The 57,671-nt window shown below is 38.8% G+C and carries 53 protein-coding genes, 1 tRNA gene and 1 pseudogene (1 of these 55 cut by a window edge); 24 read left to right on the top strand and 31 right to left on the bottom strand.

The window, feature by feature from the left end; translation table 11 throughout:
* Positions 1–90: 90 nt before the first annotated feature.
* Positions 91–672 carry an Npun_F5749 family FMN-dependent PPOX-type flavoprotein gene (locus tag AA650_RS14860; protein WP_053539601.1) on the top strand — a complete coding sequence of 194 codons (582 nt, stop codon included), beginning with the start codon at positions 91–93 and terminating at the stop codon, positions 670–672.
* A gap of 144 nt (positions 673–816) precedes the next feature.
* Here AA650_RS14860 and AA650_RS14855 read toward each other — a convergent pair whose 3' ends face one another.
* Both AA650_RS14855 and AA650_RS26680 read right to left on the bottom strand, forming a co-directional pair.
* Positions 817–2,682: a tetratricopeptide repeat protein gene (locus AA650_RS14855; RefSeq protein ID WP_053539600.1), complete on the bottom strand. Its 1,866-nt coding sequence runs from the start codon at positions 2,680–2,682 to the stop codon at positions 817–819.
* Between the two features lie 5 nt (positions 2,683–2,687).
* Positions 2,688–2,873: a hypothetical protein gene (locus AA650_RS26680; RefSeq protein ID WP_081424233.1), complete on the bottom strand. Its 186-nt coding sequence runs from the start codon at positions 2,871–2,873 to the stop codon at positions 2,688–2,690.
* Between the two features lie 608 nt (positions 2,874–3,481).
* Here AA650_RS26680 and AA650_RS14850 point away from each other — a divergent pair.
* Both AA650_RS14850 and AA650_RS14845 read left to right on the top strand, forming a co-directional pair.
* Entirely contained in the window at positions 3,482–5,038 is a 1,557-nt protein-coding gene (locus AA650_RS14850) for a DEAD/DEAH box helicase (RefSeq protein ID WP_053539599.1), read from the top strand.
* Positions 4,968–6,182: a DUF790 family protein gene (locus AA650_RS14845; RefSeq protein WP_053539598.1), complete on the top strand. Its 1,215-nt coding sequence runs from the start codon at positions 4,968–4,970 to the stop codon at positions 6,180–6,182. Before AA650_RS14850 ends, AA650_RS14845 begins: the two co-directional genes overlap by 71 nt.
* A gap of 541 nt (positions 6,183–6,723) precedes the next feature.
* Here AA650_RS14845 and AA650_RS14840 read toward each other — a convergent pair.
* From AA650_RS14840 to AA650_RS14830, 3 genes are all read right to left on the bottom strand, one after another.
* Entirely contained in the window at positions 6,724–6,990 is a 267-nt protein-coding gene (locus tag AA650_RS14840; protein ID WP_053539597.1) for a BrnA antitoxin family protein, read from the bottom strand.
* Positions 6,974–7,246, bottom strand: coding sequence for a BrnT family toxin (locus tag AA650_RS14835; RefSeq protein WP_053539596.1), 273 nt, complete (start codon positions 7,244–7,246; stop codon positions 6,974–6,976). The genes AA650_RS14840 and AA650_RS14835 overlap by 17 nt, the downstream gene beginning before the upstream one ends.
* A gap of 259 nt (positions 7,247–7,505) precedes the next feature.
* Complete coding sequence (locus AA650_RS14830) at positions 7,506–9,164, bottom strand: DUF3352 domain-containing protein (RefSeq protein ID WP_053539595.1); 1,659 nt, start codon at positions 9,162–9,164, stop codon at positions 7,506–7,508.
* Between the two features lie 628 nt (positions 9,165–9,792).
* Here AA650_RS14830 and AA650_RS14825 point away from each other — a divergent pair.
* Positions 9,793–12,366 (top strand): M1 family metallopeptidase, encoded by a 2,574-nt coding sequence (locus tag AA650_RS14825; RefSeq protein WP_053539594.1) that lies wholly within the window; start codon positions 9,793–9,795, stop codon positions 12,364–12,366.
* A 272-nt stretch (positions 12,367–12,638) separates the two neighbouring features.
* On the opposite strand, the gene AA650_RS28725 is transcribed toward AA650_RS14825, so the two are convergent.
* Together AA650_RS28725 and AA650_RS14815 are read right to left on the bottom strand one after the other, a co-directional pair.
* Positions 12,639–12,818 (bottom strand): hypothetical protein, encoded by a 180-nt coding sequence (locus tag AA650_RS28725; protein WP_234413193.1) that lies wholly within the window; start codon positions 12,816–12,818, stop codon positions 12,639–12,641.
* A 282-nt stretch (positions 12,819–13,100) separates the two neighbouring features.
* The gene (locus tag AA650_RS14815) at positions 13,101–13,583 is read right to left on the bottom strand and encodes a hypothetical protein (protein WP_234413192.1); all 483 of its coding nucleotides are present in this window, start codon (positions 13,581–13,583) and stop codon (positions 13,101–13,103) included.
* Between the two features lie 59 nt (positions 13,584–13,642).
* Here AA650_RS14815 and AA650_RS14810 point away from each other — a divergent pair, with 59 nt between their 5' ends.
* On the top strand, positions 13,643–13,831 hold the full coding sequence (locus AA650_RS14810; protein WP_053539593.1) for a hypothetical protein: 189 nt from the start codon (positions 13,643–13,645) through the stop codon (positions 13,829–13,831).
* 110 nt (positions 13,832–13,941) lie between these two features.
* Positions 13,942–14,562 carry a Uma2 family endonuclease gene (locus AA650_RS14805; RefSeq protein ID WP_053539592.1) on the top strand — a complete coding sequence of 207 codons (621 nt, stop codon included), beginning with the start codon at positions 13,942–13,944 and terminating at the stop codon, positions 14,560–14,562.
* A gap of 154 nt (positions 14,563–14,716) precedes the next feature.
* Here AA650_RS14805 and AA650_RS14800 read toward each other — a convergent pair whose 3' ends face one another.
* Positions 14,717–16,411, bottom strand: a complete 1,695-nt coding sequence (locus AA650_RS14800; RefSeq protein ID WP_027401786.1) for an ABC-F family ATP-binding cassette domain-containing protein — start codon at positions 16,409–16,411, stop codon at positions 14,717–14,719.
* Positions 16,412–17,153: 742 nt separating this feature from the next.
* Here AA650_RS14800 and AA650_RS14795 point away from each other — a divergent pair.
* The 6 genes and pseudogenes from AA650_RS14795 (at position 17,154) to AA650_RS14775 (ending at position 28,059) form a co-directional block, all read left to right on the top strand.
* Positions 17,154–19,346 carry a cation:proton antiporter gene (locus tag AA650_RS14795; RefSeq protein WP_053539591.1) on the top strand — a complete coding sequence of 731 codons (2,193 nt, stop codon included), beginning with the start codon at positions 17,154–17,156 and terminating at the stop codon, positions 19,344–19,346.
* Positions 19,347–19,918: 572 nt separating this feature from the next.
* The gene (locus AA650_RS14790) at positions 19,919–24,505 is read left to right on the top strand and encodes a cadherin domain-containing protein (RefSeq protein ID WP_053539590.1); all 4,587 of its coding nucleotides are present in this window, start codon (positions 19,919–19,921) and stop codon (positions 24,503–24,505) included.
* A gap of 397 nt (positions 24,506–24,902) precedes the next feature.
* Positions 24,903–25,052, top strand: a complete 150-nt coding sequence (locus tag AA650_RS28015; protein WP_160289994.1) for a hypothetical protein — start codon at positions 24,903–24,905, stop codon at positions 25,050–25,052.
* An 81-nt stretch (positions 25,053–25,133) separates the two neighbouring features.
* Positions 25,134–25,388, top strand: a pseudogene (locus AA650_RS14785) (cation:proton antiporter); the annotation flags it as partial.
* A 277-nt stretch (positions 25,389–25,665) separates the two neighbouring features.
* Positions 25,666–26,748 (top strand): hypothetical protein, encoded by a 1,083-nt coding sequence (locus tag AA650_RS14780; protein WP_234413191.1) that lies wholly within the window; start codon positions 25,666–25,668, stop codon positions 26,746–26,748.
* Positions 26,749–27,144: 396 nt separating this feature from the next.
* A complete protein-coding gene (locus tag AA650_RS14775; RefSeq protein ID WP_053539589.1) occupies positions 27,145–28,059 on the top strand; it encodes a hypothetical protein in 915 nt (304 codons plus the stop codon).
* Here AA650_RS14775 and AA650_RS14770 read toward each other — a convergent pair.
* The 6 genes from AA650_RS14770 to AA650_RS14740 form a co-directional block, all read right to left on the bottom strand.
* Positions 28,046–28,450 (bottom strand): hypothetical protein, encoded by a 405-nt coding sequence (locus AA650_RS14770; protein ID WP_053539588.1) that lies wholly within the window; start codon positions 28,448–28,450, stop codon positions 28,046–28,048. The two genes, AA650_RS14775 and AA650_RS14770, sit on opposite strands and share 14 nt — an antisense overlap.
* A 351-nt stretch (positions 28,451–28,801) precedes the next feature.
* Positions 28,802–29,728, bottom strand: a complete 927-nt coding sequence (locus tag AA650_RS14765; protein WP_053539587.1) for a carbohydrate ABC transporter permease — start codon at positions 29,726–29,728, stop codon at positions 28,802–28,804.
* 83 nt (positions 29,729–29,811) lie between these two features.
* The gene (locus tag AA650_RS14760) at positions 29,812–30,321 is read right to left on the bottom strand and encodes a phosphate-starvation-inducible PsiE family protein (protein WP_053539586.1); all 510 of its coding nucleotides are present in this window, start codon (positions 30,319–30,321) and stop codon (positions 29,812–29,814) included.
* Between the two features lie 812 nt (positions 30,322–31,133).
* Positions 31,134–31,205 (bottom strand) — tRNA-Asn (locus tag AA650_RS14755).
* Between the two features lie 164 nt (positions 31,206–31,369).
* On the bottom strand, positions 31,370–31,918 hold the full coding sequence (locus tag AA650_RS14750; RefSeq protein ID WP_039200402.1) for an NYN domain-containing protein: 549 nt from the start codon (positions 31,916–31,918) through the stop codon (positions 31,370–31,372).
* A gap of 624 nt (positions 31,919–32,542) precedes the next feature.
* Positions 32,543–35,680 (bottom strand): alpha-mannosidase, encoded by a 3,138-nt coding sequence (locus tag AA650_RS14740; RefSeq protein WP_053541297.1) that lies wholly within the window; start codon positions 35,678–35,680, stop codon positions 32,543–32,545.
* A gap of 342 nt (positions 35,681–36,022) precedes the next feature.
* Between AA650_RS14740 and AA650_RS14735 the strand changes: the two genes are divergently transcribed.
* The gene (locus AA650_RS14735; RefSeq protein ID WP_053539585.1) at positions 36,023–37,351 is read left to right on the top strand and encodes a hypothetical protein; all 1,329 of its coding nucleotides are present in this window, start codon (positions 36,023–36,025) and stop codon (positions 37,349–37,351) included.
* Positions 37,352–37,402: 51 nt separating this feature from the next.
* Here the strand turns inward: AA650_RS14735 and xth are convergent, their stop codons facing one another.
* Positions 37,403–38,185, bottom strand: a complete 783-nt coding sequence (xth, locus tag AA650_RS14730; RefSeq protein WP_053539584.1) for an exodeoxyribonuclease III — start codon at positions 38,183–38,185, stop codon at positions 37,403–37,405.
* A gap of 374 nt (positions 38,186–38,559) precedes the next feature.
* On the opposite strand from xth, the gene AA650_RS26670 reads away from it, so the two are divergent.
* From AA650_RS26670 to AA650_RS14720, 3 genes are all read left to right on the top strand, one after another.
* A complete protein-coding gene (locus tag AA650_RS26670; RefSeq protein WP_071992747.1) occupies positions 38,560–38,757 on the top strand; it encodes a hypothetical protein in 198 nt (65 codons plus the stop codon).
* Positions 38,758–38,924: 167 nt separating this feature from the next.
* Complete coding sequence (locus tag AA650_RS14725) at positions 38,925–39,944, top strand: zinc-dependent alcohol dehydrogenase (protein WP_053539583.1); 1,020 nt, start codon at positions 38,925–38,927, stop codon at positions 39,942–39,944.
* A 37-nt stretch (positions 39,945–39,981) separates the two neighbouring features.
* Positions 39,982–40,593: a hypothetical protein gene (locus tag AA650_RS14720; RefSeq protein WP_053539582.1), complete on the top strand. Its 612-nt coding sequence runs from the start codon at positions 39,982–39,984 to the stop codon at positions 40,591–40,593.
* A 104-nt stretch (positions 40,594–40,697) separates the two neighbouring features.
* On the opposite strand, the gene AA650_RS14715 is transcribed toward AA650_RS14720, so the two are convergent.
* Entirely contained in the window at positions 40,698–41,039 is a 342-nt protein-coding gene (locus AA650_RS14715) for a hypothetical protein (protein ID WP_053539581.1), read from the bottom strand.
* A gap of 815 nt (positions 41,040–41,854) precedes the next feature.
* Between AA650_RS14715 and AA650_RS14710 the strand changes: the two genes are divergently transcribed.
* Positions 41,855–42,052 carry a hypothetical protein gene (locus AA650_RS14710; protein ID WP_039200342.1) on the top strand — a complete coding sequence of 66 codons (198 nt, stop codon included), beginning with the start codon at positions 41,855–41,857 and terminating at the stop codon, positions 42,050–42,052.
* Positions 42,053–42,393: 341 nt separating this feature from the next.
* On the opposite strand, the gene AA650_RS14705 is transcribed toward AA650_RS14710, so the two are convergent.
* Positions 42,394–42,744 carry a type II toxin-antitoxin system PemK/MazF family toxin gene (locus tag AA650_RS14705; protein ID WP_027401056.1) on the bottom strand — a complete coding sequence of 117 codons (351 nt, stop codon included), beginning with the start codon at positions 42,742–42,744 and terminating at the stop codon, positions 42,394–42,396.
* The gene (locus tag AA650_RS14700) at positions 42,741–43,016 is read right to left on the bottom strand and encodes a ribbon-helix-helix domain-containing protein (RefSeq protein ID WP_039200340.1); all 276 of its coding nucleotides are present in this window, start codon (positions 43,014–43,016) and stop codon (positions 42,741–42,743) included. Before AA650_RS14700 ends, AA650_RS14705 begins: the two co-directional genes overlap by 4 nt.
* Before the next feature lie 214 nt (positions 43,017–43,230).
* Here AA650_RS14700 and ispG point away from each other — a divergent pair, with 214 nt between their 5' ends.
* Complete coding sequence (ispG, locus tag AA650_RS14695) at positions 43,231–44,457, top strand: (E)-4-hydroxy-3-methylbut-2-enyl-diphosphate synthase (RefSeq protein WP_053541296.1); 1,227 nt, start codon at positions 43,231–43,233, stop codon at positions 44,455–44,457.
* Between the two features lie 273 nt (positions 44,458–44,730).
* Here ispG and AA650_RS14690 read toward each other — a convergent pair whose 3' ends face one another.
* Entirely contained in the window at positions 44,731–45,834 is a 1,104-nt protein-coding gene (locus AA650_RS14690; protein ID WP_053539580.1) for an aromatic ring-hydroxylating dioxygenase subunit alpha, read from the bottom strand.
* Positions 45,835–45,984: 150 nt separating this feature from the next.
* Positions 45,985–48,246 (bottom strand): heavy metal translocating P-type ATPase, encoded by a 2,262-nt coding sequence (locus AA650_RS14685; RefSeq protein WP_053539579.1) that lies wholly within the window; start codon positions 48,244–48,246, stop codon positions 45,985–45,987.
* 152 nt (positions 48,247–48,398) lie between these two features.
* Between AA650_RS14685 and AA650_RS14680 the strand changes: the two genes are divergently transcribed.
* Together AA650_RS14680 and AA650_RS28010 are read left to right on the top strand one after the other, a co-directional pair.
* Positions 48,399–49,319 (top strand): histone deacetylase family protein, encoded by a 921-nt coding sequence (locus AA650_RS14680; RefSeq protein WP_053539578.1) that lies wholly within the window; start codon positions 48,399–48,401, stop codon positions 49,317–49,319.
* A gap of 398 nt (positions 49,320–49,717) precedes the next feature.
* On the top strand, positions 49,718–49,855 hold the full coding sequence (locus tag AA650_RS28010; RefSeq protein ID WP_027401062.1) for a hypothetical protein: 138 nt from the start codon (positions 49,718–49,720) through the stop codon (positions 49,853–49,855).
* A gap of 150 nt (positions 49,856–50,005) precedes the next feature.
* Here the strand turns inward: AA650_RS28010 and AA650_RS26665 are convergent, their stop codons facing one another.
* The 6 genes from AA650_RS26665 to AA650_RS28720 form a co-directional block, all read right to left on the bottom strand.
* Positions 50,006–50,119: a DUF4351 domain-containing protein gene (locus AA650_RS26665; RefSeq protein ID WP_081424232.1), complete on the bottom strand. Its 114-nt coding sequence runs from the start codon at positions 50,117–50,119 to the stop codon at positions 50,006–50,008.
* Positions 50,120–50,162: 43 nt separating this feature from the next.
* Entirely contained in the window at positions 50,163–50,687 is a 525-nt protein-coding gene (locus AA650_RS14670; protein WP_053539577.1) for a tetratricopeptide repeat protein, read from the bottom strand.
* Positions 50,688–50,760: 73 nt separating this feature from the next.
* Entirely contained in the window at positions 50,761–51,543 is a 783-nt protein-coding gene (locus AA650_RS14665; RefSeq protein ID WP_053539576.1) for a transporter substrate-binding domain-containing protein, read from the bottom strand.
* A gap of 110 nt (positions 51,544–51,653) precedes the next feature.
* A complete protein-coding gene (rplT, locus tag AA650_RS14660) occupies positions 51,654–52,010 on the bottom strand; it encodes a 50S ribosomal protein L20 (RefSeq protein WP_015079973.1) in 357 nt (118 codons plus the stop codon).
* Positions 52,011–52,029: 19 nt separating this feature from the next.
* Complete coding sequence (gene rpmI, locus AA650_RS26660; protein WP_015079972.1) at positions 52,030–52,227, bottom strand: 50S ribosomal protein L35; 198 nt, start codon at positions 52,225–52,227, stop codon at positions 52,030–52,032.
* A 160-nt stretch (positions 52,228–52,387) separates the two neighbouring features.
* A complete protein-coding gene (locus AA650_RS28720) occupies positions 52,388–52,543 on the bottom strand; it encodes a hypothetical protein (RefSeq protein ID WP_234413190.1) in 156 nt (51 codons plus the stop codon).
* 531 nt (positions 52,544–53,074) lie between these two features.
* On the opposite strand from AA650_RS28720, the gene AA650_RS28000 reads away from it, so the two are divergent.
* From AA650_RS28000 to AA650_RS14645, 4 genes are all read left to right on the top strand, one after another.
* Positions 53,075–53,317, top strand: coding sequence for a hypothetical protein (locus AA650_RS28000; protein WP_199924259.1), 243 nt, complete (start codon positions 53,075–53,077; stop codon positions 53,315–53,317).
* Between the two features lie 174 nt (positions 53,318–53,491).
* Complete coding sequence (locus AA650_RS14655; protein WP_053539575.1) at positions 53,492–53,746, top strand: hypothetical protein; 255 nt, start codon at positions 53,492–53,494, stop codon at positions 53,744–53,746.
* Positions 53,747–53,748: 2 nt separating this feature from the next.
* Positions 53,749–54,015, top strand: coding sequence for a type II toxin-antitoxin system ParD family antitoxin (locus tag AA650_RS14650; RefSeq protein WP_053539574.1), 267 nt, complete (start codon positions 53,749–53,751; stop codon positions 54,013–54,015).
* Positions 54,012–54,305 (top strand): type II toxin-antitoxin system RelE/ParE family toxin, encoded by a 294-nt coding sequence (locus tag AA650_RS14645; protein ID WP_053539573.1) that lies wholly within the window; start codon positions 54,012–54,014, stop codon positions 54,303–54,305. Before AA650_RS14650 ends, AA650_RS14645 begins: the two co-directional genes overlap by 4 nt.
* 340 nt (positions 54,306–54,645) lie before the next feature.
* Here the strand turns inward: AA650_RS14645 and AA650_RS14640 are convergent, their stop codons facing one another.
* The 5 genes in view from AA650_RS14640 to AA650_RS14625 are tightly spaced (at most 25 nt apart) and all read right to left on the bottom strand, a layout consistent with a single transcriptional unit that may run on beyond the window.
* Positions 54,646–55,173: a DUF2887 domain-containing protein gene (locus tag AA650_RS14640; protein ID WP_234413189.1), complete on the bottom strand. Its 528-nt coding sequence runs from the start codon at positions 55,171–55,173 to the stop codon at positions 54,646–54,648.
* On the bottom strand, positions 55,170–55,328 hold the full coding sequence (locus tag AA650_RS28715; protein ID WP_234413188.1) for an Rpn family recombination-promoting nuclease/putative transposase: 159 nt from the start codon (positions 55,326–55,328) through the stop codon (positions 55,170–55,172). Before AA650_RS28715 ends, AA650_RS14640 begins: the two co-directional genes overlap by 4 nt.
* Positions 55,329–55,353: 25 nt before the next feature.
* The gene (locus AA650_RS14635; protein ID WP_053539572.1) at positions 55,354–56,250 is read right to left on the bottom strand and encodes an Rpn family recombination-promoting nuclease/putative transposase; all 897 of its coding nucleotides are present in this window, start codon (positions 56,248–56,250) and stop codon (positions 55,354–55,356) included.
* A gap of 25 nt (positions 56,251–56,275) precedes the next feature.
* Positions 56,276–57,112, bottom strand: coding sequence for an Rpn family recombination-promoting nuclease/putative transposase (locus AA650_RS14630; RefSeq protein ID WP_053539571.1), 837 nt, complete (start codon positions 57,110–57,112; stop codon positions 56,276–56,278).
* A 25-nt stretch (positions 57,113–57,137) separates the two neighbouring features.
* A protein-coding gene (locus AA650_RS14625; protein WP_053539570.1) for an Rpn family recombination-promoting nuclease/putative transposase crosses the window boundary here: on the bottom strand, positions 57,138–57,671 show its 3' portion. 303 nt of this gene lie beyond the right edge of the window; the window shows 534 of its 837 coding nt (coding positions 304–837); the start codon falls outside the window, past its right edge; the stop codon is at positions 57,138–57,140.

Raw genomic sequence — 57,671 nt, 5'->3', positions numbered from 1 at the left:
CTATGACTATACGCCAAGTAGATTTAGGATGAAAGATTGAAAAATTTACCACTTTGCACTATATCTAAGTTTGTATAAATTAAAATAAAAATGTCCCTAGCACCTTGGCGAAGTCTGATTACCCGCGCCCTTCATCAAAACCGCAGCCTCGTTTATGCCCGTTATGTACAACTGGCAACAGTGCGGGAAAATGGTTTTCCTGCTAATCGTACCGTCGTCTTTCGAGGCTTTCTAGACAATACCAACCAGCTAAAATTTATTACCGATATTCGTAGTGCAAAAGCTGAACAAATATCAAAACAATCCGCAGGGGAAATTTGCTGGTATTTTCCTAACACTAGAGAACAATTTCGGATTACTGGAGAATTAATATTAATAAGTGCTGATTCTCACCCACATTTACAACCTGCGAGAATTAAAATGTGGCAAGAATTAAGTGATGCAGCTAGGTTACAATTTGCTTGGCCTATTCCTGGTGACATGAGAGTACAAACACCGGAAGCTTTTACACCACCAGCACCAGACAATATTCAACCATTAGAAAATTTTTGTTTATTATTACTTGAACCAGTAAAAGTAGATCATTTAGAATTGCGGGGTGAACCACAAAATAGATGGATTTATCATCGCCATGAACAACAAGAATGGTTGACAGAAGCAATAAACCCTTAAAAAAATCCTGCTGGGAAACCTTTAAGAAATTTTTAGTACTGATTGTTTTTACCAAGCCTATCGAGAAACGAAAGTTCATTGATTAATTTTTTTTGTTGGGTTGCACTTTCGCTTAACCCAATCTACAATTTTATTAACATCAAATTAAATATCCTCTTGATATTTCACTAATAAACTAGGAATGTAATCATATCCATCAACGCCAATAATAGCAATCATATTCGGGCGATTTTGTTGCAGTAATAATTGAAATTTGTCTGTGGTAATTTGCCCTCTAATAATTGTCAATAAAGCAGCAGGTTTTCGCCATTCATCAGAGGCAATTTGCTCTAGAAGATACATTCCTAAACTACCAGAGTAAACTGCTTTTTCATAATTAGCCATAAGATAATTAGCTTCAGCTAAATATGCTAAATTTCTGCCTTGTAAATACAAATCGCCAGAAATTTGGGCAATTTTAAAGGCATTTTCTAAATATTTAATTGCTGATGGATATTGTGCAGTAACTAAATAAGCAATTCCTAGACTACTAAAACATAAAGCTTGACTTTGTAAATCGTTTAATTTTTCTGCTAATTTTAAACCTTGTTCTAGATAGTTAATAGCAGATTCATAAACTTCCGATTCACTAATTTCTGTTTGCTTGGCTTGCATAACTTCGCTATAACCTAGATTTACCAAAGCATTAGCTTCTCCAGTTTTGTCTCCAGTTTGTCTACTAAAAATTAATGCCCGTTGACTATAATTAATGGCTTCACCATAATTTTCTTGTTGTACATAAGTCCGACTTAGGTGATTGAGATTGGCGATTTCACAGGTTTTATCTCCGGCAGTTCTAGCTATTTCTACGGCTTGTTGATGAAAATCAAGAGAGCGATCATATCTGCCTAAACCGCGCTGAGAATACCCCAATAATGTCAAAATCCGGGCTTTTTCTTGAGTACCTTCGGCAGAACGCAAGGGGGCATCTAAATAATCTAAAGCATCCCGTAAATAACTACCAGAAAATGAGGCAAAAATCCCACCGTAAAGGGGAAAGTAAGGACGTTGGGCAAAGGTTCGCAAAATTTGCAGCATGATTTGGGATGCACCATTGCTATATATTGCTGCTTGATTTTGAAAACCGCTGGCTAATTGACTCCAAATTACGGCAAAGGTTAAAAATGTGGAAATAGATAATTTAGGACCTGCTTGAATATCATAAGCTTGTTGATAGCGAAGCGCTCCGTAGGAATCAAACCAATTAATTAAACCCCTTTGTAAAAACTGTAAAACTATTGTTAATTCTACCCAATTACTCAAACTAATTTGCTGTTGTTGTTGAGCAAATTCCAAAGCCGATTGTTCTTTGGCTAGAATCTGAAAAAATGCTTGGGGAACTTCACTATTAACTACTTTAGCCCAACTTGCCCAAGGACTATTTTCTCCAGGTACACCTCCAAATCCTAATGAATTTTTGCGTTCATACATCCAATTCAGTAAATTTGCTTGGATTCTTTGCCAAGAAGCGATACCACGATTAATCCCGTCAGCAATTTGCTGAAAATCTTGATTAGCACCGGCAAATTGTTGTAAAGATTTGGCTAACTGTTGAAGTTGAGACAAATTTAAGGGATACTTCTGATTGGGATCAGTAGCTCGTAGCAAAGCCGTTAATCGCTCATCTGCGGTGGCTGTGGTAATTTCCCGCATAGATAGCGATATCGCTTCAGTGGCTTTATTTTGTTCTTGCCACCGTTGCCATTGAGTTTGGATAGTTTTAGCCGCGCGTAAACTCCGGGTGGCTTTGGCTTTTTTCAGTTCATCGGTTTCCGAGTCTACCTGAGATTGTATCGTATTCAGGCGATCGCTCAAAACTAACTCAAACACCTCCCCAGTCCCGGAAGTGATACCTTTGAGCAACATTTGATAAACCTGCTCTACAGAGCTAATTTTACCCTTGAGAGTGGTTTCGATAATATCGTTAATTAAAGCGAGATAATGCTCGCGCAATGGTAAAGGGTCTGACACTTTAGCTAATAGAGAACATCACAACAATTCTCATTGTAGCTGTTGCAGGTTGGGAGATTGGGAATTGGGTTTTTTTGATTAAACTTAAGTACAGATTTTTGCATATCCAATGCCATATTGGCGATCGCTAGAGCATGATCACTGCGATAATTAGATAAACTAGCGACAGCCATATAGCGAGCAGTATGCACTTGAGCGAGATACAGTCAGCTAATTGTAAAGCCTGTAGGGGCGCAGGGTCTGCGCCCTAGATTGTATTGCATCAAGGGCGATAACCGCTATATAAACATCACCGATGGTCTTAATTTTTTCTATACTGTCAGTAACCCAGCCCTAAAGGGACTGGGCTTGCAAGAGTAATCAAGCAAGCCGTACTGACCAGACCACCCTGAGTTTACTCTCATGGTAGCCGTTATTTGAGTCACGACACCCCGGAATGCGAAGCTAGTTCCCTGCTCTGTCGCTTGTGATTAAACAGTTCTAAGGTCACTGGAACAGTGTTGCAAGCCTAACAAGCTCTTATAACAGGTCGAAGCTAACATTACCCCAGAAATGGGAGTTGGTTTCCAGATTCCAATCAAAAATCTGGTTTCAATTTTAATATCCACAGCGGTTAAAACCGCTCGTGTCGTTTCCCTCTCAGGTCTAAAGACGCGCTCGTTTCCCACTTACCGGGTGTTCTTATGAATTTCGGCTAATTAGTATAACAAGTACCGAAGAACCGACATTGATATTAGTCATCATGCTCATTTTGCGTTATGAGTAGTTAAATCAGTGTCACCGGACTAAGAAAAAATAAATGGCTCGTCACCCGACATTAACTTTTGATCGTGGTACATTAATTTTACACCCACCACCACGAAGTAAAACATGGATAGACTATGCAACCTGGGATGATAGAATTGAAAAATTCCGTATTCCGGCAATTAGATACCGTTCCTTAGTTGAAGCACTCCAAGCAGAAGCCACAGATTTTATTGATCAAGCTAAGGCTTTTTATCCCTTAGAGTTGGTTGCCAGTTTAGAAATGACTCCCTATCCTCACCAAAATGAGGCGTTAGCGGCTTGGAAACTCGCAGGACGACAGGGGGTAGTTGTGCTACCGACAGCAGCGGGTAAGACCTATTTAGCCCAAATGGCGATGCAAGCCACACCGCGCACGACATTAATTGTCGTCCCCACCTTGGATTTAATGCACCAGTGGTATGCTCACTTAGTAGCGGCTTTTCCTGACGGGGAAGTAGGTTTACTGGGGGGTGGTTCACGGGATAGAACCGCGATTTTAGTTGCTACCTATGATAGTGCGGCTATTCATGCAGAAAGTTTGGGTAATAAATATGCGTTAATAATTTTTGATGAATGTCACCATTTACCTACAGACTTTAACAGAGTCATTGCCGAATATGCGATCGCACCCTATCGGTTAGGACTGTCCGCAACCCCAGAACGCACAGATGGAAAACACGCTGATTTAGACATCCTCATTGGTAAAGAAGTTTATCGCAAATGCGCTGAAGATTTAGCCGGAAAGGCTTTAGCTGCTCATGAAATTGTGCAAATTAAGGTTAAATTATCCCAATTAGAACGAGAAAAATATAATCAGTTAATTCAAACTCGCAATGATTTTTTAAAGCAATCAAAAATATCTTTAGGAAGTTTACAAGGTTGGCAGATGTTTGTGCAAATGAGTGCGCGTTCTCAAGCTGGACGCAGAGCAATGTTATCACATCGTCAAGCCAAAGAAATCGCATTGGGAACAGATGGGAAAATCCGGGTACTTGTAGACCTATTAGCTACCCATTATCCCGAAAGAATTTTAATTTTTACCGCTGATAATGCTACAGTTTACCAAATTTCTCAAGACTTATTAATTCCCGCAATTACTCATCAAACTCCAGTCAAAGAAAGACATGAAATTTTAACTAAGTTTAAGGAAGGTGAATATAATACCTTAGTTGCTTCCAATGTCTTAAATGAAGGTGTTGATGTCCCCGCAGCCAGCATTGCCATTATCTTATCAGGAACAGGTTCAACCAGGGAATACATTCAACGTTTAGGGAGAATATTACGAAAAGGAAATTTAGCAAATAAACAAGCAATTCTCTATGAAGTTATCGCCGAAGACACCAGCGAAGAAGGAACTTCCGCCAGACGGAGAGGGGAAAATAACAATCAGGAAGAAAAGCCGCAAAAAGCAAATTTACAAGTTATTTATGGAACTGGAAAGAAAAGCGATTTAAAAGCAGCAGAACAATTAGAAATTAATTATTCCCCAGAAAAGAAAGATGTTACCAACAGACCTACTGATACACCGCCAAAACGGCGAAGAAATTATCCCAAAAAGACTGAAACTTGATCAAAAACATTTAACTTTAGCGACTGAATTAATTAAGTTCTTTCAGGAAGCAGTCGGGAAAACTCAAGGATTACTAGAACGTCAATTAGCAGACTTTGAAGGAGATACCACAGATTACCGGATGAAACGGGGTTTAGCTTATATTCTCAAAAGTGGTTTTTGCACCTTTGAAATAGTTAGTCCCCTCGAACCACCCATGTTAAGAGCAAAAGTATTTGCATTAGCAGCAAAATCCGTTGCTAGTCAAGAATCAACTGATATGATTTTAAATAAAATTGCTGATAATTTAACTCAAGAACTTAATCAAGAAGTTTTAGCTGCTCAAATCAAAAATGGACTTTATGCTGATTTATCGGAAAATAAAATATTAACTGCTTTTGATACTCCTAAACCAGAAGAAGTTTTACATCGTTATAATTTATCTCAAGTCCAGGGAATTTTCTATAAAGCTAGTCAATTAGTATTAAATGCTCATCGCAATGTTCCCGGAGAATATAAACTCTTATTTCGTTATTTAAAGCTATTTCAATTAATGGCTTATATTGAAGGTGATGCTGATCATGGTTTCACAATTAGTGTAGATGGACCGACAAGTTTATTTACTCCCAGCACCCGCTACGGTTTAGCCATAGCCAAACTAATTCCCGCCTTACTTCATGTTACCAAATGGAGTTTATCAGCGACCTTAAAAACCCGTGATTTTTACACAAACGAATGGAAAACCGGACGTTTCACCCTCAATTCAGAATGTGGCTTAGTTTCCCACTATCCCCCCGGCAAACCCTATGATAGTATGTTAGAGGAATCATTTGCCAGTAAATGGGATGCTTTAAAAAGTGGTTGGATATTAGAACGAGAAGTAGATTTAATTCCCATTCCTGGTAGTGTAATGATTCCCGATTTTCGGCTAGTTCATCCAGACGGAAGAGTGTTTATATTAGAAATTGTTGGTTATTGGCGACCAGAATATTTACAAAAGAAATTTGCTCAAGTTAGAAAGGCTAATTGTGATAACTTAATTTTAGCAATTTCCGAAAGATTGAACCTAGAAAAAGCTGGAATTAAACTAGATAACGTACCCGCCAGAATTATTTGGTTTAAAGAAAAACTCTTACCAAAATCCGTATTAGCCGTCATGGAGTGATATCATGTCCGGTTGAACACTTATCATATCTGTTGAGGCTGGTAATGGGTAATTGGTAATTGGTAATTGGTAATTGGGAAAAGGCAATACAATAGACATCTCCGAAAATTAAATGTGCGTCGTTTGAACCCCTTGTAGAGACGTTCCATGGAACGTCTCTACAATCTTTACCGGAGAAGTCCATTATATATAATCATCAAATCCATTAATTCATCTTCATCCGTTCCTATCTGCGTTTATCTGCGTTTATCTGCGTTCAATTATTCTAGAAATCTTGGCGTTGCTGAATAAGGTGCGTCAGATAGAAGATATCTGTTTTTTACCAAATTATCGGGTCTGACGCACCCTACAAACTCGGAAGTTATGAGTTTAATTATTTTTTTTAACTGGTCAATTAAGTAGGTGAACACAATAAAACCAAACTGTGTAAAGAAATGTAAAATCGCCTAAACCCTCTTCACTCTTGCCTCTTGCCTCTTGCCTTTTGCCTTGCCATAACGACAATTTTCAACGCCAACCTACTTATACCATAGAGGAGTAATCAAAGTGAACTAACAAAAGTTACAGCCCGCAGTTCTTCTTGAAAAACTCGGCGTAGTGTATCTTCATCTAAGGGGGATTTGGCTTGATCAAGATATTCTCGTAACGCTTGATTCATCATTGTTTGATAACCTTTCCCTTCAGCGTCTCCTTTTTGTCTAAACGCTTCCAAAATATCATCATCAATATAGATGGTAATACGAGTTTTACCTTGTTGTGGAATGATCGCACCCCGTTTAGCCTGATCAAAATCATATTCCGGTTTCATATTCACGTCTCTCCTTAGGAGTAGCAGGACGGGCAGAAATTAAGCGAATGTTATCACCTCGATAGGTATAGACTACTACTAGCAACCGCCAAAGGTGATCCATCCCCATAATAATAAATCGCTGTTCACCTTGTGCTGATTGATCTTCAACAGAAAGTGCATAGGGATCAAACAACACGGCCTCAGCATCAGAAAAACTGATTCCGTGTTTTTGTAAATTGCTTTTAGCTTTTTCGGGATTCCATTCAACTTGCATACATATATTATATGTATTTGTGAGAATTATGTCTAAATCCCCTAAATCCCAGAGTCCGCAGGTATTGTTGGAATTATCCTGCGGTCAATTATTCTAGAAATCCTATTCTATAGAGTCAGGAAAAGCGTAAACCACCCCACTGAATAAGGTGCGTCAGATAGAAGATATCTGTTTTTTACCAAATTATCGGGTCTGACGCACCCTACAAACTACTCTCTGCGCCTCTGCGCCTCTGCGTGAAAAAAAATCATAAAGGATATTACTTCCCCTTACCAGATTTAAGAGATAACAACATCTCCATTTGAGTCATGGATTTACTAGGACTATTAACAGTCACACCAACACCACGAATAGAATCAAGAATAGCGGTAGCGTCCGCAGGTAAAGGTTGACTTTGAGCGGATACACGCTGAATTATGGTTTTGGTTTTGTCCATATCTAAATAGAAATAACCACCGTTGGGTTTTTGTAAAGAACCTGTAACAGTTTTAAAGGTATCACTTTGATTAAGTGCTGCACCTTTGCGATTTGCTAGTGTTTCCGCAACGGGTCCACCAATAGCCACAAATGCTGTATTATCATTGAGCCAACCATGTGCCACGAGAGCGCCTTGTTGGGGGATTTGCCATTCTGTGACATTTTTACCACCAATGTTTCTTTGAGCGACATTGAGAGATTGCTGTTTGGCTAAATTATCGAGTTTGGTGAAGGTAGCTTCGGCAGTTTTGCGATCGCTCGTATCCAATACTAACGCACCTCCAAAACCCACATTAGCTAATAAACCTTGATTAGATTGAATTGCACCTAAACCAAACTCACCATTCATCCAGCCAAAAATATCTTTATCTAAATCAATTTGCAGAGCTTTTAGTTGAGTCCGCGCTTGTTGAATTCCTTGATTTAATTCGGGATAATCTTTAGATTGTTCCACAAAAGTTTCCCAGCTTTTACTAATACCTTGTCCACTAGTTAAAGCCAAAGTTTCACTAGGAAATTGTCCCACAATCTTGGCGGGAGTAGCTTGATATTGGAATTTATTTAGTTGGGGATCTAAATTCACAATTGCTTTTAATCGCAAGCCGTCATCATCTATTCCCACCCCTGCTGTTAATGATTTCACTTGCTTAATTTGTGCGAGAGTTTGTGGGGGTAATTGTTTAGATTGAGGATTAAATGCCGTTAATTGTTGAATCATATTGGCATAATCAGGGACATAAATTTGCGCCAAACCATTCTTAACATCCACACCTTTGCTCAGAATATCATTTGCACCTTCTTTAGTGACAAAAGAAGGTTCGCCTTTATAGGTATCAATCGCTTTTTCTACAGCTTGTTTATTGGATGTTAAAAGCAAATAGTCATTATTCACAACCGTTACATAAGTCGGTTGACCTTGACCTGTAGATTCGATAATTTTTTGACCTTTGTAGTCAGATTCCTGAATTTTGACGTTTTTTTTGTCTTTCAACTTATTTGCAAATTTCAAAGCAGCTATTTTATCTTTAATCCCGACCACCAACAAATAATTTGGTGCTTCGGATGCGCGAAAGTTGTCCTGAGATACTTTCTTTGCATCTGGTGGTAGTACCGCAATCATCATTCCACCAACCCAAGGTTTAATATCTGCTTCGTAGGATATCTTACTATCATTCAACATTTGTTGATTGAAGTTCTGGAACTCTTTACCTAGTAACTTCCGCGCTTCCGGTGTACCAAACTGCTGCAACTTATTCCAAGATTCAGGATTAGTGTCAATATAAGTTGCCATTAATGCAGTTGCAGGTACTAATTTAGCACTACCTAAAGGGCTAGAACTATTCGTACCACCCTTGAGGTACATATAAGCTGCTATGCCCCCTGCTATAATTACAGCAGTACCAATTACAGGGATTAAGAACGATGGTTTTTTTGCAGACACTGGTAAATACTCCTTATTGGTGTAAATGATATAACAGATTCAATGAAATGCTCATTGGTGGTTGGGGAAATTTATCTAGGCAAAAATTCATTAAAAGAACTATATTTTGAGGATTTTGTCAGTTTCGTTGATATCAGTGGATATTGCACATTGAGTATAAAAAGGTTGGGCATACTCGACTCCTAGATACAGTTTACAATTAAGTGCTGAAAAAACTTAATGCTCATGAATTCTCATGTTTGAATTCTTTTTTATCGCTAATTTCCGCTATTTTCACGGTATTTACTGATATAATCGGAAATCTATGATATTTTATTCCTTTGAAAACAATAGTCAATTTGTCACCTCCCAGTTATTCTAAAACTATATGGAAAATTAGTAGTATTTGTAATCAATAATTATGGATCACGGATGAATACCCTCTGGAACAGAGGCAGAGAAGAGTTACATACTTAAATTCTTAAGTGTGACAACAGTAGCTAAATCAGCTTTGTCAATCTGTAGATTCAGGTAGTGCCGACGTTACCAGAATCAAACAGGCAAAAAATGTCATACTACGCTACACTTCTGTATTTGTATGACTTACATCCCATTAAATGTTTTAGGATTAGAAGGCTAGAAATAATAAATGTTGCAGTTTTATTTTGATACTGAAAAAACCGGACATAAGCGTTTTGAATTACCGGGGGCAAAACCACACTATAACCCTGACCGACCTGGACAGGTAGAACATATTTTTCTGGATCTGAATTTGGATATCCCGAACCAAAGTTGCTACGGAAGTTGTAGTATTCGCCTATTGCCAGTGCGGAATGGGATTGATAGGTTGACTTTGGATGCTGTCAATTTGAAAATTGAGTCAGTACAGGTAAACGAAGTTACACAAAAGTTTGAATATGATGGCGAACAGCTTTGTATTTACCTATCACAGCCTACAGAAATTGGTCATCGTTTGTTAATTGCGATCGCCTACGCAGCCGAAAAACCCCAACGGGGTATTTACTTCATCCAACCAGACAAACACTACCCCCACAAACCCACCCAAGTCTGGACACAAGGAGAAGACGAAGATTCTCGCTATTGGTTTCCTTGTTTCGATTACCCTGGACAGTTATCAACATCAGAAATTCGCGTCCGCATTCCTCAACCCTTAGTTGCTATCTCCAACGGTGAACTCATTGACACCGTAGAAGAGGCAAAATACACAACCTACCATTGGTCCCAACAACAAATTCATCCTACCTATTTGATGACACTGGCAGTAGGCGATTTTGCCGAAATTCGGGACGAGTGGCATGGTAAAGCTGTTACCTACTACGTCGAAAAGGGACGAGAAGCAGATGCTAAACGTAGCATGGGCAAAACTCCTCAAATGATCGAATTTTTGAGCGAAAAGTATGGTTATCCCTACGCTTTCCCCAAATATGCCCAAGTTTGTGTAGATGATTTTATTTTTGGAGGTATGGAAAACACTTCCACCACTCTCCTCACTGACCGTTGTTTACTAGATGAACGGGCAATATTAGATAATCGCAATACCGAAAGTTTGGTTGTCCATGAACTCGCACACCAATGGTTTGGAGATTTGGTGGTGATTAAACATTGGTCTCATGCTTGGATTAAGGAAGGGATGGCTTCCTATTCGGAGGTAATGTGGACTCAACGGGAATATGGCGACCAAGAAGCTGCATATTATCGGTTGTCGGAAGCGCGGAGTTATTTCAGTGAAGATAGTAGTCGCTACCGTAGACCAATGGTAACTCATGTTTATCGGGAAGCGATCGAACTTTACGATCGCCACATTTATGAAAAAGGATCTTGTGTTTATCACATGATTCGCGCAGAATTGGGCGATGAGTTATTTTGGCAAGCTGTGCAAACTTTTGTTCAAGATAACGCCCACAAAACTGTAGAAACGATAGACTTATTAAGAGCGATTGAAAAAGCCACAGGACGCAATTTAGCTTTCCTGTTTGATCAATATGTCTATCGTGGTGGTCATCCTGACTTTAAAGTAGCTTATGCCTGGGATGGTGACGCAAATTTGGCGAAGGTGACTGTCACCCAAACCCAAGCTAAAGCCGATAGTAAGGATTTATTTAATCTTAGGATTCCCATTGGTTTTGGATATAAAGAAAATCCCCAACTCACAACTTTTACAGTTCGAGTCCATGAAAAAGAACAAAGTTTTTACTTTCCACTAACACAAAAGCCTGATTTTATTAGCTTTGATGTCGGCAATAATTACTTAAAAACTGTCAAATTAGAATACCCAATTTCCGAATTAAAAGCCCAATTAGAATTTGATCCTCATCCTATTTCCCGCATTTATGCAGCAGAAGCTTTAGCGAAAAAAGGCGGATTAGAAGCGACTCTTGCCCTATCCTCAGCTTTGAAAAATGATCCTTTTTGGGGTGTACGGGTCGAAGTTGCCAAAGAACTGGCAGAAATTCAGTTAGATCAAGCTTTTGATGGTTTAGTCGTTGGCTTAAATGATCCTAGTCCCTTTGTGCGGCGGGCGGTAATTAGTTCTTTGTCACAAATTAAAACTCATAACAGCTACAAGGCTGTGAAAAGTTTTGTCCAAGATGGCGATGCCAGCTACTATGTAGAAGCTGCGGCTTGTCGAACTATTGCCACCATAGCAGCAGCGCATTTAGAAGATAAACCCCATGAAGACAAGGTAATCAAGTTACTTAAATCTGTCTTAGAAGAAAGGGCAGGTTGGAATGAAGTTGTCCGTAGTGGGGCTGTAGCTGGTTTGGCTGAGTTCAAATCTTCAGAAACGGCTTTAAATTTACTCCTGGAATACACGAAAGCTGGGATACCGCAACCATTACGCCTGTCCGCAATTCGCGCAGTGGGCAAAATATCCACTGGTCAAACTCCGGCTAATATAGAAAGGATTTTAGATCGGTTAGCGGAAATTGCCAGAGAGACTTTCTTTTTAACCCAGGTAGCCGTTTTAACAGCCTTGGGACAAATGGAAACACCAAAAGCCATTGGTATTTTGCAATCTTTAGCCAATCAAACCGCAGATGGGCGAGTCCGTCGCTATGCTGAAGAGGAAGTTAGTAAGGTGCAAAAGAACATCGGCACAGACAAAACTCTGAAGCAGTTACGTGAGGAACTTGATCAAATCAAACAGCAAAATCAGGAATTGAAAAGCCGTTTGGAAAATCTGGAAGCAAAATCAAAGTAAGTATGACTTAGGCATTGTAGTGAGGTGAGGGTAAAGCAAAAGCTTATTGGTGTCAACTTAACGTAAAACATCTATCCCGCAAAGAACTCAACTCGTCTCATTCCCAGTCGAGACTGGGAATGAATTCTAGAAGGCTCTGCCTTCAATGATATTAGAGGCAGAGCCTCATCAACTGCATTCCTAGTCAGAGACTAGGAACGAGATGTGGTAGGGATTTGAGCTTAAGTTGACACCTATGAAGCTCTTGCTTTACCCCTACACAATAACCCAACCTACTTAACTGCTTTCGTCGCTACCAGTAAAGATTGTGTAAAAGCAGCATATCCCTGTGGACAGCCAGTTTTGATTATTGCCAAATCAATCTGTTTACCTAAGTTCCAGCGAATTTGTAGCGATCGCTGATTGCTAGTATCTTCAGATAAATACGTTGATTGAGAAATTGCATTCTCCAAAATATCCTTTGTATTGTCTAAATGCTCTAAATTTTCCAGTTTTTCTAACTCTACACCTAAAATAGTTGAAACAGTTTGGGTATCAGCAAGTAACCAAGTCTCAAAATTTCTAATTGCTAAACCTCCCGCAGAGCGATCGCTAATTTGTTTTTCGTTAATATCTAAGTAGGTTGGTGTTGAAAATTGTCGTTATGGCAAGGCAAAAGGCACTCATGCAAGAGGCAAGAGTGAAGAGGGTTTGGGCGATTTTACATTTCTTTACACAGTTTGGTTTTATTGTGTTCACCTACTTAAATGATTATCACGAATTTTATTTAAAGCTCGTTCTAAATCAATTTGTCTTTGTTCTAGTTTATCATCAGCATCAACCACAATGATGATCATGTCTACATCCTCTGGTTTCCACAAAATAACAATTTGCGCTAGATATTTGATATCTAAAATTGAATGTCCAGTTCGTAAAGTCCGTTTTTGACTTTCTTTAATAGATGGATGTCTTTGAATAAAATCACAATCAGGCAATCCAGCATTTTCTAATTCTCGTCTAATTAAGGTATGGAGTGCGCCTTCATTGTTTCTTTCAATAACTTTCCCCCCATCTTCTGGTTTAATGTAAGGAATACTTGCACCCAATTCTGCTTCTCCTTCGGCAATTAGCCCAATCCGAATCCGACGGCTGATAACATCTGGTTGCAAATAAATTGGCTTTTGGGTTGTTTTTATGGTGACTGAGGATTCATTGATGATAACTCCCGGTTCGCCCATTTAAAATCGAGTTACAAAAAAGCTGAACGATTTAATCAGGGTTTTCGGCTTTGATAAAAATGTACTACCCTACAGACTTTATGCGATCGCATAAAAATAGAGTTTTAGCGCCGGATGTGGTAGTTCAAGCTAAATTTCGGGAAATCGCTAAAACCATTACGACACCTGGATTTCTTGTTTTTTTGGCAATTTCTCGAACTCCAAAAAAAATGAGCGAACCGGGAGTGATAACATTAGATATATTATAGGTATTGTAGAAGTTTAGCAATGCTTATGGGTGTTAAATTAAGTTTTCTTTATGTAGATGCGGTTTCCAAACGACAGAATAATCTTTATTTAATCAGCAAGAAACATAATCATGGTACAATCACCCCTAAAACTAATTACAGCTAATGAATTTATTACTCAGTATGGCGACAGCGATCGCTATGAACTTATTGATGGGGAATTAATCGAGATGGAACCAACAGGACCCCATGAACAGGTATCATCATTAATTGGGCGAAAACTGAATGTAGAAATTGATCATCAAGACTTACCATACTTTATCCCCCATCGCTGCTTGATCAAACTATTGGGAACAAACACAGCCTTTCGTCCCGATGTGATTGTATTAGACCAAACCCAACTAATCAATGAACCATTATGGCAAAAAGAGCCTGTAATTACATCAGGAAAATCAATTAAACTAATTGCTGAAGTCGTCAGCACAAACTGGCAAAATGATTATGCTCGCAAAGTTGAAGATTACGCCCTATTAGCTGTTCCTGAATATTGGATTGTAGATTATTTAGGCATTGGTGGTAGAGAATATATTGGCAAAATCAAACTGCCAACAATTACAATTTGTACATTAGTAGAAGACGAATATCAAAAGCGATTATTTCAAAACAATGATCAATTGCTTTCCTCAATCTTTCCCAACTTGCAATTAACAGCAAAACAAGTTTTTGCGTCCGGGGGTATTGTTACTATGTAATTTCTCTTTTATACTAATTTTTTTTGAAACTGCACAGAATAATCATCCATATTTATCTGTGTTTATCTGCGTTCATCTGCGTTCAATTATCATAATTAAAAAATAGGTGACAGAAAGCCAGAAACACAATCAGTCACCCATTCGCCGACATTACCTATTTCTGCTTTGCTCCAGCTTTTGCAGATTTAGCGGCTTTTTTAGCGGCTTTTGCGGCTTCTGCTGCTGCCAATTCCGCCAGTTCTTTTTCTTCAGCTTTCTTATCGAGATAGTAGTGATAATCGCCTAAGTAAACATGAAAATCACCATCACGAATTTCGACAATTTTGTTAGCTACTTGGGAGATAAAATAACGGTCGTGGGAAACTACAAGGACAGTACCATCATAGTTTTGCAAAGCCTCTTCCATCATTTCCTTTGCCGGAATATCTAAGTGGTTGGTAGGCTCATCCAGGATGATTAAATTTGCTGGACGTAATAGCATTTTTGCCAATGCTAATCGAGCCTTTTCACCTCCACTCAATGCCGCAACTTTCTTAAATACAGTATCACCAGTAAATAAGAATCTGCCTAACAATGTGCGGACTTCTTCGTTTGTCCAGTTGGGAACTTCGTCATGGATGGTTTGCATGACGGTTTTATTTAAATCCAAGGCTTCCGCTTGGTTTTGTTCAAAGTAACCAGGAATCACGTTGTGATCACCTAATTTCACAATCCCTTCTGTGGGTGGTTCAACACCCATCATAATTTTTAACAGTGTGGACTTACCTGCACCGTTGGGACCAAGGAAGGCGATTCTGTCTCCTCTTTCCACCAGCAGATTTGCAGATAAAAACAGAATTTTATCCCCATAAATATGGGTTAAGTCCTTAATTTCCACTACTTCTCTACCGCTACGAGTGGCATCAGGAAAACGGAAATGTAGGGTTCTCATTCCTCCTGTCGGTGCTTCAATGCGTTCAATTTTATCAAGTAGTTTTTCTCTACTTTTCGCTTGGGTACTGCGAGTAGCACTGGCACGGAATTTTTCTACAAATGCCTGTTGTTTTTCTAATTCTTTTTGTTGACGTTCGTAAGCGTTGAGTTGTGCGTATTGATTTTCGGCTTTTTGTTGCAGGTAGGATGAGTAATTACCCAGGTAAGAACTAGAAACACCTCTTTCTGTTTCAACGATTTGGTTACACAGACGATCTAAAAATTCCCGGTCATGGGAAACTATGACCATTGGGGTAATTAAACCTCTGAGGTAATTTTCTAACCATTCAATAGTTTCTAAATCTAGGTGGTTTGTCGGTTCGTCCAGTAGTAATAAGTCGGGTTTTTGCAGGAGGATTTTTCCTAAACTCATCCGCATTTGCCAACCACCGGAGAAGGCACTAACTAGGCGATCGCTATCTTCTAGTTGAAATCCCATCTCTGGTAATATCTTACCAATCCGTGAGTCTAAATTATATCCATCCAAAGCTTCAAACTGACGCTGTAACCGATCTAACTCATGAATTAGCTCATCTAACTCTTCTGGATTAGCTGTTTCCATCTCATGAGGGATATGAGCTAAAGCCTTCTGCACTTCATTAGCTTCTTTAAATACAGTCCAAAATTCTTCTCTAACTGTACGAGTGGGGTCAACCTCAAATTCTTGGTTAAGATAAGCTATATGTAGACTGGCGGGACGAATAATTTCTCCAGCGGTGGGTTCAATCTCCCCAGAGATGATTTTCAATTGGGTGGATTTTCCCGCACCGTTAACACCAACTAAACCAATACGATCTCCTGGTTTGACTTCCCAGTTGACATCTTTAAGAACTTCGCCTGTAGGATAAATTTTACTGATATGTTCTAATCGCAGCATGAAGCGTCTCGTAGGTAGGGGACAGGGGGCAAAGCTAACGCCGTATCTAATCTTAACAAAATTTAACGCCATATTTACAATTTTTTGGCTATAAACCTAAATTCTTTCCTCGATTCAGGAGGTAGGGGCGCAGGGCCTGCGCCCTTTGTCAGAAGAAGACAGAATAAGAAAGACAGGATTTGCCGGCAAGTATTTTAGGTTACACCTGAGACATTTTTTCTAATTTTTAATCAGAGGACTGTTTAAGAATTTATGGTTTATTGTCAGCTTTTATGCGGAAATAATTTATTAATCAAAGGTTCTGACCACTTGATTCTCTTGATTTAGGTTTTATACTTGCTAATTCTCAAGTTTATTGACAGTTTAACAACAAATTAATACTGATTTTCTGAGATAATCAAGATAGCAAGGTAACAATAATTAACATCTTGAATTAATAAAAATAGTTGAGAATAAGTAGGTTGGCGTTGAAAATTGTCGTTATGGCAAGGCAAAAGGCAAGAGGCAAGAGGCAAGAGTGAAGAGGGTTTGGGCGATTTTACGTTTCTTTACACAGTTTGGTTTTATTGTGTTCACCTACTTATATCTAGTTATGTTGACAATTTGAACTATAGCAGTATGCACTTGGATGAGATCCAGAATATACAATAAAAGCCATAAAGTAAGATACTTCTGACTCCTGACTCCTGCTATCTTGTCAAAAATTATCATAGTGAACTCAATTATTGTCAATGAGGAAAATATGCACACAGTTATTCTCGTTTTGGTTGAAGTATTAATTGTGATTGGACTCTCTCGACTTGTGGGACTGGGATTCAAAGCAATTAAACAACCATTGGTAATCGGCGAGATTTTCGCTGGTATCATGCTTGGTCCATCATTATTTGGTTTAATTGCTCCTGGTTTAGCTCATAGCCTGTTTCCACCAGAAACCATGCCTTATTTGAATGTTTTATCGCAAATAGGGCTAATATTTTTCATGTTTCTGATTGGGTTGGAATTAAATCCCAAGTATCTGAGTGGTAACTTAAAAACTGCCATTCTCATTTCCAATCTCAGTATTATTGTTCCCTTTGCTTCGGCTTTTGTATTGTCTTTCGTCCTTTATCCCTTAGTTTCTAGTAATCATGTCAATTTTGCCCCCTTTGCCTTATTTTTAGGGGCGGCGATGTCAATTACTGCCTTTCCGGTGTTGGCGAGAATTATCACCGAAAATAACTTACAGGGAACTCGTTTGGGGACATTAGCCTTAACTTGTGCGGCAGTAGATGATGTGACAGCCTGGTGTATTTTAGCAGTAGCGATCGCTGTCGCTCGTCACGGTAGCATTGATCAACAAGCTATTCTCACCATTATTGAAAGTATTGCTTATATTGGCTTCATGTTCACAATTGGGCGATGGTTTCTCAAACGTCTGAGTAAACATCATCGTCGGGCTGGGCGGTTGAGTCAATTCGTTCTGGCTGTAATTTATATGGGAGTTGTCTCCTCCGCCTTAATTACTGAATTTATCGGTATTCACCTAATTTTTGGGGCATTTTTATTAGGCGCAGTCATGCCCAAAGATGAAGAGTTAGTCAGAGAATTAGCGATCAAAACTGAAGATTTCGTCCTTATATTTTTGTTACCAATATTCTTCGCCTACAGTGGTTTAAAAACACAAATTGGTTTGCTTAACAGTCCTCATTTATGGCTATTGTCAGCCTTGATTTTATTAGTAGCAATTGGTGGTAAATTTACTGGTGCTTATATAGCCGCTCGAATTAGTGGTATTGACAAACGGGAAGCATCAGCCCTGGGTTGGTTGATGAATACTCGCGGTTTAACCGAATTAATTGTCTTGAATATTGGTTTAGAGTTAGGCGTGATTACCCCCTTACTTTTCACCATGTTAGTAATTATGGCTTTGGTGACAACATTCATGACTTCACCATTACTGGAATTTACTTATCCGAAACGCCTGATCCGATTAGATGTTGTTGAACCAGAAGCTGAAATCCCAGCAGAAGCCGTACCAGTCCCCAGCGAACCTTATATTACCCAATATCGGATGTTAGTCCCAGTGGCTAATCCCGCTACCCAAAAAGGTTTGTTACAGTTGGCAACTGCGATCGCCGTCAACAACCGACAACCTGCTGTAGTTTATCCCCTCAGCTTCATTGAACTCGAAGAAGACTATGGTTTTGAAAGTACCCCAACGGAAGCCGACAGACTTATTGCCGAACGTCGCCAAAAACTAGAAGAATTAATCGCTACCCTAGAACCACCAGAAACACGCTCCTATATCCATCCTATAGTTCGCATATCTAGCAATGTTGCCAGAGAAACAGCACAGATAGCCAAAATTGAACAACCAGATTTAGTTCTCGTCGGTTGGCATCGTCCAGCTTTTAGCAACAATCGGTTAGGGGGAAGAGTCGGACAAATTCTCAGTACCACACCGGTAGATGTCGCCGTATTTGTAGATAAGGGAGGCAACGCCATTGAAAGTTTATTAGTTCCCTACTCCGCCAACATCCATGACGATTTAGCATTAATTATCGCTTTGAGAATGCTGATTAATCGGGATACTTGTATTTTACAAGTTTTACAAGTCTTTAAAGGCACTCACATCCAAGAAGAATTAAGTTATGAACTCAACGCCATGATTGAGCGATTACCACAAAGTGTGCGCGATCGCATTGAAATCAAAAGCGTTACATCCCCAGAACCAATCCAATCCGTAATTGCAGCCTCCGAAAATGTTGATTTGACCATTGTTGGTACTAGCCGTCTGTGGGGAATTGAACGCCAAACCCTGGGAAGATACACAGATCAACTCGCCATTCAATGTCGTTCTTCATTACTCATTACCCGTCGTTACAGTCAAGTTACCTCACACCTTACCGCCCTCCTACCAGCAGTTAATACCCAAGAAATCACTGATAATTCCTAACTATTCTCATGGTTGAGCTTAGGTGCTTTTAATTTGCATTCATGGATAAGTTACGGAACAAATAAATTATCCATATCTTTTTAACGCACCTTTGCAAAAAAAAAGAAACTCTATGCAATTTTGACCGCACGAGTCGCTTATTTTGATTCACCAATGCCGCGTTTAGTAGCAATGATAGATTATTTCTTATAGTATGTATTGATAAAATCAATGGTTTATTTCAATATATTTTTGATACTTTGTAGCAAGGCTTTACTCAAGTGTGGTAGTATAACCGCCAAGGGTGTGTAACCCTGGTGACTTGACAAGAATATCAATATTTTACAGTAATATACTTTTCCTACTTAATAGCAAACCGTTAGTTAACTGTGGTAAGTAATTGAACAAAAATATTTACAGTCATTGCGAGCGAAGGGAAGCAATCACAACCCTTGGAATTGCTTCATTTCACTTCGTTCCATATGGCTAACGCCACGCAACGCTTACGCAATGACATTGTGTAATTAATTCTGTCTTACTACTTAATTTAACCTGTTGTTTTAGTTCAAACCTCGAAAAACATCATTTATTTTATGAACTTTTTAATTAATTCCGCGCTAACCTTAGCTTCTAATCAACTTAAATATTTTTCTCGTTTAAATAACTTCTGGCAGGTTTTTGATACTGCTTTTGGTACACAATACAACCGCAGCCTTGCGGAAATTCTCCGGTTACAGTGGGAAACTGGGGATTTTAGTCAACTTCCCCAAATAGAAGTTCTCGATAGTAGTATTCTTGGCAGTGCTAATGGCGCTTATGCTAGTAGTGAGAATAGGATTTATTTATCAAATACCTTTGTTGCTAGTGCCTCTTTAGCAGCTATTAGTGGGGTGTTGTTAGAGGAAATTGGGCATTTTGTAGATGCTAAAATTAACCAGACGGATAGCGCTGGAGATGAAGGGGCGATTTTTGCTGAATTGGTACAGGGTTACAGTCTGAATACTCAGACCTTGAAGGCTTTGAAGGCCGAGGATGATCACGCGACGATTACGGTAAATGGAGAAGTTATTCAGGTAGAACAGCAGAATTTTACGGGTACGGCGGGTAATGACACGATTATAGGTACTACGAGTAATGATTTTATTTATGGTTTAGCTGGCAATGACACGATTAATACTGGATTAGGTGATAGTGACTTTGCCGATGGAGGAGCAGGAGATGATTTACTAATTGTTGATTACTCCATTGGTGATACTGGACGTGGGATGACCTTATCTACCGGAGTAGCTACAGAAGGATTTCAGGGTGTAGCTTATCGACTCAATGCCGCAGGTAACGCTACTTTAGACAGAGTTGATTTCTCTGGGATTAATCGGTTTCAGGTTACTGGGACAAGTCAAAATGACAATATCAATACTGCCAGTGGCAATGACACGATAAATAGTGGTGCTGGTGATGACAATATTGATGCGGGTGCTGGTGATGACAATATTGATGGTGTTAATGGAGCAAGTCTGACTCCCGGATTAGGAGAAATAGATAGCCTCACAGGTGGAACAGGAAGCGATCGCTTTATCTTAGGAAATGCTACCAAGGTTTATTATGATGATGGCAATAATCTAACTAATGGTAGTAGCGACTATGCCAACATTACCGACTTCAACATTGCCAACGGAGATATTATTCAACTGCAAGGAACAAGCAGTAATTACCTGCTGGCTGTTGTCGGTGCAGACACTCAAATATTAATCAACAAGCCAAATACAGAACCTGATGAACTTATTGGTATAGTCCGAAATCAAACAGGTTTGAGTCTAACAGGAACTTATTTTAGCTATGTTTTTGATAATACTCCGCCGACCAACCAAGCGCCCACCAACATCACCTTAAATAACAGCACAATTGCCGAAAATCAACCCATTAATACAGTGGTTGGTAATTTCACCGCCATAGACCCAGATGCAGGAAACACTTTCACCTATACCTTGGTAAGCGGTACGGGAGACACGGATAATAATGTCTTCACCATTACCAATAATGAACTCAAAACCAACTCTGGATTTGACTATGAAACCAAAAACAGTTACAGCATTAGAGTCAAAACCACAGACCAGGGTGGGTTATCCTTTGAGAAACAATTAACTATTGGTGTAACTGACGTTAACGAAGTTCCAGTTATTACCAGTCCTACCACCGCAAATTTTGCGGAAAACGGCACAGGAACAGTTTATACCGTTATAGCTACAGACGTAGATGCGGGTACACCTTTATATAGTTTGTCTGGTACTGATGCTAGTCTCTTTAATATCAGCAACGGTGATATTACTTTCAAAAATGCTCCTAACTTTGAATTACCTAGTGATAGCGGTGCAAATAACGTTTATGATATTAACGTTATCGCTAGTGATGGTTCATTAACCGCCACACAAGCGGTAGCTATTACCGTCACCAACGTTAACGAAGTTCCTAGCAATTTGACTCTCTCCAATAGCACAATTGCCGAAAATCAAGCTATTAATACAGTGGTTGGTAATTTCACCACCATAGACCCAGATGAGGGAGACACTTTCACCTATACATTGGTAAGCGGTACGGGAGACACAGATAATAATGTCTTCACCATTACCAATAATGAACTCAAAACCAACTCTGGATTTGACTATGAAACCAAAAACAGTTACAGCATTAGAGTCAAAACCACAGACCAGGGTGGGTTATCCTTTGAGAAACAATTAACTATTGGTGTAACTGACGTTAATGAAACTGTTGCCAATCTAAGTATTTCTCCTAGTAATGTAACTCAAACAGAGGGAAATTCAGGTACAAAAGCCTTTACCTTCACTGTTACCCGCAGTGAAGATACCAGTGGTAGCAGCAGTGCTAATTGGGCAGTAATAGGGTCTGGTACTAACCAAGCAGATGTTACGGATTTTGGTGGAACCCTACCAACTGGTACGGTGGGTTTTGCAGCAGGTGAAACCACTAAAACTATCATAGTAGATGTGTTAGGAGACACCACTGTTGAGCCGGATGAAGGGTTTACAGTTACCCTTTCCAACCCCACCAATGCTACCATTACCACTGCAACTGCTGTAGGAACTATTACCAATGATGATAATAATAATCCGGGATCAATTCAAGGGTTCAAATGGAACGACATCAACGGTAATGGAGTCCGAGAGGATTTAATTCAAGGTGATTCTCCCAATATAGTTTTTGTAATTGATGTTTCTGGTAGTACACGTAGTCCATTTCAAGGGATACCTGTGGGAGATGTTAATAATGATGGCACACCAAATACCATACTAGATGCTGAAATCGCCGGATTTATTGCCTTAAATAATAGCTTAGTCAGTAAAGGATTAGGTTCTACAGCTAAGGTCAGTATTGTCAGCTTTGAAAGTAACGCCTATCAACTGGATATGGAGCCAAACATCAGCGGGGTTCAATTGACTACGAATCCAGAAACAGATAGCAACAAAAATGGTACTAAAGATGTCGAAGAAACCTTACGTTCTCTTAGGTATTTAGGCGGAACTAACTTTGAAATAGCGTTACAGAAAGCTGCCAGCACTCTGACAAGTATAGGAACAACTACTGGTAATGGAAATGTAATTTTCATTTCCGATGGTGAAAATGATCCGCAGTTTATTTATACAGATGAAGTTTCTGCCTTACAAAATGCGGGAGTCAAGCTATCAGCTTTTGGTGTGGGAACCGGTGCAAGGATCGACAATCTCAAATTAATTAATTCCAATGCTAGTATTTTTACCAGTACTGATCAATTATTGGGGGTTTTTAATGGGTTAGGTAGTGGAACACGAAGCTTCAAAGAGCCTGGACTAAGCGGAGTAAGTATTTACCTGGACTTAAATAATAATGAGGTTTTGGACATAGGAGAACCGAATCAAGTCACGGCTCTTGATGACCCCAGTACCACCAATGACGAAGCAGGGCAGTACAGCTTTACTAATCTCCAGCCAGGAACTTACATTGTGCGAGAGGTTGTTACCAGCAGTTTCAGTCAAACATTCCCTAACAGTCCTAACTATCACACAGCTGTCGTTGCTTCAGGTCAAACTGTTAATAATATCAACTTTGGTAATACCACCCCTTCACCTATTACCCTAAAGATCGAGCCTCAAAGTGTAACTGAAGATGGCACAAATAATCTGATTTATACTTTCACTCGCAGTGGCAATTTGATTAATGCCTTAACCGTGAATTATAGCGTTGCTGGTACAGCTATTTTTAATACGGACTACAACCAAACTGGTGCAGCAAGTTTTACAGCAACAGGTGGAACAGTTACCTTTGCTACTGGTCTTAGTACCGCTACAGTTATGATTGACCCCATAGCTGACACCACAGTAGAAGGGGATGAAACAGTGGAGTTAACTTTGGCTCCTGGTGCTGGTTACATCATTGACACCACCAGTGCATTCAAAGCGACAATTACCAATGACGATCGCACCCTCACCCCCATTACTGATTATGCACCCAACGTGAATATATCCACGGGTTTGATTTTCAGTACCAATGGCGGAGGAAATCTGTCTTTAGACACAAATAGACTATCCGCGTCTAATGAAGTGACCAGTGTCCAAAATGGAACAAAGTCCAATTTCAACCACTTATTTGGAATATATGAGGTTGTGGATGCTGAAGGAGGAATTAATACTGAGAAAGGGGTATTAAAACCGGGAGATAGCGATTATGCGCTTTACGCTCTCACCGCTGCTAGAGTCAAGGACTTTATAGTGCAAGCAGGTAGTAGCGATACTCCCAGCACCGCTACACAATTAGGGTCTGGTGTGTCACTTCAAGGTAATAAGTTTTATGCTCCTTTTGTTATTGCTAACTGTGGAACTTACTTCCCCAATTTACAACAGGGAGTAGAAGATTTCGTCGCTGCTGAAAACGGAGACGTAAACCGGTTTGCCAATGCACCTAAATATGTCCGAGACCTTGTTGCTACGGAAGCAGGTAATGAGTTCAATAATGCACCTAGATTCCTACAGGAACCTGTAGCCTATTTTAGCTTTGGGTCAGCTAATCCCGATAAATCTCCCCACCTCCGTTCCTATGGTAATGGGGTCTATGGATTTGAGGATTTACCCGCTACCGCTACCCAATATTCCAACAATGATTTCAATGATGCGGTTTTTGCTCTTTCTTAAACTTGAGGTTGTTGGTTTCTCAACTTCTCCATTCCCGGATGGGGAAGTTCAAACTCTGTGGATGTGTTAGTATATTTGGCTCTTCGGTACTTGTTATGCTAAACCGAGAAATTGAGAGAAGGGAACAGGGAACTCTTAACTGGGAACAGGGGAAAAATTTTAATTTTCTAGTTTTTTAATAAGACTAATAATCATTCTGCTTTCTTCTTTTAATAAATTAAGAATCATTTCTACATCTTTTTCTGAACATAATCCTACTCGGTGAGTTGAAGAAGGAGTCACCGAGTCAGTAGCCAGGAGTCAGAATCAATCAGTCGAGGATTCAACCCACATTCAGCAGGTGTTTTTTGAATTTTCGGAATTATCCATAACTCAATGATAACAAGGCTTTCAGACAATGACACGCAATTCTATATTAGAGCGATCGCAAGCTCAAATCGAGCTTATTGAGAATACTGTCAATAAATTAGTTGGTTTGAGATTAAATTCATTGAATACCGACCTAGATAGCAAAAAGCATGAAATAGTTATTATGATTGGGTTTTAGCTGTTTTATGAAATTCTTTTTTTCACAAAATAACCTGCTGGGAAAAATATTTTGGGTATATTTACTCATGCCGAATATGGGATTGAAATCAAAACTGTCACATCCCCAGAACCAATCCAAGCCGTAATTGCTGCCTCGGAAAATGTTGATTTGACCATTGTTGGTACTAGCCGTCTGTGGGGAATTGAACGCCAAACCCTGGGAAGATACACAGATCAACTCGCCATCCAATGTCGTTCTTCATTACTCATTACCCGTCGTTACAGTCAAGTTACCTCACACCTTACCGCCCTCCTCCCAGCAGTTAACACCCAAGAAATCACTGATAATTCCTAACTATTCTCATGGTTGAGCTTAGGTGCTTTTAATTTGCATTCGTGGTATAAATGTAAAAATCGGGGTTGTAAACATTCTGTACTTGGTTCGGGTTTAAGCTCAACTAAACGGTGTCCATCAATCAATATATACAAAACAATACGGCCTTAACCAACCTTTATAAGTATATAAGTAAGTTAAGGCCATGCTTTCAGTTTATGCTCCCTGTATTCCTGTTTACAAAAACAGGGAACCTTGGGTTTTTAGCTTTGCTGCAAACATTTTGGAGGAATATATCTTGAATATCAAGGGTGATTTTACCATGCCGCCAAGTATTTATGTTCGTGGTATCTACTGGAGTTTATGGCTAAACCTGTCAATTTTATTACTGAACGGAGTCATGTCAGTTAATTCTGCATCCGCAGCAGACGAGATCATAACTGACAATCAAGCATTAGACAAAAGTACATTAAATACAGATGAAACTGCAAAAGCGACCTATTTACCCGACAGCAACCAGGTAATCGCAGTCGCTGAATTAAAGCAGAAGGTTATTTCTGGAAAACAGATTGAATCCATTGTCCACCAAAAACAACCACAAATAACCTCCCAGACAAACTCTTCGGAGATAGACGATGCATCAATTAATACAGATAAAATTCGTCGAGATTTATTGATAGATCCCATTTATAGGCTAACTCCCAAAAAGCCATCCTATAGGCCTGGACTTAATTTTGCTGGTCCAAGTGCCTTCGGAGCCAACATCGGCGATGGGTTTGTAGCAGGATCAGGGGCTTTCGGCGGCAAGAGAGATACAGGTCTAGATGGTAGTATCACCACAGGTTTTGGTTTAGGAGATGCCAGGAAACTAGCTGGATTGGAGCTTGGCTGGACTATTGGTAGTATCAACAACTTTAACGCCAATGGAACTTTTGATATCAAAGTCCACCGCATTGTCTACAACCAAGCAACCAATCAAGTTGGTGTAGCTGCTGGTTGGAACACCTTTGCCCAATACGGAGATGAACCCATTAGACCTTCTAGTGCCTATGGGGTGGCAACAGCTTATTCCTTATTAAAGCCTAAAGATCCCGTTAATCAAATGCCCATCTCCTTCTCCCTGGGGGCTGGAGGCGGTGACTTTAGGCAAGGTAATTCCAGTACTGGAATATTTACAGGAGTGGGTGTACAAGTTCATCCCCAAGTTGGTCTAGGTCTAGGTTGGAGTGGAGTTGGTTTAAACATTGGAGCATCCTACGTTCCTTTCCCCACTGTACCACTGACAATTACAGCCCAGGGGGCAGATATCACAAATAATAGTCAGGGTGGTACGGTATTTGTTCTGGGCGTAGGTTATGGCTTCAATTTCTTACCCAAATAGGGCTTACCGAAAAAATTGTTGGTGAGGATATGAAGCCACGGGCAACGGTTTCAGCTATCTAATGGACTGATGCTGACAGACTGCGCTGGGTAGTCATAGATCCTCAGTTCCCCATATCTAAATAGGGAAAAATGTACCTATTTGGGATCTTTGTGTAGATTCCATTTGGCATCTTTGCCAGAGTTATTGCCCAGTATGGACGAGAGAGAATCCGTCAAGATTACCATAACTCTTGTTAGGTAAGTCTTACAAAATAGATACCAAATGGATTCTATACCAGAACCTGACATTTTCTAAGTATCAAAAACCCTGAAGTCCTCATTTGTGAGCGGTTCTAATTTTATTTGGCAGACCCCAAATAAGCACTTCAACTTTAATGTTTGGTAGGAAATCATCATGTTAAAAACCAGAAGTCTCATTTTTGCTCTGAGCCTCAGTCCGTTAATATTGTTTACTTTCCAGATGGCAAACCAAGCTCAAGTTTCTGGTCCGAGTAAGGGTAATGCTGGAGGTATTAGTGGAGGGGTTAATCCATTACCCCAATTTACGCCTAATCCATCACCTAATCCATCACCCCAATTTACGCCTCCATCACCTGAACCTGCTTCCAATCTATCGCCTGAACCTGCTCCCAATCCATCGCCTGAACCTGCTCCCAATCCATCGCCTGAACCTGCTCCCAATCTAAGTCCTAAGGGTGTTAGTGAAAGAGTTAATCCTAATCAGCAAATCCAACAAGTTAACATCAATTTCAATCCAGTCAGTACATCACCTAACGTCACTGTCACAACAGGACCAGATGGAGTTGTAACCATGACAATTACACCTGCGGCTCAACAGTCCATAAATCAAGCATTTACTGATTTACTCACCGAACTTGCAAGCCCTGGTGGTAACACAAAGATTGGTGACTTGATGGGTGCTGGCTCAGATGTACAACCTGCAATTACTGAACTGACTGAGTCTATGAATAGCACAGGGGTTTCTCCAGAATTAACGAAGGGACTTTTAGAATCCCTGGCTAGTCTTTTAAGTCCTCTTAACAGTTATATCAAACCAACTTATCACACAGCCCAGTTAACGGAAAGTGACTTATTAACTAATACCAAAGCCCTTAAAGCTAGTTTCACCATAGCTCAGGTGAATGCAGCAGCATCTGTGGACATCAATAAACTCAGCGTTGCTATTAATGTGTATAATACTATTGTCAATCAAAGTAGTCCGAAGGTTCTCCTAGGACTCTCACAAAATAAAGACTTCGTAGAAATCGGTAGAGTTCTTAAAAAATTAAGAGCAGCTATAGACAATTAATCACCGTCAAATTAGCAACCTCATCTACAAACAGATCCCTCATCCTGTAAATCCTGAAATCCTGGAAATCCTGATTCAGACAATTAATCACCATCAAATTAGCAACCTCATCTACAAACAGATCCCTCATCCTGTAAATCCTGAAATCCTGGAAATCCTGATTCAGACAATTAATCACCATCAAATTAGCAACCTCATCTGCAAACAGATCCCTCATCCTGTAAATCCTGAAATCCTGGAAATCCTGATTCAGACAATTAATCACCGTCAAATTAGCAACCTCATCTGCAAACAGATCCCTCATCCTGTAAATCCTGAAATCCTGGAAATCCTGATTCAGACAATTAATCACCGTCAAATTAGCAACCTCATCTGCAAACAGATCCCTCATCCTGTAAATCCTGGAAATCCTGATTCAGACAATTAATCACCGTCAAATTAGCAACCTCATCTGCAAATAGATCCCTCATCCTGTAAATCCTGAAATCCTAGAAATCCTGATTCAGACAATTAATCACCGTCAAATTAGCAACCTCATCTGCAAACAGATCCCTCATCCTGTAAATCCTGAAATCCTGGAAATCCTGGAAATCCTGATTCGGACAATTTCCCACAGCGATCGCACACCTTTGGCATTTAGGTAGTAACTGGAATTGGCTATTTATACATTAAACACTTTTCAAACATCCTCTTAGCCATACCTCTAGCCCTCACAGATAACTTTTTCAGCAAACCCTAAATATTAAACACTAAAATCATTCCCATCTTGATTGATAACTAATCTTAAAATTGATAAACCTAAAATAATTAAAAATAGCACCAAACCAATAGTACAAGCATAGCTAATCTCTAAATTACCAAATGCTTGTTCATACAAATAATAAACAATAGTCTTAGAACTATTGAGTGGTCCGCCTTGAGTCATAATATAAACTTCTTCAAAAACTTTAGTTGCCGAAATCGCCGAAATTACAGCCACTAAAGCTAAATATGGTTGCATTAATGGTAACGTAATATCCCAATGTTTACGAACACTATCTGAACCATCAATAGCCGCAGCTTCATAAATATCAGCGGGAATGGCTTGTAATCCAGCTAAATAAATTACCATATAATAGCCTAAGCCTTTCCAAATCGTTACAGCCATAATACTAGCTAAGGAAATGGGAACAATTCCCAATATCTTATCAGGACTTGTTAACCAGGGAATTCCGTCGGGAAAAATCCCTAAAGTTTTGAGAATTTGATTCAGCAACCCGTTTTCTGCATATAACCATTTCCAGGCTATCCCAGCTACTACCATAGAAATTACAACTGGGGTATAATATGCTGTTCTAAACCAATTCATTCCCCGCAATTTTTGATTCACTAAAATTGCTAAAGCTAAGGGTAAAAATACTAAAATAGGAACAACACCAATCAGATAAATAAATGTATTTTCTAATGTTTGCCAAAAAACTGGATCTTTCGATAAACGCAGGAAATTTTTCCAGCCAATCCATTGAGGAGGATCTCCTATATTTTCATAGTTGGTAAAACTGAGATAAAAGGCTTGAACTGCTGGCCAAAAAACAGTTAATATTAAGATAATCAAGGCAGGTAATAAGAACAAATATGGTGTAATTTTGTGTTTAATTAAAATCCATTGTTTTGATGTTAATTGAGACATATTATAGGACTCCCATAAAACTAATATTTAATTGGGGAATCGGTTAAATAATCCTCTTCCCTATTTTTTGGCAAAATTACGTTTTACTCCTGACTCCTGACTCCTGACTCTTGAATTCTGCTGTATGATTCTGGTTCTACTGTCTCATGGTTATTAATTTTCACCTGTTTTAATAAGCTAGGCATCCAAGGTAAAGCTAGGAAAATTCCTGATAAAACTAATAGAAATACAGAAAGTCCAAAAAGTTGGTCGCGGGAAATTTCTAATACACCACGTAAAATTACCTCTCGCAAAGCCGAAACAATCGTAATTTCTACGGCTGCACCTACGGATATACTGCGTTCTTGGAGGTAATCAACTAATAACCGAAACAGTTCTACTAATATCAAAATAAACAGAATATCAGATGTGACTTGCCGTAAATCTAATGGACGTAAAAACGATAAAAACATATCTCCTAATCGAATGAGCATAACACAAAATAAACTCACGCAAAGGGAGATTACAATAATATCCTGAAAAAGCTCTAAGTTACGAACAATTCTATCTCGTTTAAACCAATTATTGACTTCTATAATTATCCGCTGTGGCATGGTATTTCCTAAAAAAGATCAATACATCTATTTTAATAATTAACCATTAAACAGATTTTAATAAAGTAAACAGAGAACAAGACGTAATTAGCAACTAAGTAGGTTGGCGTTGAAAATTGTCGTTATGGCAAGGCAAAAGGCAAGAGGCAAGAGGCAAGAGTGAAGAGGGTTTAGGCGATTTTACATTTCTTTACACAGTTTGGTTTTATTGTGTTCACCTACTTATCCAATTAAAGCATAATAGTACAGCTCGGAGTAAATAAACCAACGCTATCTAATTATACTAAACACAAGTAGGATATAAACTTTTGTGAAATGACAAAGAACCTAGATGTGGGTTTAGCAGTGCTTAATGGTGTCAACTTAACGTTAAACCTGTAGCCCGCCTGGGAATGATAGCGTAGCGTGGCGTTAGCCATATTCCCAGTCTAATAGCAGAAGTTGTCTTTTGATGACTAAATAACCCGGAAATTTTTGAGTAAACTTTAGTTTACTTTCGCTATTAGCCCGGAAATTCATTTCCGGGCGGGTGTGGAAGCAAACAGATAAGCCATTTTTAACTTAAGTTGACACCAATGAAGCTCTTGCTTTACCCCTACTACTACCAATACTGCTCGGTTAAGCCTGAAAAGTCATTATATGGCAGGTTGGGTTGTGGAACGTAAACGTTCGCTCAACCCAACCTACATTTCCTTAACTGACAAGATTACTACTACTACCTTTAGAATCAAACAATTAAGCCGTTTTGAGTATACAAAAAACAAGGCGTGAAACTTATTAATTTTTGTTTCACGCCTCGTCTTTTATTTAAACTCCCCAGGCCGGATTCGAACCAGCGACCAATCGATTAACAGTCGATCGCTCTACCACTGAGCTACTGAGGAATGCTCTTTGCTCTTAACTTTAGCTATAGTAAACCTAAATCCAGATTAATGCAAGGGGTTTTGGAAAAATTTTCCAACTTTTTTTTGTTGCTGCTGAAATTTCTCACTTTTAATACCCCAAAACCTTTCCAGCAGCTACATTCGGAGATTTACGAATCCTAAAATTATAATCCCATTCGCAATTCCGTCAGCCGTTGTCTGGCTTTAGGATCAATTCCATTCACCAAGAATCTACTTTTAGGTTGTTTTTGCGACTGATACCTATGGCGCATCCGACAGACAGTAGTTTCTACTTCGCCACATAGTTGATGCGCCGATAACCATTCAGCACCATATCCCTGGACTGTTAACTGCTGCGCTCGATCTGATGTAGCGACAATCATGCGGGAAATTAAACATTGGGATATTTGGTGACGCAGAGACGCACAGGTTTTTTCTATATATGTGTCTGCAGTCTGACCAAAATCCGTATAATGTACTGTTAGAAAATTTGTAATAGTTTCTCTGTTACTAGGAGTGTTTTGATATTGAGCATCAAACACTACCTGAGTTTCATAACCTTGGAAAGCACTATAATTAGTCATTGCTTCCACTAATTCACCCCGTGCAGCCTCAAGTCCGGCATGATCACGGGTTTTTATCAAGCAAGGCCAAGTGCCTATAATATTGTAACCGTCTACTAAGAGAACGGCCGGGACTATGGAACGAGACATGGTTTTTAATCACAATTATCTAGAGTTAACAAAAATCATTCATAAGACTTATAGTAAATGAAGCATTGCTTGTAACCCCATGTTACAAGAAATAAAAACTGCCTCTTTTAATCAAATTTAGACCCTACGATAGAAGCTATGATTTTGAAAAAGCCTCTAAAAATCAGGTTTACTGAATTTGTTTTCTCTAAAAAAATATTTTTCTCTGTCTGTAAAATTTTATGTTTCCAGGATAGAAGGCTTTTTGAATAGCATTTTGACCGCTTTTCCACTAATTCTAGCTTTTAATAATAATTAACTATACATAAATGCGGATAAGCCAAAATTTGATTATTGTAGTAGATCAGGGCTATTTTATTCTAAATATAATCCGCCCATAACTGATAGTGTAGCGTGGCGTAAGCCATAGTTCAGGGCTAGTAGTTCGTCAAATTTATTTTGACGGGTAATGATCGGAAAAAACTTCTGTTCTTCCTTCCCCTACCTCCCCTACCTCCCCTACCTCCCCTACCTCCCCTACCTCCCCTACCTCCCCTACCTCCCCTACCCCCCCTACCTCCCCTACCCCCCCTACCTCCCCTACCCCCCCTACCTCCCCTACCTCCCCTACCCCCCCTACCTCCCCTACTCCTGAATTTTGCTGGATGTGGCTTGAAATGTCACAATTTTCCAAGGGTTAATATTTTTATTTACTTGATTTATTGCGGAAAGTTTGATATTATTTTCTAATAAATCAGTGGGTTTTTCTAAGTTTAAAATCTCGCTTTGCAAAGATAATTCTGCTGTTTGTCCATGACATTCATAAAAGCGAAGAATAAACTTTTTTGGATCGTTTTCACTGGGTTTAAGTGCCATTAAAATCAAGTTATCTGCTGATAAAGATAAAAAACTTTGGCTTTGACAAGGGTTTAATCTAGATTGATAGTTAATTGGGTTTACTAATACTTGAAAAGGAATATTCAACTCATAACCACGTTTAACAGTTTCTGCTTCTTCCCAACTGTCTAAATGAGGATATAAACTGTAGGTAAATTCGTGTATCCCTCTATCTGCTTGGGAGTCTGGCCAATGGGAACTTCTTAGCAAGGTGAGGCGTAGTTGGTTAGGTTTGGCATCGTAACCATATTTACAATCATTAAGAAGACTGACTCCGTATTTTCCGATATTTGTATCTGTGGTTAAATCTGCCCAATGTAATGCGGGGACTTCCCATTTTGCCTTCTCTGCGGGGGTTTGGGGATTTGTGGGACGATGAATAGCACCGCAGGGAATTTCATAAGTGGCAAATTCGGCTTGGAGGTTGAGAGGAAAGGCTGTTTTAACTAATACGTGATTTTCTTGCCAATTTACAGTATTAGTTATTTTCAAAATTGGTGAACCGATTTCCAAGATGTAATCTTGACAAAATTCTGATTTTCCGAGTTGACGGACTACTCGCAACCGTTGTTGAATTTCTCCATATTCTTGCCATTGAATTAATTTTAATTGAGTTGGCGGTAGAGGTTTTGTGTTATAATCTGGGTCTATGTTCCAAGCATCCCAATATTGTCCGCTGTCCCTAAAGGCTTGAAGTTGATTTCCTGCACCGGTTAAAATTTCTCGTTGTTGGGTTCTGTCGAAGATGTTGGCTATATCTCCGGTTTCGGGGTTGATTTGAATTTGCAAATATTCGTTTTCTAATATCCAGTTTTCGGGGAATGTTTTGGGTTGGGGGGAAGATGGAGAAAGCCAGAAAATGCTGTAACCTATAGATGGTATGGTTGCGAAAAATAATAAGGTTGAGTTTTCGCTGTTTTGGGAGAGGATTTCTGTTCCTTGAATATCAGAAATTTTCCAGGTTGGGTAATCTGTGGTGATGATTTTTGATAAGTCAATGGTGACAACTTGGGAACGTTCCCAGTTGAGTGAGTTAAAAATTATGACGGGGATGCTCTCAGGGTTGGGAGGTTGTGGTATGTTGATTGTGGAAGCGATCGCTTTTAATGAGTCTTCTAGTATTTTCGTTCCTAATTTTTCTACTGCTTCCCATTCCCATAAAGCGTCTGCGTAAACTTGGGTAATGGAAGAACCGGGGAGAATGTCGTGAAACTGGTTAAATAAAACTTTTTTCCATGCGGTTTCTATTTCTGTTTGCGGAAATTCTGCACCACAAAGGATATTTGCTAAAGTTGCGAATAATTCAGCACTATATAATAAATGTTCAGATTTGCGATTCCAGCGTTTTTGGTCTGCGTGGGTAGTATAACATCCTCGGTGGAATTCTAAATAAAGTTCGTCTTCCCAAACTGGTAAGTTTTGAGTTGATGATTTTATGTCGTTGAGGTATTTTTCGGAAGTTGTAAATTCTAACTTGGGGAAAATTGGGGAATGTTCCCACCGTTGCGCGGTTTCTAGCATATCACGGGTTGGACCACCACCATGATCACCGACTCCGGGAAGCCAAAGCGAATTGTGTAAACCTGTTTGAGTTTTCCAGTCACAAGCGGACTTGGTCATTTTTACAGGTTCGATGGTTTCGCCGATAGGTGCGGACATGAAACTTAATGTTTGACTGCCATCAGGCGATCGCCACCAAAATAAGTCATAATCAAATTTAGTTGTATCATTCCAGCGGAGTTTCTGAGTTACAAAGGACTCAATTCCTGCATTTGCAAAAAATTGGGGTAAGGTCGCACAAAAACCAAAGGTGTCGGGAACCCAAACCACAGAAGATATTTTTCCGAACTTCTGGAGAAAATACCTTTGTCCATATAATAACTGACGCACTATAGACTCACCAGCAATTAAATTTAAATCCGGTTCTACCCAAAAACCACCTAAAACTTCCCATTTTCCTGCTTTAACTTGATTTTGAATTTCTCGAAACAAGTCGGGACGATTTTCCTCTACCCAAGCATACAACGCCGGTGTGGTATGACAGAAAATCAATTCGGGAAAATCCTGTTGCAGTTTTAAAGCTGACTCAAAAGTATTTTGTGCTGCTTTCCAAGTTTCCTCCACAGGCCATAACCATGCTAAATCTAAATGTGCATGACCTAATAAATTAATTTTATATTTTTGAGCGTTGATAAACTCAGCTAAACTCAAATAAGTTTGTCGCAAATTCAGCAGATATGTTTTCCAATCTTGATTTTCTGCGTCTTGGCGATTTGTAACTTTCTCAACTTCCCCAGCTAAACTTAGTAACTTTTCTGGTGCGAAGTTTTGTAAAAGAATTTCCGTAACTGCTAATTCATCAGCAATAAAACCAGCATCAGGATTATCATAATCTGTGGACTCAAAAATTGCAAGCGATCGCATCAACGCCCCATCACAATGTCCCGGACTCACCAACCGCAAAGCTATGGTAAACTCTTCTCCAGGGGTTACACTTGGACTCAGCAACACTCGCGGGGAAGAATCAAACAAATCCCCCGTCAATACTAACTTACCATTAACATACACTTCTGCTAAATCTGCCCACCATACCAACGCCAAACGCAAAGACAAACTTGTTAACGGAAAATTGTGTAAATGTTCAGGAACAGAAAATTTTTGTCCTAACCATAATACCCGTTTTCCCCCCGTCCAAGAAACATGAGCTTTTTCATTTAGTTCCACAGGTTGCCAATCAGTTAAACTAAATGGGATAAAATCAGTAACTACCTCGTCAGTTTCCTGATTTTGCCAGCTTGACTGGATATCAACCTGACAACAAGAACGCAAATTTTCAATTGCTGTTGATATAGATTTAGTATTTAATGAGGATACAGGAAGAGTCATATTTCTAATAAAATAATATACAGCAGGAGTCAGGAATGAAAGTGCTTTGATTTTCAGATTGTCTCTCATGCAATTCCCAATTACCATAAATGTCAATAATTGATATTGCTGAAAATTCATAGGTTTGTGGGAATCTCTTAACAATTCAAAATTAGGCGTTGCTGAACTAAGGTATGAAATTCCCAAATTAAACCTTTAAAACTCTGACCTTTGCGTCTACTCTTCGAGATCACGAAGCGTGATTGCGCCTTTGCGTGAGACTAAAATTCATACCCTTAATCAGCAACACCTAAAGCCTTTAATTGACGATAACCTCCACCCTACAAATTACACATAATTACCATGTCTTCTGATTTCTCCAATCGCTATCAAAGCAAACTCTTCAACTTTGTCTACCAGCATTCTCGACGGTTGACACAAACACTGGAAAACACCTTCAAGAATTTGCAACTTGCTACTGGTTTGGGTGTAGGTTCTCTACTTTATCCACTTTACCAATTATGGCAACAAAATGGCACAGTCAAAAAATTACAATCAGCAACTCCTCCTACCAGTGATGCGCCAATTCAAATTATATTAGATGTTATCAAAAATCTTCCTCCCGGAGAGACTGATATACCAACTTCCTCACAAACAAATCCTCTCACATTGTTAGGATCTTTGTGGAAGAAAATTTTTCCTCGTCCAAATTCTCCAACTCCAGAAAGTACCCTGCAACAGCATATACCAACAGTACAGGGAATTGCCATAGAATTGCAAACCCGTAATTTAGTATTAGTAAGCGCAGATAATCGTATTTTCGATGTTTTCACACCGCAGCAAAACGTCAAATTAGCAGATAGAATTAATAGCGAAATTAGTGAATATCGGTATTCTTTACAACTAATTGCTCACCAACAACAACAATTATTACCCAAAATTGATGATCTTTTGAATAAGTTAACTGATGATCATCCCATCATAGCACAACAACCTCTCCTCAGTCCCCTGAAACCTTTTGGATTTCTCGATCAATTAATTGCTAATTTAGAAACTACGGCTTTAGTCCCCGTCCAAAAACACAGTCAGGAAATCGTCAAAAATTTCCAAAGTCAAGTTAATGATTTAACTGTTAATCATGATCACTTAAAACCTCAGCAACAAAGTATTTCTAATTTAATTTTAGCCGCGATAAACTACTTTTTTGTCGTCAGAAATACTTATCAACTTGACTCAAATTCTTCTGGAGAAACCCCACAAAGTAAACCTGATTTTGAAAAGATAGTATCAGCAAACAATCAGTTAAATATTGGGGATACTTCAGAAGATACCTGGTTAACATGGAATGATTTATTTGGTAATACCCCCACCAATATTGAAGAATTATCTGATAATAATGATGTCAATAAACTACCGCAATCTCAAATAAGATGGGGATTACCGAGAATTCGGACTACAATGGGTCAAAAACCACCTCAACCGAAAAACGACGAATTTACCCAAACAGGCAGTCAAACCAGCCAAGAATTTAATTTTAAGCCAGACTGGATTGATATTTCCGCCACCTCATTAGGCTATGAAAAACACCCATTAGAACAAATTCTGGAATGGTTAGATTATTCTATATTATGGATAGAACAAATATTAACAAACATGATTTATTTTTTCAGAGGTTTATTGTTAGGGAGATAAATGGAAAATCATATCCCCGACTTCTTTGAGAAGTCGGGGATCTAAAATCCGCTAAAATTCTACAATTACTGGTGTATGGTCACTGGGTTGAACTAACTTTCGCGGTTCAATATCAATAATACAACTTTGAGCGCGTTCATACAAGATTGGTGTGAGATAATGGTGATCTATTCGCCAACCTAAATTACGCTTAAAAGCAGCCGTGCGATAATCCCACCAACTATAATTTTCCCCTTCGCTGTTGAATTTACGAAAAGCATCTGCAAAACCTACATTCAGAACATCTCGTAAAGCTTGACGTTCTAATTCCGATGCCATGATGTGATTATCTATTTTTACTTTATCATTAATATCTATATCTTCTAGGGCAATATTAAAATCACCACACAGAGAAATAGCTGGATTTGATAATATTAACGTCTGTAAATATTCTTTCAGTATTTTTAACCAGCCTAACTTATATTCATACTTTTCGCTACCAATAGATGAACCATTGGGAACGTAAAGATTAACAATTCTTACGCCCTCAATTACACCCGTAATCACCCGTTTTTGTTCATCCCATGCTGATTCTAGACCTGGTAAAATAGGACTAAAACCTACACTTACATCTATCAACGGTTGACGACTAATTAAAGCCACGCCATTGTAAGATTTTTGCCCGGAAATATACGGATAATAGCCTAAATTTGTAAATGCGAGACTAGGAAAGTCCTGGTCTATAACTTTGGTTTCTTGTAAACACAAAACATCAACCGGATTTTCTGTTAACCAATTGATAACCTGTTCTAAACGTGTCCGCACAGAATTCACATTCCAAGTAGCAATTTTCATGAGTTATTGATTAAAATGATCGCAAAATAATGGTGAAGCATTTATTCGGTAAAAATTAGATATTTATGATCCCCCAGATAGATGAACAAGGTCTATACTAGTTTATAGTTTAATAATGTTCTCTGGATTTTTCATGTTTCGATAAAAAAATGAGTTTGTGAAAATCTTTTAAAAATCTGTTAATTTAGCATTTATTGATAGTTTTTTACCCCCATTTTCTCCAAATTGGAGGATTCCGAATGGGAGAATAAAGGGCTGGAAAATGAACGTCATTAAATCAAGCATAAAAGTAGAAGTTGGGATTGTTTTTAATGGTGATGTCGAGATCAATCATAACATTGCCAGGGTTGAATTTTTTGAAAGGAGGACATTTTATGAGTATCATAGTTAACACCTGCCCCTGCTGTGGCGGTTCGGTTCTGCGTCATGTTCGCCATCATGAGGTTTATTGGTTTTGTCTGTCCTGTAGACAAGAAGTACCAGTTTTAAGTATCAATGATGGATCTAATCCCCTATCTAAGCGAGAAACCCGTAATCAAGAAGTTTTACCGCAAACGGCGTTGAGTTCTTGAATTTGTCCAGGAAAGATCGCTAATTAGCATAAATTTAGGTAAAATCAGAAATTGCTAATTTTAAATACAAAATATATGCCGATATCATTGAGTATGGTATAAAACCGTATTTAAGTGATTTTGATAGCGTGGTTAAAGCCATACTTCTTTTTTATGGGTGAAAAGTTTTGTTAGCAGCACTACTCTACGGACAAGAGGATTTACGCCTAGAACGAGTTCCTGACCCGACTCCCGCAGCCGGCGAGGTGGTGATTCAGGTGGAAGCAGCCACTACTTGTGGTACGGATTTGAAGGTGTGGCGACGGGGTGGCCATGCTAAAATGTTGACACCACCCACACTGTTTGGCCATGAAGGTGCAGGACGGATTGTGGCTGTCGGTGCTGGGGTGACGAATTGGCGGGTAGGCGATCGCGTGGTGGCAAATAATTCTGCACCCTGCATGAAATGTTTCTTTTGTCAACGCCAAGAATATTCTTTATGTCCCCATTTAACTTGGAATAATGGGACATTTGCAGAATATCTGAAAATTCCTGCTCCCATAGTTAGGCATAATTTATTACCAGTTCCTGATCATTTGCCCCTAGTATTAGCGGCGATGACTGAACCTTTAGCTTGTGTATTGCATGGTATCAGCCGTTGTGGTGCTAAACCCGATGACAAAGTAGTGGTTTTGGGTGATGGGGCGATTGGCTTGATGTTTGTGGCAGTATTAGCGAAATATACTGAGGTGATATTGTGGGGAGGGAATAATCAACGGTTAGAAATTGGTGAAAAGCTGGGTGCAGCCAAGACTTTTAATTATCATCAAGTTACGGATATTGCCAATACAGTTAAGGAATTAACCGCTGGTTGGGGTGCAGATGTCGTGATAGAGGCTACTGGTGTACCGAGTGTCTGGGAAACTGCGATCGCTTGCGGTCGTCCTGGTGCAACTATCAATTTATTTGGTGGTTGTCCAAGAGATACCACAATTACTGTGAATACCGAACAATTGCACTATAGTGAACTTACTCTCAAAGGCGTATTTCACAATACACCAGAATATGTAAAGGCTGCCTTATTACTCATCGCCAGTGGTACAATTCCTTTTGACTTGCTCATTAGTGAACACCGACCTTTACAGGATCTAGAACAGGTATTTATAGATATGAAGGCGCGGAAAGTCATTAAAGTAGCAATGGTTTGACAGTGAAAATTCCGACGCACCCTAATTTATCTAAAAAATGCTCAAACAATCCTTACTGAAATTATTGATTTTACCTTGCTCACTGATACCTTGGTTATCAGTGGAAATGCTGCTAAATTCTCCCGGACAAGCCCTACCTGGAGACAGTACAGGAGATGTACTCTCATGGATTAAAGCCCATCCCACACTACAGCCAAAACCGGGAGAACGATTATTTATTAGTAAAAGTGATACAGCGGCTCAAAGATTTACCTTCCAAGCCTCCGTATTACCTCCTGGTAGAGTAACATTTACTAAAGACCACATCACAATTCGCACTGAACGTATGACTATGTTCGATGCTGTTAATGGCATCACATTACAACGTTTGGAAGAGTCTTTACGAGTAATTTATAGTTTAGATGTGTATCAAGATTACAATGAGGCTCAAATTGTCTATCAATATCCTAATCAGACTACTATTAATACATCTAGACTAGCAAAAACACCAACGCGAGAAGCTTTACAGGGAGAATTACGGATAGGCGATCGCTATGGGTATTGGATAGAAATTGCCCAACCCAAGGAAGGTAAAGCCATCATCGGTAAAATCACAGTGTTACTCAAAGCCGATTTAGATAAATTAGAAACAGAATTAAGAACCCGCTAATTTAGGAGGAGTCAGGAGGAAAAAGAAGAATAAAGGAGAATAAAGCAGGAGTTTTATTATCAATGGGAGTTCATAACCATCTTGGTGGTTGTTATATTTCGCAATCATAAAGTCTGCCATGTACCAGAAAAAATACTTTCAGCCCCCAAAGAAATACGGACTAAATCCTCGTTAAGCAGAGGAGGCCACTCCACACCTGCCTTTCGTCCCGCAGCAAAGAATCTTTGCGCCTTTACAGCCAACTGATATAAAGCAAAAGCCAATTCTCTGTCTAAGTTGGGTGCTGTTTTTAAAGCTTCAAATACCACCTTTAAAGCTAACAAGGTGGAAGTAACTTGACCAGGAACAGGAGGTTTACCTTGTTGTAAACGACTTAACAGAGTATCTGGATTATCTAAACTGTTTGTTTGGTCTATGAGTAGTTTCCGGGCTATTTCGTAGTTCATACTTCTAACTAGGGTTTGCTGAAAAAGTGGTCTGTGAGGGCAGGGAACAGGGAACAGGGAACAGGGAACAGGGAACAGGGAATAGTTTCAACTATCTGGATATCCTCAATTTTCCAAATCTGACAAAGAGAAATCCACAAAAAAGATGATCCTAGTGCTTACGCATTGACAAAGTTTTCTAAATATGTAATGTGGATTTTATCTCTTGTAGGGTGCGTCAGACCCAATAATTTGGTAAAAAACAGATTTCCTCTATCTGACGCACCCTACTCAATAGGTTATTCCCAAAGCCGAAAACGACGCAATTTCGTTCATTCATATGATGGTAAGTTAGTGAGCGTGCGTAAGTCCTAGGAGACTTCCAAGAAATAAATTATCCTAAGAAACGAACCACAGAGGCACAGAGTACACAGAGAGAGAATTTCTGCATCAGTTTTGGGACATTTTTTTATTTGGAAGTCTCTAGATCCAATCTTGTGGGGTGTGGGATAGGCATCTAGCCCAGGAAGGTTGCAATTTTTCCCTAGAATAGTTTATTATCCTGATTTTGGTGTTTTTTTGGGAAAAAACTCAGTATCAATGCCTATTCCCTAAACTCTAAGCTGTCACACATTTAAATTGTTGCTTGAGACAAGGGAACGGGGAACAGACAAGAGTTTGATGGCTTACAGCGATTTCCAATCTTATGAGGTACATCTTAGCCCCCTCATCGCTTGCGGGGAGGGCGTTGGGGGTGGGGTTCTTGTTCCGGGTTTGATGACAATTTGCTGTAATTTTCTCACTTCACTAAATCAAATTTAGCTGCGTATTAGCTTATGATTATTACCTTAATAGTAGCTTGGATAGTTTTTATCATTCTCTGGAAATTAATTAAAACCACCATTAAAACAGCTATAATTTCCGCCGCTATTGTTATGTTATTATACTTTGGCTTCGGTATTACTCCCCAGGATATTTGGCATCAAATCAGCCAATTTACTCAAACCTCCTCTCCCACAACAGGTAATAAGTAAGCATCGAAAAAGTCAAAACAATTATTAACTCAAGTTGCTAGTTATCTCGTTGAGGCTGGTAATTGGTAATTGGTAATTGGTAATAAAAGCTCTGGTTTCATCCTGTTCATCCTTTAATCCTGGATATCCTGATTCTGACAATTTACCTAACTAGCAACTTACATAGGTGAACACAATAAAACCAAACTGTGTAAAGAAATGTAAAATCGCCTAAACCCTCTTCACTCTTGCCTCTTGCCTCTTGCCTTTTGCCTTGCCATAACGACAATTTTCAACGCCAACCTACTTACATTAATATATCTAAAGTTTTCGATTTATTCATCAAACCCTATTTAATCAAGTTATTCACATCCTGGCAAATCTAACGCAATTAACAACGCTTGCTCTAGATGTGCCATCACCACATCAGAAAGAATTCCTCTTAAACGCAAAAAGCGAGTTTTAGATAATACCCGCACCTGATCTGCCATAGCGATCGAGTCTTTCTTTAATCCACCATCTGGTGACAAAATCAAAACTTGAGTAGGGTAAACTCGCTTCCCATCTTGATAGGTGGTACAAGGTACTGCTAAAACTACAGGGCTGGATAGATTAATCACATCACGACTCACAATAATCACGGGACGAGTTCCTCCCTGTTCCGAGCCTTCAGTCATTTCTAGACGTGCATCATACACCTCACCCCTTCTCATCTTGGAGCTTCCCCTAACTGCAACGCCTCCCACTGCGCCGTAGCAAATTCTACCTCTAGTTTTAATACCTCTGCCTGATAATCTGGATCATTAGCCATTTCCGCTAATGCGGCATCAATTTCAGACCGCTTCTGTAAGGCTAATTCTCTTCGTAAAGCTTGAGCGACAAAATCATTCCGACTCTTAGCCTTTCCTTCCAAAACCGCCTTGTCTGTAGCTTCTAGGAGTTCTCTAGGAATGGTTAGCGTCGTGCGAACGGTTTCTGTTTTCATAGAGCGTTCATTTTTTGATGACTGAAGTGATGTCTTATATCATATCGTTTTACGCATCATCCAAAATTAAAAATTCAGTTATTGGTGAAATCCTTGCCTCTTGCCACCTACTTTTCCACTTTATCACCTAAAATAACCTCAATTGTGGCAATCTGAGAAGTATAACCCCTGGCAATCTGATATTTTAGCTACAGAAAATCTACCTGTTGAGATTATGCAAACTCTGCCGACTTTGGAAATTACCAACACTGAATCTAGTCAACCAGCCTTTGATACCACCATCAAACGCCGCAAAACCCGCCCTGTAAAAGTGGGGGATGTCACCATTGGGGGTGGATACCCGGTGGTGGTACAGTCTATGATTAATGAAGATACTCTGGATATTGATGGTTCTGTCGCGGGTATTCGTCGTCTTCATGAAATAGGCTGCGAAATTGTTCGTGTCACTGTTCCTAGTCTCGGACACGCTAAGGCACTGGCGGAAATTAAACAACAATTAATCAAAACTTACCGGGATGTGCCAATTGTTGCCGATGTCCATCACAATGGCATGAAAATCGCCTTGGAAGTCGCCAAACATATTGAAAAAGTGCGAATTAATCCAGGTTTATATGTATTTGAAAAACCTAATACCAGTCGCACTGAATACACAAAAGCTGAATTTGACGAAATTGGCGAAAAAATCCGCGAAACCTTAGCTCCGCTGGTAGTTTCCTTGCGCGATCAAGGTAAAGCTATGCGAATCGGTGTAAATCATGGTTCTTTGGCGGAAAGAATGCTATTTACCTATGGTGATACTCCCGAAGGTATGGTGGAATCTGCCATAGAATTTATTCGCATTTGTGAATCTTTGGATTTTCATAATGTGGTGATTTCCATGAAAGCTTCACGAGTGCCTGTCATGGTGGCTGCATATCGTCTTATGGCTAAACGCATGGATGACTTGGGTATGGATTATCCTTTGCACCTGGGGGTGACGGAGGCAGGTGATGGTGAATATGGCAGAATTAAATCTACAGCCGGTATTGCCACATTATTAGCTGATGGCATTGGTGATACAATCCGCGTGTCTTTAACAGAAGCACCAGAAAAGGAAATTCCTGTTTGTTACAGCATTCTGCAAGCTTTAGGTTTGCGGAAAACAATGGTTGAGTATGTCGCTTGTCCTTCATGTGGACGGACTTTATTTAATTTGGAGGAAGTGCTGCACGTAGTTAGAGAGGCTACGAAACATTTAACAGGTTTAGATATTGCTGTAATGGGTTGTATTGTGAATGGACCCGGAGAAATGGCTGATGCTGACTATGGTTATGTTGGCAAAACTCCCGGTTATATTTCTTTATATCGTGGTCGGGAAGAAATTAAAAAAGTCCCAGAATCACAAGGTGTAGAGGAATTAATTAATCTCATTAAAACTGATGGACGTTGGGTAGAACCGTAATTTTTAAGACTTTTACAAAAAAGGTAATAGGTAATAGTTAGTAGTTCGTCAAATTTATTTTGACGGGTAATGGAAAAAACTTCTCTTCTTCCCTCCCCCACACCCCCACCTCCCCCACCTCCCCCACACCCCCACCTCCCCCACCTCCCCCACCTCTCTTCTCCCCCTGCTTGCCTTCACCCGTCATTTTCGGGTTGACAGACTACTAGGTTCTACCTGGGAATTGATGAAGTGGCAAGTCCACTTCATTTTTATTGTCAAAATATCGGGTTTTTAGTCATTAACTAATTCATCGCGCCATTTTTCGCGTTTTTCTCTCTCTTCACGCACTTCTTCCTCTCGTTCCCGCGATCGCACTAATAACCAACTTTCCCAGGTTAGGGGTTTTTGTCGTTCTAAATGGTTAATAAATTGGATGATTGATAAATCTGCTTTCAGGGGAGTTTTGAGATCAAATTGCATGGTTTGTAAAATTCTATCATTGGTTTTTAGTAGGCGATCGCTAATTGTTTTCCCTACCCATAACATCAATTTATTAATTAATTTTCCTAACATCCCTTTCCGTTTTTTAGACATTAGTAGGGTCTGACCTTCAGTTTTCCCTCCTGGTAATATCCGAGTTGTAAATATTATATGTAGCTGGGTAGACTCATTAGTAAAGGAAACTATACTTGTCGTTCCATACCAATAACAAACACTATAATTAAGAGAATTTTTAAACAACCGCCGATAAAGATTTAGCCAGAATGACTTGCCATTAATATTTGTAATAGTGCTAAAAATAATCGCATTTTGATTGAGTTCTTGTTTCTCCAAAACCATTTTTAATGGTAATTTATGAACCAGATTAATTTGTTGAGTATCAATAGTTTGAATAAGTAAGATATGAGGATGACAATTAATACTAAATTGCGAACCGAGAGAAAAATCAAAGTCTTGGTTTTCCCAATCTAAAACAAAAGGTAAAGATTGTTGTGGAATTTCCCCAGTCCAAACCCAAATCATCCCATATTGTTCGGCTACTGGCCAAGTTTTGGCTTTCAGAGATACAGGTTCATCTAAATTAGGAATATCCACACAAATACCTTCTGCATCAAATTTCCACCGATGTAAAACACAGCGTAATTCATTACCCTCAATTTTACCTTCAGCTAAACTTGTACCCATGTGCGGACAATAAGCATCTAGGATAACTGCACGTCTATCTTTACCACGATATACGACTAAATCCTTCCCAAGAATTGTCACAGCTTTGACATCACCTACCAGTAAAGATTGAGAAGGTAACACCCAATACCAACCTTCAACAAAACTGGCTGATTGGTTGAAGATTTTAGGTTTACGAACTGAGTTGAAATTATCTATATTGGTGTTCATTTTTAGGGTTTCACTTGCAGTGAAGCGGTTAATCTATTCCTATCATGAACAACTCAGAAAAACAGTTATCTTCAGTACCGTCTTAACTATGATTTGTGTGATTAGTTTGATTGAGATGATTAATTAATTGCTAGAGATTACTTTTAATTTTTACCTAACTCCTGGTTGAAAGTTACGCAATCTTAAAGCATTACTGACTACAGAAACTGAAGAAAATGCCATTGCTGCACCGGCAATAATCGGGTTAAGTAACCAACCAAAGAAGGGATAGAGAATACCCGCAGCAATGGGAATACCAATGATATTATAAATAAAAGCAAAGAAGAGATTTTGGCGGATATTGTTGATAGTGGCGCGACTGAGTTGAATGGCTGTCACTATGGCTTGTAAATCTCCAGAAATTAAAGTAATATCACTAGCAGCGATCGCCACATCTGTTCCTGTCCCAATGGCAATTCCCACATCAGCTTGTGCTAATGCCGGCGCATCATTAATTCCATCTCCTACCATAGCCACAATTTGAAATTTGTTCCCTACTTTTCTTTGCTGTAATGATTTAATCATCGCGGCTTTTTGGTCTGGACGCACTTGGGCAAAAACTTGATTGATACCAACTTGATCAGCAATTGTTTGGGCAGTTTTTTGATTATCACCTGTTAACATTACCACTTCTAACCCTAATTCTTGCAAAGCTTTAACTGCTGTTAATGATGAAGGTTTAAGGGCATCAGCAATAGCCATAATTGCTTCTAAATTACCATTTACTGCTAACCAAATTACTGTTTTTCCTTCACCTTCCCAATGGCTTTGATGGGGTTTTAAAATATCTGTATCAATTCCTAATTCTGTGAACCAGCGTTGTGTGCCAACTTGTACTAAGTTATCATATACAATTCCTTGAACACCACTACCAACAATAGCTAAAAAATTCTTGACATCAGCTAAACTCACAGCTTGACTTATCGTATATTTCACCACTGCTTCCCCTAAAGGATGTTCAGAATTTTGTTCTACACTGGCAGCTAATTTTAATAACTGAAGTTCATTCCCATCTGCTGTACCTTTAATAGTCACAAAATCTGTAACTGTGGGTTTACCTTGAGTTAAAGTTCCAGTTTTATCGAGAACAATAGTATTTATTTTATGTGCTAATTCTAAACTTTCAGCACTTTTAATTAAAATCCCATTTTCTGCACCTTTCCCAGTTCCTACCATCACAGAAGTAGGAGTAGCTAAACCCAAAGCGCAGGGACAAGCAATAATTAAAACTCCCACCATTGTCATCATTGCTAAAGTGAAATTACCTGTAATACTAAACCAGATGATAAAAGTAAAAATTGCGATCGCAATTACAGATGGCACAAACCACCCAGTTACTTGATCTGCTAACCTTTGAATCGGTGCTTTTGAACCTTGTGCCTCTTGGACTAACTTGACAATTTGCGCTAAAAAAGTATCCTTACCCACCCGCGTTGCCTTAAACTTAAAACTACCAGTTTTATTAATTGTTGCCCCAATTACCTCATCGCCTAGTTGTTTTCTCACGGCTACACTTTCACCAGTCACCATTGCCTCATCTACGGTAGAATTACCATCAACTACCTTCCCATCTACAGGAATTTTTTCACCAGGACGGACTAAAATTAGATCATTAACTATCACTTCATTAATGGGAATATCCATTTCCAAACCATCTCGCATTACCCTAGCTGTTTTTGCTTGCATTCCCATCAATTTGTGAATAGCTTCCGAAGTTTTTCCCCTAGCACGATGTTCTAAAAATCGTCCTAACAAAATCAAAGTTATAACCATCGCTGCAACTTCATAATAAACATGAATTTCTAAGCCTTGGGAAATAAATAAATCAGGAAAAAGCGTCACGAATAAAGAATAGAAGTAAGCCGTACCCGTTCCCAAAGCAATCAAAGTATCCATTGTCGCAGTGCGGCGTTTTAAAGACTTCCAAGCATTACGGAAAAAAGATCCCCCACACCAAAATTCAACAGGTGTTGCTAATGCTAATTGCAACCAAGGATGATGAAGAAATTTAGGAACAAAAGGTAAATGTAATCCCGTCATCATCGGTAAAGAACCAAAAAACAGAATAATACTAATGACAACCCCAGTTCTTAACTTGAGAATAAGTTCCTGTTCTGCTGCTAATTTACTCGCTGTTGCTGCTGTATCTTCACCTTCTACATCTAACTGAAAGGATGAATAACCAGCATCTGCGATCGCAGCTTGAATTTCTGCTATATTTGTTTGTTGAGGTTCATAACTAATAGTTACCTGTTCTGCACCAAAATTAACATGACAATCAATAATTCCAGCAACGGCTAAAATTGCCCGTTCAACATTATTAGCGCAAGCAGCGCAACTCATACCTTTAAGTTTAAGACTCAGAGTATTCATATCACCTCTTGTAATTATCCTTCAGATCCCCGACTTCTTTGAGAAGTCGGGGATCTATATGTCTATACTTTACCTATTGGTGTAATATATCATTTTAATAAGTTTCTTGACTTCCAACTAACTTACATTTCAGATTTTGGGTATAGAAATATATGTTACAAGTTATTTATTCTGACGAATTTTTAGATCACAAAACGGGAATCTACCACCCAGAAAAACCAGCCAGATTGACAGCGATAGTTGATGCTTTAAAAACTGCACATTTTGCAGAGAAAATTACCTGGAAACTACCTACACCAGTTCTATTAAAACCATCTTTAATGTCCTGGATAGAAAAGGTTCATCCTACAACCTATATTAACAAAGTAAAAGATATCGCTGCCTCCGGTGGAGGTTATTTAGACGGGGATACTCCCATTTCTCCCCGCAGTTATGATGTGGCGTTATTGGCGGTTAGTGCTTGGTTAGATGGAGTTGATACAGTTCTTAATACAGCAGAAAAATCTTTTATATTAGCGCGTCCACCCGGACATCATGCAGTAAGTGACACAGGTATGGGATTTTGTTTATTTTCTAACGCCGCCATAGCAGCTTTTTATGCTTTGCAACAACCTGGAGTTAAGCGCGTTGCTATTCTAGATTGGGACGTACATCACGGAAACGGGACAGAAGCAATAGTAGAAACTCACTCAGAAATTGCTTATATTTCTCTCCACCAATATCCAGCTTATCCCGGTACAGGGAAAGCTTCTCAACAAGGTTCACATCATAATGTGTTAAATTTACCTGTCCCTCCTGGTAGTGATATTACTGTCTATCAACCCCTGTGGGAAAGGAAAATTCTCCCGTTTTTAAGCAATTTTCAGCCAGATTTATTGATTGTGAGCGCTGGTTATGATGCTAATGCCAATGATCCTTTAGCCGGTGTGAATTTGCAACCAGAAGATTTTGGTTTATTTACAGAATACTGTTTAGGTATAACCAAAAAAATTATGTTTGGTTTAGAAGGTGGTTATGATTTACCAAGTCTGGCTGAATCAGTAATTGCTACTATTCAAACTTGTATAAATTAGTTTCTTTTTGGAATTTATCTTCCAAAAAATAAATTACCCAGATAAACGTTAGCGAAGCGTGGCGTTAGCCGTACTAATCCAGACACAGAGGACACGGAGCAATGAGAGTTTGATAGATTTTTTGCGTTAAGTGGTTGAGTGTTTTTATTTGGAAGTCCTCAAAACTCTTGAGATGCTTCGTTTCGTTTCGCTATGGCTAACGCCACGCTCCGCGAACGCTACACTCAGCATGACAAAACAGGATCATTTATTTTGTGGCTTACTCTAATAAAACTTTGTCATCATGTCATGAAAGAGCTAAAGTTTTGTTAAGATACAATTACTGGGAATTCAGCCACCTGGCTGTGAAGAAAAATTAGATAGTACCAGTAGCTGTATACAGTTCAGAAGGTGAACAAATGACCACCTATATTTTTTTTGACCAAGCCCTCAAGATGCTTACCATTGCCTTTTTAGCAGCACCAATCATGCTAATCGCCGCTTCGAGTATAGGGTTAGCAGTGATTGAAACCATTGAAAAAACAGGAGACAGTTAAAACCACGCTTCAAAGTAGGGACAGGGCTTAAAAAGTTTAATTTTAACAGTATATCCGAAATTTTATCTACAACCTGCCCCTACCATAGACATATCACTGAACTTCTAACCCTATAAAACGCTGAAATGGTTAATCAGTCATATTTTTAATTTAAATCTGGAGATTATTTAACCAATTTTGTAAATCCTCTACTGTAGATAAATCAAAGATTGATTCTCCTAAAAATTCAATAATTTCTACATTTAAGAGCCTCTGTGATAGCATTCCCAGTCTCTGACTGGGAACGAGATATAGTATGGGTTTGAGCTTAGATAGAAACTAAGCGACGTAAGGATTCAGCCCGACGTTTAGCAACGATGTTATTGGGTGCTAATTTTAGTGTTGCTTCATACATTTCTAAGGCTTGAGCATTCAATTTTTTCTTTTCGTAAGCGTGTCCGAGATTATTTAAAGCTGATACATAGTCTGGGTTCAATTTTATGGCTTCTTTGTACTGACGAATTGCTAAGTCATATTGCTCTTGAGCAAAGTAAACATATCCCAATCCGTTATAAATAGGAGCAATGGATTCTTCTCCTTCTTCTTCGGCTGCTTTGAGAGATTTTTGAAATAGGGGTATGGCTTGACTAAATACTTTTTTTTCTGAGTAGATACTAGCTAATTCATAATATTCTTGAGCCGTACCTTTTTCTTTTGTTAATTTGTTTTTTAACTTGTTCAAGGAGCTTTCAAGTTTTCGGGTTTTGAATACTTGACGAAAAACACTCACCCCAGCAAATGCAAGTAAACCAACAAAAAGTGACAGATAAATGATGACTAAATTGCTATCCATTTTCTACAAATACAAATTATTAAAATACTCTATCTATTATCAGTTATTAGGTTGTGTATTTCTCACTAAATTACTACAATCCCCAGTATTCTATCCGTTCTTTTAGCCAACCTGTAACTGTATAACGAGCGATCGCTTCATTCACGTTACGTCTTAACTCATCATACTGTAATCCTTTTGGCATCACTACAGATAGCGGCTCTGCTGATAATTTAGTTGCCAGTATGCGATATTGAGGATGTGCTTGCACCCAACCACTAAGAATACTAAGATCCGCCGCAAAACCATCTACCTGATTACTTTCTATTTTCTCCCACCCTTGAGCATAGGAATCTACACTGACCAACTCAGCAGATGGTGTAAAATACTTTAAGTATCCAATTGTGCTGGAGTGGTTGAGAATAGCTATTTTCCGTTTACTTACATCTTCTAATGTTTGAATTGCTGTATTTTTTGTAACTATTCCTGCGCCGTCATAATAGTAAGGAACACTGAAGCTAACGATGCGAGAACGTGATTCTGTGGCTGTGACTCCAGCGATCGCTAAATCAACTTGCTGATTAAATACTAATGGTAAGCGATCGCTATTGGCTACCGGTTGCAATTTCACAGCATCAGCTTTACCCAACAAATCACTGGCCAAACGTTTGGCTAAATCAATCTCTAACCCTTGTAAATTGCCCTTGTCATCTCTGAATCCCAAAGGACGAAGATTATCCTTAACTGCCATATTTAAATAGCCTCGCTGCTGAATTTCCGCCATTGTTGCGGCAGATGCAGTTAAATTTCCACTGGGAAAAGACAGCCAAAAAATCAAAGATAGGGTAGCGGATAATACCAGATGTAACTTATTCATAATCGCTCTGCGTTTTACTCCAATTAAAAATGCCAAAAAGTTTCTTGATTTTTAATTTTCAATTCTCCGAAGTGCCATCTGTTACATCCGTTATTCATCCGTTGCCACCTTTATCCGTTAACCGAGTTAGCGAGTTCCGCAATTTTAGCGAAGCTTGCAGGATCAAGAATTGCCAATTGTGCCAGCATTTTGCGGTTTAGTTCCACATTGGCTTTCTTCAAATTACCAATCAAACGGCTATAGCTTAAACCGTGTTGTCTAGAAGCTGCGTTAATCCGTGCTATCCACAGACGGCGAAAATCACGCTTCTTCTTCTTGCGATCGCGGTAAGCACTGCGAAGCGCCTTCATTACTTGTTGGTTAGCGGTTCTAAACAAAGTTGAGTGAGAACCACGGAAACCTTTAGCTAGTTTGAGAATTTTATTGCGGCGTTTACGAGCTACATTACCGCGTTTTACCCGAGTCATATCTTATTACCTGTGTCTTTTACAAATATGGAAGCATTAAGCGTACGTTAGGTTCGTCCCGTTCATGAACAATTGCCATCTTGGACATATTGCTCTTTTTGCTAGAGGATTTATGCTCTAACAAGTGGTTTTTGAACGGTTTACGGCGGACGATTTTACCGGTACCGGTGACGCGGAATCTCTTCGCCGCAGCCTTGCGAGTCTTTAATTTAGGCATGGGATGGCTTTAATTCAACACAATCTACTATTATATATGAGAAAATGCAAATTGTATGCCCCCTTGGCAAGATCGGCAAGGATTCCCAGGACACAGCCATTATATTCAAAAGATTTTACCTCAAGACTTGACAAGGCGAAAATTTTAGTTTACACTAATGTTAGGAGTGGAAATCTGTCCGCGCATATATAGTAAACTTTTGGATCGTCTGAATCAGGATTTCCAGGATTAAAGGATTTACAGGATGGTAATTTTTAGATGGTTTGTTGGTGATGAAAGTTGTATTTGTCTGATAGCGTAGCGTGGCGTTAGCCATATCAGGATATCCAGGATTAAAGGATTTACAGGATGGTAATTTTTAGATGGTTTGTTGGTGATGAAAGTTGTATTTGTCAGAATCAGGATAACCAGGATTAAAGGATTAACAGGATGGTAATTTATAGATGGTTTAAATTATTCAAAAATAATCATTCAAAAACATCCTGAAAAATCACCAACTCTCCACCAAAAATCATCCAATCACATCCTGTAAATCCTCAAATCCTGAAAATCCTGATATGGCTACGCCACGCTTCGCTATCAGACAAATAAAAATCACCAACTCCCCACCAAAAATCATCCAATCACATCCTGTAAATCCTCAAATCCTGAAAATCCTGATATGGCTACGCCACGCTTCGCTATCAGACAAATAAAAATCCCCAACTCTCCACCAAAAATCATCCAATAACATCCTGAAAATCCTCAAATCCTGGAAATCCTGATTCTGACAATTAAAAATCACCAAATCCCCACCAAAAATCATCCAATCACATCCTGAAAATCCTCAAATCCTGGAAATCCTGATATGGCTACGCCACGCTTCGCTATCAGACAAATAAAAATCACCAAATCCCCACCAAACAATCATCCAATCACATCCTGTAAATCCTCAAATCCTGAAAATCCTGATATGGCTACGCCACGCTTCGCTATCAGACAAATAAAAATCACCAACTCCCCACCAAAAATCATCCAATCACATCCTGTAAATCCTCAAATCCTGAAAATCCTGATATGGCTACGCCACGCTTCGCTATCAGACAAATAAAAATCACCAACTCCCCACCAAAAATCATCCAACAACATCCTGTAAATCCTCAAATCCTGTAAATCCTGATATGGCTACGCCACGCTTCGCTATCAGACAAATAAAAATCACCAACTCCCCACCAAAAATCATCCAATAACATCCTGTAAATCCTCAAATCCTGGAAATCCTGATATGGCTACGCCACGCTTCGCTATCAGACAAATAAAAATCACCAAATCCCCACCAAACAATCATCCAATCACATCCTGTAAATCCTCAAATCCTGAAAATCCTGATATGGCTACGCCACACTTCGCTATCAGACAAATAAAAATCACCAACTCCCCACCAAAAATCATCCAATCACATCCTGTAAATCCTCAAATCCTGAAAATCCTGATTCTGACAATTACGTTTATAATGAAAATTATCAGTTATAGGAAATAGCAATGAATATTACCCTAAAACCAGAACAAGAACAGTTTATTCAAAACCAGTTAGCTCAAGGGAGATTTCCTAATGCTGAAGCCGTTATTAATCAAGCTCTACAACTTTTACAAGAAAAACAAGGAGAATATGAAGACTGGGTAGAAGACGTGAGAGTTAAAGTTAATGAAGCCGCAGCAGAATTAGAACGAGGGGAAGGAGTTCCTTTAGAAACAGTTGTTGAACAGATACAGGCAAAATTTCGTCATGCGCGTGAGGAGAAAAAATGAATCAATGCTTGATTTCACCTCTAGCAATTCGAGATTTAGATAGCATTTCTGAATATTTTTTAAACAGAAATATTGAAACTGGAGAAATGCTTTTTCAAGATTTCACAAAAAAGTGTGAAAAATTACTGCTATTTCCTCAAATGGGACGCAGTTACGAATATATAAGACAGGGAATGCGTGGACTTCCTTTAAATGGTTACATCATTTTTTATCAATTGGTTGATAATAATGTGGAAATTCTCAGAATTGTAAATGGTCGTCAAGATTTAGAAGCGTTATTCGCAGAATAGATAGTTTATTAACTGAGAATTTTGATCATCACACAAATAATATGCAAAAAGTTCCCACATCACAAAAATCCTCACATCCAAAAAACCTCAACACCAACCAACATCCTGTAAATCCTGAAATCCTGGAAATCCTGATTCAGACAAATAAAAATCTCCAACTCCCCACCAAAAATCATCCAATAACATCCTGAAAATCCTCAAATCCTGGAAATCCTGATATGGCTACGCCACGCTTCGCTATCAGACAAATAAAAATCACTAACTCCCCACCAAAAATCATTCAATAACATCCTGTAAATCCTCAAATCCTGGAAATCCTGATTCTGACAATTAAATAAACTTACTTGTCTATCTCAGATTCTAACCATGTTTTCAAGTCATTAATATCTGTAAAATCTAATAATGCTTCTCCCAGCTTTTCCAGTTGTTCTATGTTCAAACTGTTGATATTTTCGATGTAAATATCTTTCAATTTTCCAAATATTTTTGATAACTGGCGTATTAATAAAATCATCTCACCATTCTGCCTACCTTCTTCTCTACCTTCTTCTCTACCTTCCTGTCTACCTTCCTGCTTTGCTTCTTGATATACCCTTGTTTGCTTAATATCACTCACTAAAAACATTGCTTCTATCTCCTGACGGCTTAATTGTGAAAATTTGGACAATAAAACAGTCTCCAACAATTCTATAATACCTTGTTTTTCTCTGTCATTCTCAACTTCTGTCTTAGTTCTGTCCAAGAGAGTTTTAACTAATTCCGGTGCTTGTACTTCCTTGCTGACAATTAACTCAATTAACCCCATACCAATTGAACCCGGTGGTAATTCATCTAAATAAATTCGTTTAATTCTCCCACTATTAATCATGCCATAAAAATTCCATCAAATCGAAATGCCTTTTCTTTCACTTCCACAGAAGTAAATTTATAATCTGTGGCGTTTTCTGTGGGTTCACCCAGAATTTCAAATAATAGAGTGTGAAAAGTGAGGAAGATTTGGTAGAATATCGTGTCTGTGTGCATTATTCCTGATTTTGATATTTCTTAATTACTTGGTTATCTCAGATTTTAACCATGTTTCCAAGTCATTAATATCTGTAAAATCTAATAATGCTTCTCCCAACTTTTCCAGTTGTTCTATGTTCAGACTGTTGATATTTTCGATGTAAATATCTTTTAACTTTCCAAATCTTTTTGATAACTGGCGTATTAATAAAATCATCTCACCATTCTGCCTACCTTCTTCTCTACCTTCTTCTCTACCTTCTTCTCTACCTTCCTGTCTACCTTCCTGTCTACCTTCCTGCTTTGCTTCTTGATATACCCTTGTTTGCTTAATATCACTCACTAAAAACATTGCTTCTATCTCCTGACGGCTTAATTGTGAAAATTTGGACAATAAAACAGTCTCCAACAATTCTATAATACCTTGTTTTTCTCTGTCATTCTCAACTTCTGTCTTAGTTCTGTCCAAGAGAGTTTTAACTAATTCCGGTGCTTGTACTTCCTTGCTGACAATTAACTCAATTAACCCCATACCAATTGAACCCGGTGGTAATTCATCTAAATAAATTCGTTTAATTCTCCCACTATTAATCAATTCTTGTTGATAAGCTGTTAATTCTCCTACATCTAAACTCCGTTTCGCAAATAAAGCCACTGCTTGCCAATCTTGTACAGGTTTAAATTGATTGAGATAAATATTGATTTCGGCGATTAATTCCCAGTAAAAATCTGGTTTTGGTTGAAATTGCACTTCTACAAAATAGATGGGTTTTTCTAGACTATCTGCCATAAAAATTCCATCAAATCGAAATGCCTTTTCTTTCACTTCCACAGAAGTAAATTTATAATCTGTGGCGTTTTCTGTAGGTTCTCCCAGAATTTCAAATAATAGAGTGTGAAAAGTGAGGAAGATTTGGTAGAATATCGTGTCTGTGTGCATTATTCCTGATTTTGATATTTCTTAATTACTTGGTTATCTCAGATTTTAACCATGTTTCCAAGTCATTAATATCTGTAAAATCTAATAATGCTTCTCCCAACTTTTCCAGTTGTTCTATGTTCAAACTGTTGATATTTTCGATGTAAATATCTTTTAATTTTCCAAACCTTTTTGATAACTGACGTATCAATAAGATCATCTCACCATCCTGTCTACCTTCCTGCTTTGCTTCTTGATATACCCTTGTTTGCTTAATATCACTCACTAAAAACATTGCTTCTATCTCCTGACGGCTTAATTGTGAAAATTTGGACAATAAAACAGTCTCCAACAATTCTATAATACCTTGTTTTTCTCTGTCATTCTCAACTTCTGTCTTAGTTCTGTCCAAGAGAGTTTTAACTAATTCCGGTGCTTGTACTTCCTTGCTGACAATTAACTCAATTAACCCCATACCAATTGAACCCGGTGGTAATTCATCTAAATAAATTCGTTTAATTCTCCCACTATTAATCAATTCTTGTTGATAAGCTGTTAATTCTCCTACATCTAAACTCCGTTTCGCAAATAAAGCCACTGCTTGCCAATCTTGTACAGGTTTAAATTGATTGAGATAAATATTGATTTCGGCGATTAATTCCCAGTAAAAATCTGGTTTTGGTTGAAATTGCACTTCTACAAAATAGATGGGTTTTTCTAGACTATCTGCCATAAAAATTCCATCAAATCGAAATGCCTTTTCTTTCACTTCCACAGAAGTAAATTTATAATCTGTGGCGTTTTCTGTAGGTTCTCCCAGAATTTCAAATAATAGAGTGTGAAAAGTGAGGAAGATTTGGTAGAATATCGTGTCTGTGTGCATTATTCCTGATTTTGATATTTCTTAATTACTTGGTTATCTCAGATTTTAACCATGTTTCCAAGTCATTAATATCTGTAAAATCTAATAATGCTTCTCCCAACTTTTCCAGTTGTTCTATGTTCAAACTGTTGATATTTTCGATGTAAATATCTTTTAATTTTCCAAACCTTTTTGATAACTGACGTATCAATAAGATCATCTCACCATCTTGTCTCCCTTCCTGCTTGGCTTCTTGATATACCCTTGTTTGCTTAATATCACTCACTAAAAACATTGCTTCTATCTCCTGACGGCTTAATTGTGAAAATTTGGACAATAAAACAGTCTCCAACAATTCTATAATACCTTGTTTTTCTCTGTCATTCTCAACTTCTGTCTTAGTCCTTGCCATGAGGGTTTTAACTAATTCCGGTGCTTGTGCTTCCTGACTGACAATTAACTCAATTAATCCCATACCAATTGAACCTGGTGGTAATTCATCTAAATAAATTCGTTTAATTCTCCCACTATTAATCAATTCTTGTTGATAAGCTGTTAATTCTCCTACATCTAAACTCCG

Source organism: Anabaena sp. WA102 (genome assembly GCF_001277295.1).
In the GTDB taxonomy this organism is placed as follows: domain Bacteria; phylum Cyanobacteriota; class Cyanobacteriia; order Cyanobacteriales; family Nostocaceae; genus Dolichospermum; species Dolichospermum heterosporum.
Note: the sequence above shows the minus strand (reverse complement) of the source record. Positions and strands in the feature narration are given on the sequence as shown.

Bases quoted from the DNA above. Each gene is read 5' to 3' on its own strand.
- AA650_RS14860 (WP_053539601.1), top strand. From the start codon at position 91: ATGTCCCTAGCACCTTGGCGAAGTCTGATTACCCGCGCCCTTCATCAA.
- AA650_RS14850 (WP_053539599.1), top strand. From the start codon at position 3,482: ATGGCTCGTCACCCGACATTAACTTTTGATCGTGGTACATTAATTTTA.
- AA650_RS14845 (WP_053539598.1), top strand. From the start codon at position 4,968: ATGTTACCAACAGACCTACTGATACACCGCCAAAACGGCGAAGAAATT.
- AA650_RS14840 (WP_053539597.1), bottom strand. From the start codon at position 6,990: ATGAAACCGGAATATGATTTTGATCAGGCTAAACGGGGTGCGATCATT.
- AA650_RS14835 (WP_053539596.1), bottom strand. From the start codon at position 7,246: ATGCAAGTTGAATGGAATCCCGAAAAAGCTAAAAGCAATTTACAAAAA.
- AA650_RS14825 (WP_053539594.1), top strand. From the start codon at position 9,793: ATGTTGCAGTTTTATTTTGATACTGAAAAAACCGGACATAAGCGTTTT.
- AA650_RS14815 (WP_234413192.1), bottom strand. From the start codon at position 13,583: ATGGGCGAACCGGGAGTTATCATCAATGAATCCTCAGTCACCATAAAA.
- AA650_RS14810 (WP_053539593.1), top strand. From the start codon at position 13,643: ATGTACTACCCTACAGACTTTATGCGATCGCATAAAAATAGAGTTTTA.
- AA650_RS14805 (WP_053539592.1), top strand. From the start codon at position 13,942: ATGGTACAATCACCCCTAAAACTAATTACAGCTAATGAATTTATTACT.
- AA650_RS14800 (WP_027401786.1), bottom strand. From the start codon at position 16,411: ATGCTGCGATTAGAACATATCAGTAAAATTTATCCTACAGGCGAAGTT.
- AA650_RS14795 (WP_053539591.1), top strand. From the start codon at position 17,154: ATGCACACAGTTATTCTCGTTTTGGTTGAAGTATTAATTGTGATTGGA.
- AA650_RS14790 (WP_053539590.1), top strand. From the start codon at position 19,919: ATGAACTTTTTAATTAATTCCGCGCTAACCTTAGCTTCTAATCAACTT.
- AA650_RS28015 (WP_160289994.1), top strand. From the start codon at position 24,903: ATGACACGCAATTCTATATTAGAGCGATCGCAAGCTCAAATCGAGCTT.
- AA650_RS14775 (WP_053539589.1), top strand. From the start codon at position 27,145: ATGTTAAAAACCAGAAGTCTCATTTTTGCTCTGAGCCTCAGTCCGTTA.
- AA650_RS14770 (WP_053539588.1), bottom strand. From the start codon at position 28,450: ATGAGGGATCTGTTTGCAGATGAGGTTGCTAATTTGACGGTGATTAAT.
- AA650_RS14765 (WP_053539587.1), bottom strand. From the start codon at position 29,728: ATGTCTCAATTAACATCAAAACAATGGATTTTAATTAAACACAAAATT.
- AA650_RS14760 (WP_053539586.1), bottom strand. From the start codon at position 30,321: ATGCCACAGCGGATAATTATAGAAGTCAATAATTGGTTTAAACGAGAT.
- AA650_RS14750 (WP_039200402.1), bottom strand. From the start codon at position 31,918: ATGTCTCGTTCCATAGTCCCGGCCGTTCTCTTAGTAGACGGTTACAAT.
- AA650_RS14740 (WP_053541297.1), bottom strand. From the start codon at position 35,680: ATGACTCTTCCTGTATCCTCATTAAATACTAAATCTATATCAACAGCA.
- AA650_RS14735 (WP_053539585.1), top strand. From the start codon at position 36,023: ATGTCTTCTGATTTCTCCAATCGCTATCAAAGCAAACTCTTCAACTTT.
- xth (WP_053539584.1), bottom strand. From the start codon at position 38,185: ATGAAAATTGCTACTTGGAATGTGAATTCTGTGCGGACACGTTTAGAA.
- AA650_RS26670 (WP_071992747.1), top strand. From the start codon at position 38,560: ATGAGTATCATAGTTAACACCTGCCCCTGCTGTGGCGGTTCGGTTCTG.
- AA650_RS14720 (WP_053539582.1), top strand. From the start codon at position 39,982: ATGCTCAAACAATCCTTACTGAAATTATTGATTTTACCTTGCTCACTG.
- AA650_RS14715 (WP_053539581.1), bottom strand. From the start codon at position 41,039: ATGAACTACGAAATAGCCCGGAAACTACTCATAGACCAAACAAACAGT.
- AA650_RS14710 (WP_039200342.1), top strand. From the start codon at position 41,855: ATGATTATTACCTTAATAGTAGCTTGGATAGTTTTTATCATTCTCTGG.
- AA650_RS14705 (WP_027401056.1), bottom strand. From the start codon at position 42,744: ATGAGAAGGGGTGAGGTGTATGATGCACGTCTAGAAATGACTGAAGGC.
- AA650_RS14700 (WP_039200340.1), bottom strand. From the start codon at position 43,016: ATGAAAACAGAAACCGTTCGCACGACGCTAACCATTCCTAGAGAACTC.
- ispG (WP_053541296.1), top strand. From the start codon at position 43,231: ATGCAAACTCTGCCGACTTTGGAAATTACCAACACTGAATCTAGTCAA.
- AA650_RS14690 (WP_053539580.1), bottom strand. From the start codon at position 45,834: ATGAACACCAATATAGATAATTTCAACTCAGTTCGTAAACCTAAAATC.
- AA650_RS14685 (WP_053539579.1), bottom strand. From the start codon at position 48,246: ATGAATACTCTGAGTCTTAAACTTAAAGGTATGAGTTGCGCTGCTTGC.
- AA650_RS14680 (WP_053539578.1), top strand. From the start codon at position 48,399: ATGTTACAAGTTATTTATTCTGACGAATTTTTAGATCACAAAACGGGA.
- AA650_RS28010 (WP_027401062.1), top strand. From the start codon at position 49,718: ATGACCACCTATATTTTTTTTGACCAAGCCCTCAAGATGCTTACCATT.
- AA650_RS26665 (WP_081424232.1), bottom strand. From the start codon at position 50,119: ATGCTATCACAGAGGCTCTTAAATGTAGAAATTATTGAATTTTTAGGA.
- AA650_RS14670 (WP_053539577.1), bottom strand. From the start codon at position 50,687: ATGGATAGCAATTTAGTCATCATTTATCTGTCACTTTTTGTTGGTTTA.
- AA650_RS14665 (WP_053539576.1), bottom strand. From the start codon at position 51,543: ATGAATAAGTTACATCTGGTATTATCCGCTACCCTATCTTTGATTTTT.
- rplT (WP_015079973.1), bottom strand. From the start codon at position 52,010: ATGACTCGGGTAAAACGCGGTAATGTAGCTCGTAAACGCCGCAATAAA.
- rpmI (WP_015079972.1), bottom strand. From the start codon at position 52,227: ATGCCTAAATTAAAGACTCGCAAGGCTGCGGCGAAGAGATTCCGCGTC.
- AA650_RS28720 (WP_234413190.1), bottom strand. From the start codon at position 52,543: ATGGCTAACGCCACGCTACGCTATCAGACAAATACAACTTTCATCACC.
- AA650_RS28000 (WP_199924259.1), top strand. From the start codon at position 53,075: ATGGCTACGCCACGCTTCGCTATCAGACAAATAAAAATCACCAAATCC.
- AA650_RS14655 (WP_053539575.1), top strand. From the start codon at position 53,492: ATGGCTACGCCACGCTTCGCTATCAGACAAATAAAAATCACCAAATCC.
- AA650_RS14650 (WP_053539574.1), top strand. From the start codon at position 53,749: ATGAATATTACCCTAAAACCAGAACAAGAACAGTTTATTCAAAACCAG.
- AA650_RS14645 (WP_053539573.1), top strand. From the start codon at position 54,012: ATGAATCAATGCTTGATTTCACCTCTAGCAATTCGAGATTTAGATAGC.
- AA650_RS14640 (WP_234413189.1), bottom strand. From the start codon at position 55,173: ATGATTAATAGTGGGAGAATTAAACGAATTTATTTAGATGAATTACCA.
- AA650_RS28715 (WP_234413188.1), bottom strand. From the start codon at position 55,328: ATGCACACAGACACGATATTCTACCAAATCTTCCTCACTTTTCACACT.
- AA650_RS14635 (WP_053539572.1), bottom strand. From the start codon at position 56,250: ATGCACACAGACACGATATTCTACCAAATCTTCCTCACTTTTCACACT.
- AA650_RS14630 (WP_053539571.1), bottom strand. From the start codon at position 57,112: ATGCACACAGACACGATATTCTACCAAATCTTCCTCACTTTTCACACT.